Annotated in this window: 46 protein-coding genes and 5 pseudogenes (1 of these 51 only partly in view); 33 read left to right on the top strand and 18 right to left on the bottom strand. The window is 72.2% G+C overall.

All coding sequences use genetic code 11. The annotated features are described in order from the left end of the window. A protein-coding gene (locus ACIRDU_RS37590; protein WP_403588529.1) for a rhamnogalacturonan lyase crosses the window boundary here: on the top strand, positions 1-1,615 show its 3' portion. Its footprint begins 287 nt before the window's first position; only the last 1,615 of its 1,902 coding nucleotides appear in the window; its start codon lies beyond the left edge, outside the window; it ends in the stop codon at positions 1,613-1,615. A gap of 72 nt (positions 1,616-1,687) precedes the next feature. After that, positions 1,688-1,967 (top strand): annotated as a pseudogene (locus tag ACIRDU_RS37585) (response regulator transcription factor); the annotation flags it as partial. Here the strand turns inward: ACIRDU_RS37585 and ACIRDU_RS37580 are convergent. After that, positions 1,910-2,392, bottom strand: a complete 483-nt coding sequence (locus ACIRDU_RS37580; protein WP_403588528.1) for a MarR family winged helix-turn-helix transcriptional regulator — start codon at positions 2,390-2,392, stop codon at positions 1,910-1,912. The pseudogene ACIRDU_RS37585 and the gene ACIRDU_RS37580 sit on opposite strands and share 58 nt — an antisense overlap. Positions 2,393-2,514: 122 nt before the next feature. Between ACIRDU_RS37580 and ACIRDU_RS37575 the strand changes: the two genes are divergently transcribed. Next, entirely contained in the window at positions 2,515-3,876 is a 1,362-nt protein-coding gene (locus ACIRDU_RS37575; RefSeq protein WP_403588526.1) for a pyridoxal phosphate-dependent decarboxylase family protein, read from the top strand. 16 nt (positions 3,877-3,892) lie between these two features. On the opposite strand, the gene ACIRDU_RS37570 is transcribed toward ACIRDU_RS37575, so the two are convergent. From ACIRDU_RS37570 to ACIRDU_RS37550, 5 genes are all read right to left on the bottom strand, one after another. Beyond that, positions 3,893-5,635 (bottom strand): MGH1-like glycoside hydrolase domain-containing protein, encoded by a 1,743-nt coding sequence (locus ACIRDU_RS37570; RefSeq protein WP_403588524.1) that lies wholly within the window; start codon positions 5,633-5,635, stop codon positions 3,893-3,895. Between the two features lie 32 nt (positions 5,636-5,667). Next, positions 5,668-6,483: a carbohydrate ABC transporter permease gene (locus ACIRDU_RS37565; protein WP_403588523.1), complete on the bottom strand. Its 816-nt coding sequence runs from the start codon at positions 6,481-6,483 to the stop codon at positions 5,668-5,670. Next, entirely contained in the window at positions 6,480-7,463 is a 984-nt protein-coding gene (locus ACIRDU_RS37560) for a carbohydrate ABC transporter permease (RefSeq protein WP_403588521.1), read from the bottom strand. Before ACIRDU_RS37560 ends, ACIRDU_RS37565 begins: the two co-directional genes overlap by 4 nt. Before the next feature lie 10 nt (positions 7,464-7,473). Next, positions 7,474-8,715 carry an extracellular solute-binding protein gene (locus ACIRDU_RS37555; RefSeq protein WP_403588519.1) on the bottom strand — a complete coding sequence of 414 codons (1,242 nt, stop codon included), beginning with the start codon at positions 8,713-8,715 and terminating at the stop codon, positions 7,474-7,476. A 139-nt stretch (positions 8,716-8,854) separates the two neighbouring features. After that, positions 8,855-9,877, bottom strand: coding sequence for a LacI family DNA-binding transcriptional regulator (locus tag ACIRDU_RS37550; protein ID WP_403588517.1), 1,023 nt, complete (start codon positions 9,875-9,877; stop codon positions 8,855-8,857). Between the two features lie 366 nt (positions 9,878-10,243). Between ACIRDU_RS37550 and ACIRDU_RS37545 the strand changes: the two genes are divergently transcribed. The 4 genes from ACIRDU_RS37545 to ACIRDU_RS37530 all read left to right on the top strand — a co-directional run bounded on the left by ACIRDU_RS37545 (position 10,244) and on the right by ACIRDU_RS37530 (position 17,798). Next, positions 10,244-13,897, top strand: coding sequence for a LamG-like jellyroll fold domain-containing protein (locus ACIRDU_RS37545; RefSeq protein ID WP_403588515.1), 3,654 nt, complete (start codon positions 10,244-10,246; stop codon positions 13,895-13,897). 394 nt (positions 13,898-14,291) lie between these two features. Then, positions 14,292-15,236, top strand: coding sequence for an MIP/aquaporin family protein (locus ACIRDU_RS37540; RefSeq protein ID WP_403588513.1), 945 nt, complete (start codon positions 14,292-14,294; stop codon positions 15,234-15,236). 135 nt (positions 15,237-15,371) lie between these two features. Then, entirely contained in the window at positions 15,372-15,770 is a 399-nt protein-coding gene (locus ACIRDU_RS37535; RefSeq protein ID WP_403588512.1) for a hypothetical protein, read from the top strand. Between the two features lie 651 nt (positions 15,771-16,421). Beyond that, positions 16,422-17,798: a glycoside hydrolase family 43 protein gene (locus ACIRDU_RS37530; protein ID WP_403588511.1), complete on the top strand. Its 1,377-nt coding sequence runs from the start codon at positions 16,422-16,424 to the stop codon at positions 17,796-17,798. A gap of 32 nt (positions 17,799-17,830) precedes the next feature. Here the strand turns inward: ACIRDU_RS37530 and ACIRDU_RS37525 are convergent, their stop codons facing one another. Further along, positions 17,831-18,691: a UbiA family prenyltransferase gene (locus ACIRDU_RS37525; protein WP_403588510.1), complete on the bottom strand. Its 861-nt coding sequence runs from the start codon at positions 18,689-18,691 to the stop codon at positions 17,831-17,833. Positions 18,692-18,737: 46 nt separating this feature from the next. Here ACIRDU_RS37525 and ACIRDU_RS37520 point away from each other — a divergent pair, with 46 nt between their 5' ends. The 6 genes from ACIRDU_RS37520 (at position 18,738) to ppk2 (ending at position 24,480) form a co-directional block, all read left to right on the top strand. After that, positions 18,738-19,874: a type III polyketide synthase gene (locus tag ACIRDU_RS37520; RefSeq protein ID WP_403588508.1), complete on the top strand. Its 1,137-nt coding sequence runs from the start codon at positions 18,738-18,740 to the stop codon at positions 19,872-19,874. A 4-nt stretch (positions 19,875-19,878) separates the two neighbouring features. After that, the gene (locus ACIRDU_RS37515; protein WP_403588506.1) at positions 19,879-20,394 is read left to right on the top strand and encodes an isoprenylcysteine carboxyl methyltransferase family protein; all 516 of its coding nucleotides are present in this window, start codon (positions 19,879-19,881) and stop codon (positions 20,392-20,394) included. Further along, positions 20,391-21,422 carry an NAD(P)/FAD-dependent oxidoreductase gene (locus ACIRDU_RS37510; protein ID WP_403588504.1) on the top strand — a complete coding sequence of 344 codons (1,032 nt, stop codon included), beginning with the start codon at positions 20,391-20,393 and terminating at the stop codon, positions 21,420-21,422. Before ACIRDU_RS37515 ends, ACIRDU_RS37510 begins: the two co-directional genes overlap by 4 nt. Positions 21,423-21,565: 143 nt before the next feature. Then, positions 21,566-22,423, top strand: a complete 858-nt coding sequence (locus ACIRDU_RS37505; protein ID WP_403588502.1) for an alpha/beta hydrolase — start codon at positions 21,566-21,568, stop codon at positions 22,421-22,423. 109 nt (positions 22,424-22,532) lie between these two features. Then, on the top strand, positions 22,533-23,258 hold the full coding sequence (locus tag ACIRDU_RS37500) for an SDR family NAD(P)-dependent oxidoreductase (RefSeq protein WP_403588548.1): 726 nt from the start codon (positions 22,533-22,535) through the stop codon (positions 23,256-23,258). Positions 23,259-23,523: 265 nt separating this feature from the next. Next, a complete protein-coding gene (gene ppk2, locus ACIRDU_RS37495) occupies positions 23,524-24,480 on the top strand; it encodes a polyphosphate kinase 2 (RefSeq protein ID WP_403588500.1) in 957 nt (318 codons plus the stop codon). Positions 24,481-24,528: 48 nt separating this feature from the next. Here the strand turns inward: ppk2 and ACIRDU_RS37490 are convergent, their stop codons facing one another. Both ACIRDU_RS37490 and ACIRDU_RS37485 read right to left on the bottom strand, forming a co-directional pair. Then, a complete protein-coding gene (locus ACIRDU_RS37490; protein ID WP_403588498.1) occupies positions 24,529-24,891 on the bottom strand; it encodes a hypothetical protein in 363 nt (120 codons plus the stop codon). A gap of 42 nt (positions 24,892-24,933) precedes the next feature. After that, entirely contained in the window at positions 24,934-25,371 is a 438-nt protein-coding gene (locus ACIRDU_RS37485) for an ATP-binding protein (RefSeq protein ID WP_403588496.1), read from the bottom strand. Between ACIRDU_RS37485 and ACIRDU_RS37480 the strand changes: the two are divergent. Further along, positions 25,352-25,594 (top strand): annotated as a pseudogene (locus tag ACIRDU_RS37480) (hypothetical protein); the annotation flags it as partial. The gene ACIRDU_RS37485 and the pseudogene ACIRDU_RS37480 overlap by 20 nt on opposite strands. 148 nt (positions 25,595-25,742) lie before the next feature. On the opposite strand, the pseudogene ACIRDU_RS37475 reads toward ACIRDU_RS37480, so the two are convergent. Continuing rightward, positions 25,743-25,982: pseudogene (locus ACIRDU_RS37475) on the bottom strand (IMP dehydrogenase); the annotation flags it as partial. Between the two features lie 388 nt (positions 25,983-26,370). On the opposite strand from ACIRDU_RS37475, the gene ACIRDU_RS37470 reads away from it, so the two are divergent. The 5 genes from ACIRDU_RS37470 (at position 26,371) to ACIRDU_RS37450 (ending at position 31,683) form a co-directional block, all read left to right on the top strand. Continuing rightward, complete coding sequence (locus ACIRDU_RS37470) at positions 26,371-26,694, top strand: hypothetical protein (RefSeq protein WP_403588494.1); 324 nt, start codon at positions 26,371-26,373, stop codon at positions 26,692-26,694. Positions 26,695-26,801: 107 nt separating this feature from the next. Then, complete coding sequence (locus ACIRDU_RS37465) at positions 26,802-27,950, top strand: hypothetical protein (RefSeq protein WP_403588492.1); 1,149 nt, start codon at positions 26,802-26,804, stop codon at positions 27,948-27,950. Between the two features lie 93 nt (positions 27,951-28,043). Beyond that, complete coding sequence (locus ACIRDU_RS37460; protein WP_403588490.1) at positions 28,044-28,574, top strand: (2Fe-2S)-binding protein; 531 nt, start codon at positions 28,044-28,046, stop codon at positions 28,572-28,574. Further along, on the top strand, positions 28,571-29,575 hold the full coding sequence (locus ACIRDU_RS37455) for an FAD binding domain-containing protein (protein WP_403588488.1): 1,005 nt from the start codon (positions 28,571-28,573) through the stop codon (positions 29,573-29,575). The genes ACIRDU_RS37460 and ACIRDU_RS37455 overlap by 4 nt, the downstream gene beginning before the upstream one ends. Beyond that, positions 29,572-31,683 carry a xanthine dehydrogenase family protein molybdopterin-binding subunit gene (locus tag ACIRDU_RS37450; RefSeq protein ID WP_403588486.1) on the top strand — a complete coding sequence of 704 codons (2,112 nt, stop codon included), beginning with the start codon at positions 29,572-29,574 and terminating at the stop codon, positions 31,681-31,683. The genes ACIRDU_RS37455 and ACIRDU_RS37450 overlap by 4 nt, the downstream gene beginning before the upstream one ends. 174 nt (positions 31,684-31,857) lie before the next feature. Here ACIRDU_RS37450 and ACIRDU_RS37445 read toward each other — a convergent pair whose 3' ends face one another. After that, on the bottom strand, positions 31,858-33,621 hold the full coding sequence (locus ACIRDU_RS37445; protein WP_403588485.1) for a hypothetical protein: 1,764 nt from the start codon (positions 33,619-33,621) through the stop codon (positions 31,858-31,860). A 247-nt stretch (positions 33,622-33,868) separates the two neighbouring features. Between ACIRDU_RS37445 and ACIRDU_RS37440 the strand changes: the two genes are divergently transcribed. From ACIRDU_RS37440 to tgmB, 3 genes are all read left to right on the top strand, one after another. Beyond that, positions 33,869-34,180, top strand: coding sequence for a YkvA family protein (locus ACIRDU_RS37440; RefSeq protein WP_403588483.1), 312 nt, complete (start codon positions 33,869-33,871; stop codon positions 34,178-34,180). Between the two features lie 132 nt (positions 34,181-34,312). Further along, positions 34,313-34,504 carry a putative ATP-grasp-modified RiPP gene (gene tgmA / locus ACIRDU_RS37435; RefSeq protein ID WP_053673313.1) on the top strand — a complete coding sequence of 64 codons (192 nt, stop codon included), beginning with the start codon at positions 34,313-34,315 and terminating at the stop codon, positions 34,502-34,504. 16 nt (positions 34,505-34,520) lie between these two features. Continuing rightward, positions 34,521-35,504 (top strand): ATP-grasp ribosomal peptide maturase, encoded by a 984-nt coding sequence (tgmB, locus tag ACIRDU_RS37430; RefSeq protein WP_403588481.1) that lies wholly within the window; start codon positions 34,521-34,523, stop codon positions 35,502-35,504. Between the two features lie 42 nt (positions 35,505-35,546). On the opposite strand, the gene ACIRDU_RS37425 is transcribed toward tgmB, so the two are convergent. Together ACIRDU_RS37425 and ACIRDU_RS37420 are read right to left on the bottom strand one after the other, a co-directional pair. Beyond that, positions 35,547-35,750, bottom strand: a complete 204-nt coding sequence (locus tag ACIRDU_RS37425; RefSeq protein WP_031111422.1) for a hypothetical protein — start codon at positions 35,748-35,750, stop codon at positions 35,547-35,549. Between the two features lie 153 nt (positions 35,751-35,903). After that, positions 35,904-36,359: a DUF2269 family protein gene (locus tag ACIRDU_RS37420; protein ID WP_403588479.1), complete on the bottom strand. Its 456-nt coding sequence runs from the start codon at positions 36,357-36,359 to the stop codon at positions 35,904-35,906. Positions 36,360-36,544: 185 nt separating this feature from the next. Between ACIRDU_RS37420 and ACIRDU_RS37415 the strand changes: the two genes are divergently transcribed. Further along, complete coding sequence (locus tag ACIRDU_RS37415; RefSeq protein WP_403588477.1) at positions 36,545-37,516, top strand: GlxA family transcriptional regulator; 972 nt, start codon at positions 36,545-36,547, stop codon at positions 37,514-37,516. Between the two features lie 47 nt (positions 37,517-37,563). Here ACIRDU_RS37415 and ACIRDU_RS37410 read toward each other — a convergent pair whose 3' ends face one another. Both ACIRDU_RS37410 and ACIRDU_RS37405 read right to left on the bottom strand, forming a co-directional pair. Continuing rightward, positions 37,564-37,815 (bottom strand): DUF5133 domain-containing protein, encoded by a 252-nt coding sequence (locus ACIRDU_RS37410; protein ID WP_403588475.1) that lies wholly within the window; start codon positions 37,813-37,815, stop codon positions 37,564-37,566. A 290-nt stretch (positions 37,816-38,105) separates the two neighbouring features. Then, the gene (locus ACIRDU_RS37405; RefSeq protein WP_403588473.1) at positions 38,106-38,963 is read right to left on the bottom strand and encodes an aldo/keto reductase; all 858 of its coding nucleotides are present in this window, start codon (positions 38,961-38,963) and stop codon (positions 38,106-38,108) included. 265 nt (positions 38,964-39,228) lie between these two features. Between ACIRDU_RS37405 and ACIRDU_RS37400 the strand changes: the two genes are divergently transcribed. From ACIRDU_RS37400 to ACIRDU_RS37375, 6 genes are all read left to right on the top strand, one after another. After that, on the top strand, positions 39,229-40,791 hold the full coding sequence (locus ACIRDU_RS37400; protein WP_403588471.1) for an acyl-CoA carboxylase subunit beta: 1,563 nt from the start codon (positions 39,229-39,231) through the stop codon (positions 40,789-40,791). A gap of 61 nt (positions 40,792-40,852) precedes the next feature. Then, positions 40,853-42,610: a fatty acyl-AMP ligase gene (locus tag ACIRDU_RS37395; RefSeq protein ID WP_403588469.1), complete on the top strand. Its 1,758-nt coding sequence runs from the start codon at positions 40,853-40,855 to the stop codon at positions 42,608-42,610. Continuing rightward, positions 42,607-46,572, top strand: coding sequence for a beta-ketoacyl synthase N-terminal-like domain-containing protein (locus ACIRDU_RS37390; RefSeq protein WP_403588467.1), 3,966 nt, complete (start codon positions 42,607-42,609; stop codon positions 46,570-46,572). The genes ACIRDU_RS37395 and ACIRDU_RS37390 overlap by 4 nt, the downstream gene beginning before the upstream one ends. A gap of 21 nt (positions 46,573-46,593) precedes the next feature. Beyond that, positions 46,594-47,547, top strand: a complete 954-nt coding sequence (locus tag ACIRDU_RS37385) for an alpha/beta hydrolase (RefSeq protein ID WP_403588465.1) — start codon at positions 46,594-46,596, stop codon at positions 47,545-47,547. Positions 47,548-47,669: 122 nt separating this feature from the next. Continuing rightward, complete coding sequence (locus tag ACIRDU_RS37380; RefSeq protein ID WP_403588463.1) at positions 47,670-48,908, top strand: PucR family transcriptional regulator; 1,239 nt, start codon at positions 47,670-47,672, stop codon at positions 48,906-48,908. Positions 48,909-49,059: 151 nt separating this feature from the next. Beyond that, positions 49,060-49,701 (top strand): cutinase family protein, encoded by a 642-nt coding sequence (locus ACIRDU_RS37375; protein ID WP_403588461.1) that lies wholly within the window; start codon positions 49,060-49,062, stop codon positions 49,699-49,701. A gap of 66 nt (positions 49,702-49,767) precedes the next feature. On the opposite strand, the gene ACIRDU_RS37370 is transcribed toward ACIRDU_RS37375, so the two are convergent. Then, entirely contained in the window at positions 49,768-51,492 is a 1,725-nt protein-coding gene (locus ACIRDU_RS37370; protein ID WP_403588459.1) for a hypothetical protein, read from the bottom strand. Between the two features lie 183 nt (positions 51,493-51,675). Between ACIRDU_RS37370 and ACIRDU_RS37365 the strand changes: the two genes are divergently transcribed. Beyond that, positions 51,676-51,906, top strand: coding sequence for a hypothetical protein (locus ACIRDU_RS37365; protein ID WP_104788031.1), 231 nt, complete (start codon positions 51,676-51,678; stop codon positions 51,904-51,906). Between the two features lie 214 nt (positions 51,907-52,120). Here the strand turns inward: ACIRDU_RS37365 and ACIRDU_RS37360 are convergent. Further along, a pseudogene (locus tag ACIRDU_RS37360) lies at positions 52,121-52,426 on the bottom strand (aldo/keto reductase); the annotation flags it as partial. A gap of 173 nt (positions 52,427-52,599) precedes the next feature. Here ACIRDU_RS37360 and ACIRDU_RS37355 point away from each other — a divergent pair. Further along, positions 52,600-53,010, top strand: coding sequence for a VOC family protein (locus ACIRDU_RS37355; RefSeq protein ID WP_403588457.1), 411 nt, complete (start codon positions 52,600-52,602; stop codon positions 53,008-53,010). Between the two features lie 30 nt (positions 53,011-53,040). Continuing rightward, positions 53,041-53,286 (top strand): annotated as a pseudogene (locus ACIRDU_RS37350) (TIM barrel protein); the annotation flags it as partial. 63 nt (positions 53,287-53,349) lie between these two features. Here the strand turns inward: ACIRDU_RS37350 and helR are convergent. Next, positions 53,350-55,509 (bottom strand): RNA polymerase recycling motor ATPase HelR, encoded by a 2,160-nt coding sequence (gene helR, locus ACIRDU_RS37345; protein ID WP_403588455.1) that lies wholly within the window; start codon positions 55,507-55,509, stop codon positions 53,350-53,352. A gap of 192 nt (positions 55,510-55,701) precedes the next feature. On the opposite strand from helR, the gene ACIRDU_RS37340 reads away from it, so the two are divergent. After that, entirely contained in the window at positions 55,702-56,583 is an 882-nt protein-coding gene (locus tag ACIRDU_RS37340; protein WP_403588453.1) for a Gfo/Idh/MocA family protein, read from the top strand. The last annotated feature ends 90 nt before the right edge of the window (positions 56,584-56,673 follow it).

The following is a 56,673-nucleotide window of genomic DNA, read 5'->3' as shown; positions in this document are numbered from 1 at the left end:
CTCCTCACCCGTCACGGCCTCGACGAACTACTTCGACGCCGGCGGCGCGGCGTCGGCCGACTACACGGTGCGCGCGGTCGTCAACGGCACCGAGCAGGCCGCGTCCGCGCCCGCGGTCCAGTTCCGCACGGGCTACAAGGACGTGCCCATCTCCCCGCCCGCGGGTGGTACCGCGCCGGGCAACTCGGCCTACACCTACGAGGCCAACGACGCCTCCGTCGGCGATCTCGACGGCGACGGTGCCATGGACCTGGTGCTCAAGTGGCAGCCGACCAACGCCAAGGACAACTCCCAGTCCGGCTACACCGGCAACACCGTCGTCGACGGCATCAAACTCGACGGCACCCGGCTGTGGCGCATCGACCTGGGCCGCAACATCCGCTCCGGCGCGCACTACACACAGTTCCAGGTGTACGACTACGACGGCGACGGCAGGGCCGAAGTCGCCATGAAGACCGCCGACGGCACCCGCGACGGCACCGGCGCGGTCATCGGCAGTCCCTCCGCCGACCACCGCAACTCCAGCGGCTACGTCCTGTCCGGCCCCGAGTTCCTGACGATGTTCGACGGCCGAACCGGCAAGGCGATGCAGAGCGTCGACTACGTCCCGGGCCGCGGCAGCGTCTCCTCCTGGGGCGACAACTACGGCAACCGCGTCGACCGCTTCCTCGCCGGCACGGCCTACCTCGACGGCGCCCGCCCCTCACTGATCATGGCGCGCGGCTACTACACCCGTACGGTGATAGCCGCTTGGGACTGGCGGAACGGCGCCTTCACCCGCCGCTGGACCTTCGACACGACGTCCTCCAGCAACAGCGGCAAGGGTTACGACGGCCAGGGCAACCACAGCCTGTCGGTCGCCGATGTCGACGCCGACGGCAAGGACGAGATCGTCTACGGCGCGATGACCGTCGACGACAACGGCAGCGGCCTGTGGACCACCAGGCTCGGCCACGGCGACGCCGGCCACGTCGGCGACCTCAACCCCTCGCGTCCGGGCCTGGAGTACTTCAAGGTCTCGGAGGACTCCAGCAAGCCCGGCTCCTGGATGGCCGACGCCCGCACCGGTACGAGGCTGTGGCAGACGGCGTCGGGCTCCGACAACGGCCGGGGTGTCGCCGCCGACGTCTACGCCGGCAGCGCGGGCGCCGAGGCCTGGTCCGCCACCGACACCACCCTGCGCTCCGCCACCGGCGCCTCCCTGGGCCGGGAGCCCTCCAGCATCAACTTCCTGTCCTGGTGGGACGGCGACCCCGTCCGCGAACTCCTCGACGGCACCCGGATCGACAAGTACGGCACCTCCGGCGACACCCGCCTGCTCACCGGGTCAGGCGTGGCCTCGAACAACGGCACCAAATCCACCCCGGCCCTGTCGGGCGACATCCTCGGCGACTGGCGCGAGGAGGTCATCTGGCGCACCGGCGACAACAAGGCGCTGCGGATCTACTCCACCCCGCACCAGACCAGCACGAAGATCACGACCCTGCTCCACGACACCCAGTACCGCACGGCGCTGGCCTGGCAGAACACCGCCTACAACCAGCCCCCGCACCCGAGCTTCTTCATCGGCAACGCCATGCCGACGGCTCCACGCCCCACGGTCTACACACCCTGACCCACCCTGGCCCAGCTCGGCCCGCGGACATGTGTCTCTGCCGCGATCGCGGCAGAGACACATGTCCGCGCTCGGCCGACGACACTGACGCCCCGGGAGCGCCAGGTCATGACGCCGGTGGCCACAGGCCTGTCCGACCACGCGATCGCCGAGCGGCTCCTCGCCACCCCGGTCACCGTCAAGACCCACGCCAAGCGGGCCATGGCCAGGCTCGGCGCCCGGGACCGGGTCCAACACGTGGTCATGGCCTACGAGCGGACTGGTCCGCGCCGGGGAGACGCGGATCCGACCGGCTCAGTCGTCGCGCAGCGTCTTCTCGATCTCGCTCAGCGAGCGGATCAGCCGTCCGTAGTCGGCAGCGGCCACCGGTGCCACGAAGTACCGCTCGACGACCCGCGCGTGGACAGTGGCGGCCCGGAGGAACACCGCACGGCCGTGATCGGTCGCCTCGACCAGGACGCTTCTGCGGTCACCGGGAGCCGGTACGCGCCGCGCCAGACCGGCGCCCTCCATGCGGTCGATCAGCCGGGTGATGCCGCTGCTGGTGAGCGTGAGGTCGTCGGCGAGCCGGCGCTGGGAGGTCTCCTCCTCCGGGTGCCGGCAGAGCCGGATGAGGACCTCGAACATGGTGTGGCTGACCTGGCACTCCTTGCGCAGCGCCGTGTCGATCCGCTGCTCCATGCGCGTGGCGGCCTTGATCAGCAGTCCGAAGTCGTGCACGAGCCGGCTGTCGGCGGCGCGGGCGGCTTCGTCGTTCTCTCGGTTCGCGGGACTCATCCGGCCGACTTTACTGCGTCTTCACCTACTGCCGTCTCAATTACTGAGCAATCAATTGCTGAGTAGTCAACGAACTCCTATGGTGGACACCCACCCCCCGGAAACGGCAGAGAGGGAGATCAGTGGACCTTCAGCACTGGCTCGGCCGGGCCAACGACGCGATACAGCAGTGGGCCGACGGCTTCGGCCCCTACGAGCAGCACCCGTCCCTCCTCGTCGACGACGACCGTTTCGCCGCCGCCTTCGAGGAACTCACCGGGAGACTGAAGGAGAACTATCCCTTCTTCCATCCGCGCTACGCGGGGCAGATGCTCAAGCCCCCGCACCCGGCGGCGATCGTCGGCTACCTGACCACCATGCTGATCAACCCGAACAACCACGCGCTGGACGGGGGCCCCGCCACCGCCCGCATAGAACGCGAGGCGGTCGCGCAACTGGCCGCGATGTTCGGCTACGACACCCACCTCGGTCACCTCACCACCAGCGGCACGATCGCCAACCTCGAGGCCCTCTTCGTCGCCCGCGAGCTCCATCCCGGCCGCGGCATCGCCTACAGCGCCGACGCCCACTACACCCACGGCCGCATGTGCCACGTCCTGGGCATGAAGGGCTACCCGATCCCGACCGACGACCGCGGCCGCATCAGCCTCGACGCGCTCGAGGACATCCTGCGGTCGGGAGAGGTCGGCACAGTCGTCCTCACCGCCGGCACCACCGGCCTCGGGGCCGTCGACCCGATTCACGAGGCCCTCCCCCTCAGGGACCGCTACGGTGTCCGGCTCCATGTCGACGCGGCCTACGGCGGCTTCTTCACGCTGCTCGCCGGCGCCGAAGGGCCGGAAGGACTCCCCTCCCAGCCCTGGCGGGCGATCGCCCGGTGCGACTCGATCGTCGTCGATCCGCACAAACACGGACTCCAGCCCTACGGCTGCGGTGCCGTCCTGTTCCGCGACCCCGAGGTGGGCCGCTTCTACCTGCACGACTCGCCCTACACCTACTTCACCTCCAGCGAGCTCCACCTCGGCGAGATCAGCCTGGAGTGCTCCCGCGCCGGTGCCTCGGCCGCCGCCCTGTGGCTCACCTTCCAGGTCCTCCCGCCCACCCCCGACGGACTCGGCCGCGTCCTCGGAGCCGGTCGCCGGGCCGCCCTGCGCTGGGCCGACCTGATCACCGCCTCCGACGCCCTGGAGCTGTACCAGCAGCCCGAGTTGGACATCGTCGGCTACTTCCCCGCGGTGGAGCCCGCCGGCCTCACCGCCATCGACGCGGCGTCCGCCAGGGTCCTGGCCGACGGCATGGCGGAACCCGATCCCGTGTTCCTGAGCACCCTCAAGGCCGACCGCGACGCGTTCACCGCACGCCACCAGAAGATCACCGCCGACGCCGACGGCGCACGCATCCTCCGCAGCGTCCTGATGAAGCCGGAGTCCGAGGACCACGTGCAGCGCCTCCATGACCGGGTCGCGCGTCTCGCCCGGTCATGAGCGCTGCCACCGGGGTTCACATCAGGTCATGGTCACCTCGGAGTGCGTACGCCTCCGCCAGGAGGAGGTAGCTGCTGGCGGTCCAGGTGTAGGCGCGGTCGCGCAGGCCCGTTCCGGTGAGGGCGTCGAAGTTCTCGGCGAAGCCCGAGGTCTCGCACAGGGCGCGGAAGCGGGTGCTGATGTCGTCCGCCAGACGGTGGTGGCCGGCGCGGCGCAGCCCGTCCTCGATGAGGACGGTGGCGGGGGCCCAGATGGGGCCGCGCCAGTAGCCGTCGTCGAGGTAGTGGGGTGAGGTGGGCAGTTCCGTGGCGAGACCGTACGGGGTCAGGTGGGCCTTGATGTGGTCGGCCAGGGCGCCGCTGATGTCGCCCGGCAGATGCTCGCCGAGCACGATGGGCATCAGGTCGAGGAGGCCGGCGCTGCCCCAGGTGTCCCCGCTTTCGACGCCCCGGGCGACGAACCGGTCGCCGCTCCAGAGCTGGTCCAGCAACGCCGCCTGGGTCGCCTCGGCGGCTCGCTGCCAACGGCCGGCCTCGTCCCTTCGCTCCAACTCGCTTGCCAGGTACGCGAGTTCACGGAGCTGGAGGACGAGGAAGGCGGACAGGTCGGCGGTCTCGACGACCCGCTCGGGGTCGAAGGTGGTGGCGTTGTCCCAGCCACTGTCGTTGCCGTGCTGGTAGTGGGGGAAGGCGGAGCCGGGGGTGCGCCGGGCCGTGAGCCAGAAGTTCGTCCAGCGCTCCAGCCGGTGGTAGACCTCGGCCAGTTCGGCCGGGCCGGGAGGCGCCGGCAGACGGCGGCGCAGGTGCCCGAAGGCCCAGCCGTGGATGGGCGGTTTGACGAAGTTGTAGAGGACCTCGGAGTGGGTCACCGAGTCCGGCAGGGCGCCGCTGCCGTCCTGGTGGTCGAAGGGCAGGGCGAACTGGTCCCGGGCCAGCTCCGGGCAACCGGGGGCCAAGGCCAGGGCGTTGAAGCAGTGGTCCCAGCTCCACACCTTGTCCATCCAGTGCTTGGACATCAGCACCGCGGGCCGGGTGACCAGGCCGGTCGGGCGTACCGTGGCCGACCAGACGACGTAGGCGGCCAGTTCGGCGGCCGGGGTGGCGGACGAGCGCCAGGGGGCGACGGCGTCCACGAACTCCGCGAACGCGCGTCGCCCGGATGCCACGATCTCCTCGAAGGCCGCCGCGGACGTGTACGGCGGGCGAGCCGCGTCGAGTTCCTCGATCGCGATCTCCCAGGTCCCGCCCGTATCCGCGGTGGTGGCGAGACCGCGTTCGGCACTGCCCAGCGCCTGGGCACCGGTCGTGCCGGCGGTACCGGACAGCACGGTGACGCGGTACCGGCGCCCCGTCTCGTAGGACGTGAACACATGGGCGCCTGCGGCGGCGTCGCGGAAGAAGTACGTTCCGCTGAACGGCGTCAGGACCTGGGCGGCCGCCCGGACGGCGATCCCCAGGCCGCTCCCGCGCAGACGTACGGTGTCCGGCGACTCGTAGGCCAGGTCGACGCGCCCGTCCGCGCCGGTCCAGCTGAGCAGACCCGGTCTGGCCTCCACGCGGGTCTCGGCCCGGTCGCCCGTCACGGGGTCCAGGGGTGTCAGGCGCAGGACGGCGTGCATGCCGTTCTGGTGGGAGACGAGGTGGAGATCCTCGGCGTACGTCTTCTCCGCCACCACGGGCGAGATGCCGAACCAGGATCCGTACGTGCTGAACGGGATGTCGTGGACGGAGAAGGCCGGGCCGGAGTGGTCGGCGGTCATGAAGTGTCACTCGTTTCTCGAGCAGGGGGAGGTCAGTCCTTGACCGCGCCGGCCGTCACGCCGGCGGCGACGTAGCGCTGGGCCAGGACGAGGATCACCGCGGCGGGCAGCGAGGCCACGACGGCGGTGGCCATGATGGCGTTCCACTCCTGGTTGTTGTTGCCGATGTAGTGGTAAATGCCGAGGGTGATCGGCTCGTGCGCCCCGCCGTTGACGAGGGTGCCGGCGAAGACGAAGTCGGACCAGGACCACAGGAACGCGAAGAGCGACACCGTGACGACGGCGTTGCGGCTCATCGGCAGGACGATCGACCAGAAGGTGCGCACCGGGCCGGCGCCGTCCGTCCGGGCCGCCTGGAGCAGTTCGCCGGGGATGCCGGACATGAACGCGGTGAAGATGAGCACCGCGAAGGGGACGGCCAGGGTGGAGTCGGCGACGATCAGCCCGGGGACGGACTGGAGCAGGCCGAGCTGGAGGTAGATGGCGTAGAAGCCCATCGCCATGATGATGCCGGGGATCATCTGCGCGGCGAGGAGGAGGAAGCTCAGCACTCCCCCGCCGCGCGGGCGCAGTTTGGCCAGGGCGTAGCCGGCCGGTGCGGACAGGGCCACGGTCAGGACGACGGTGCCCAGGCCGATGACCAGGCTGGTGCCGAGGTAGGGCAACTGTTCGTCCAGGACGGTGCGGTAGCCGGCCAGGGTGCCGTGGACGGGGAACAGGCCGGGCGGGGACTTGCGCATGTCCTGGTCGCGGGTGAAGGACACGTTCAGCATCCAGTAGACCGGGAAGAGCATGATCGCGGTCAGCAGGACGCCGACGGTCGTCTTTCCCCAGGTGCGTCGGCTCATGACAACGCCTGCTTTCGCTGGACCCGGACATGGACGAGGCCGAAGACGAGGGCGGCGACCACGAGCAGGTTGCCGACGGCCGCGCCCGGGCCGAAGGCGGGCAGCAGGTTGCCGAAGCCGAGCTGGTAGGACCAGGTGGCGAAGGTCGTGGACGAGTCCGCCGGGCCGCCCTTCGTCATGATCCAGATGATGTCGAAGACCTTGAGTGTGTAGACCAGCCCGAGGAGCAGGGTGATCGCGGAGACGGGGCGCAGCAGCGGGAAGGTGATGCTCCAGAAGCGGCGCCAGGCCCCCGCTCCGTCGAGGGCGGCCGCCTCGTACAGGCCGGACGGGATGGACTGCAGGCCGCTGTAGAGCACGACCAGGTTGAACGGGACGCCGATCCAGATGTTCGCGATGATCACCGAGGTGAGCGACCAGGAGGGCGACGTCAGCCAGTTGACGGGGTCGAGGCCGACGGCGTGCAGCGCCGCGTTGACGATGCCGGAGTCGCTGTTGAGCATCCACGACCAGGTGGAGGCCGACACGATCAGGGGCAGCAGCCAGGGGACGAGGAACAGGGCCCGCAGGGTCGCCGAGAGCCGGAAGTGCTGGTTGAAGAAGACCGCGAGGGCCAGGCCGATGGCGTACTGGAAGGCCAGGCACACGCCCGTGAAGAGCACGGTGTGGAGCAGGGCCGGAGCGAAGGTCGGGTCGTCGAAGACCTTCTGGTAGTTCTGCAGGCCGGTGAACGGCGCGTCGCCCTGGACGAAGGAGCGGACGGTGTAGTCGCGCAGGCTCAGGTCGAGGTTGCGGTAGAGCGGATAGGCGTAGAAGAGGGCGAGGTAGAGGGTCACGGGGGCGAGGAAGGCCCAGGCGGCCCACTGCGGGGAGGTGGTCCGGCGGCGTTTCGTGGTGCGGTCCGGGGGCGGGGCGGCGTGGGCCGCCCCGTTCCGGAGCCGCACGGCGCGGTGGTCCGGCGGATGGATCGTCTGCTTCATCGGGCCCACGTCACTTGACCGCGGCCTGCGCGGAACTCAGCGCGTCCTCGGGCGACTTGGATCCGCTGAGCGCGGACTGCACGGCCTTCCACATCTGCTCGGAGATCTTGGGGTACTTGGTGCCCAGGTCGTCGCTGGTGCGGCCCTTGGCCGCCTTGACCGCGTCGACCCACGGCTTGAGTGCGGGGTCGGCCGCCACCTGCTTCCTCCGGACCTCTTCGGTGGGCGCGACGTAGGAGAGGGTGGTGTCGGTGTCGTACAGGTTGGTCGTGCTGGTCAGGCAGGTGGTGAGCTTGTTCGTGGTGGCGTAGCGGGCGGTGTCGCTCTGGACGGGGACGGTGACGAACTCGCCGCCGGTCGGGGCGGCGGCGGCACCTCCGCCGGAGGCGGGGACGGGCAGGACGCCGTAGTCGAAGCCCGCCTTCTTGGCCGCCGCGAGCTGCCAGGTGCCGTTCTCCGCGAACGCGTAGTCGCCGGTCGCGAACTCCTGCCAGCTGGTGGTCTGGGTGTTGTTGAGCACGGAGTTGGGGGCGTACCCCTTGGCCAGCCAGTCCTTCCACAGGGACAGCGCGGAGACGGCCTGGGCGGAGTCGAGCTCGGTCAGCTTCGCGCCGGAGCCCCAGAACCACGGCAGGAACTGGAAGCTGCCCTCCTCGGTGCCGATCGCGGAGAAGGTGATGCCCTTCTTGCCGGCCTTCTCGACCTTGTCCAGGGCTGCCGTCAGCGACTTCCAGTCCTTCACGGAGGCGATGTCGACGCCGGCCTCCTTCAGGACCTTCTTGTTGTAGTAGAGCGCGAGGGTGTTGGCGCCGATGGGGGTGCCGTAGGTCTTGCCTCCCGACTGGCCTGCGGCGAGGAGGTTGGGGTCCACGGCGGAGGTGTCGAGCTTGTTGTCGTCGGTCGTGGTGAGGACGCCCGCCTCGGCGAGGGTCGACACCACCGGGTTGTCGACGATGAGAATGTCCGGGGAGTTGCCCTGCTGGGCCGCCAGCAGCGTCTTGTTGGCGAGGTCGCTGGTGTCGAAGCCGGTCCGCTTGACCTTCACGCCGGCCTTGGCGCCGCAGGCGTCCAGCAGCTTCACCCACGCCGAGCCCTTGGCGAACTGCGGGTAGGGGTCCCAGATGGTGTACGTGCCGCTGTCCGCGCCCTTCGTGCCGGTGCTGCCCGAACCGGAGGAGCAGGCCGTGCCGGCGGCGGCGAGGACGGTCGACAGGGCCACTGCGGCGAGGCGCCGCCTGGAGGAGCTGTGCATCGCGGGTTCCTTCGTTCTTGGCACAGGGGTGCCGTGGCAGGGGCGATGTGGGGGAAGCGGGCATGCCGGAGGGAGGCGGTGAGGGGGATGGCGTGCTCGGAGGAGGTGGGAGAGGAAGCAGCGGGTCAGGGGGCCAGGGTCAGGGCCGCGGGGTGCCGGCGGCGGGCCCGGTACTGGCCCGCAGCGAGATGGGGGGTGTCAGCAGGTGGTGCCGGGCGGGGGCGCCGGGCTGGTCGAGCCGCTCCACCAGCAGTTCGACGGCGCGCCGGCCCATGTCCTCCGCCGGTACGTCCGCCGCGGTGAGCTGCGGGGTGACCGTCTCCGCCCACCGGCTCGCCACCACTCCGGTGACGGAGAAGTCGCGCGGCACATGGCGGCCGGCCCGGGCCAGCCCCCGGTACAGGCCGCCCAGCGCGGCCTCGTTCAGCGTGACCAGGGCGGTGGTCTCCGGGTCGTCGCGCAGGATCCGCTCCAGGCAGGCCTGGCCCGAGGCGGCGTCGTCCCCGCAGCAGTACGTCCGCACCGTCAGCCCGCGCTCGGCCGCGGCCTTGGTGAAGCCGTCCAGGCCCCGGTGCGCCGACTCGTATCCGGCCTTCAGCAGCTGCTCCGGCCGGTTGACGAAGGCGACTCTGCGGTGGCCCAGGTCCGCGAGATGGTGGACGCACGCCGCCGCCAGCGCCGTGTGGTCAAGACTCACCCACCAGCCGCTCTCCGGATGGGCGGTGCGGCCGATGGCGACCGCCGGGAAGTCCAGCTCGGCCAGGTGCTCGACCCGGTCGTCCTCCAGCCTGATCTCCATCAGGATGGCGCCGTCGACCCGCCGCTCCCCCAGCAGCCGCTGGAACGAGCGGTCGCTGTCCACGCCGCTGGGTGACAGCAGCACGTCGTAGTCGTAGGCCGCGGCGGCCTCCACGACACTGCCGATGAAGTCCAGCTGCATTCCGGTGTAGTGGTTTCCGGCCGGCGGGAAGACGAGGCCGATCGTGCTGGTCCGCCCGTTGGCCAGGGCGCGGGCGCTGGCGCTGGGCTGGTAGCCCAGCTCGTCGACGACCTGCTGGATCTTCCGGCGGGTGTCCTCCGAGACCGGGCGCTTGCCGCTCAGCGCGTAGGACACGGTGCTGCGCGAGACACCGGCACGCTTGGCGATCTCACCGATGTTCACGGCAACTCCTAGCTCGTCGAACCGGTTCGCTTGGCAGGAACGTAGGAACTGCCCGGACTCCTGTCAACACCCGGACCGCATCTCCCTGCTCAATCGGCTGTCCCGTCGAAATGCTCGTGTCGCAGGGATTGCTGGCCGGAAGTCCCGGTGCTAGCTTCGCGAACCGGTTCGACACAGCGTTCCCTTCAGGCAGCGGCGGGGCAGACCCTCATGCCCCCATCCGCGGAGCCGCCGTACCCGCCACTCGACACATGCCCCCTGCTCCTTCGCACCCCCTGAATCGAACCGGTTCGACAGGTGCGACCGGCGGGCCGACCACAACCACTGCTCGTCGAAGCGACGACACGACGACTGAGGACGCCATCCATGCCATCCGCTGACAGATTCACGCGGCGCCGGGCCCCGGCCGCCGTGGCGCTGACCATCGGGGCGGGCCTGCTGGCCGCACCGGCCGCCCCCGCGCAGGCCGCCGAGGCACCCCGGCCCGCCGCCCACTACTCCTTCGACCAGGACGACCTGGCCTCCGGGAAGATCACGGACAGCTCGGGCAACGGCCTGACGGCGACGCTCGTGAACGGCTCCACCGCCGGTTCGGTCGACGGCACGGCCGGAGGCAAGGCGCTGTCCCTGCCCGGCGGCGCGCCGGCCTCCGACGGCGCGTACGTCCGCCTCCCCCGCCAAGTGCTCGCCGGGACGACCGACCTGACCGTCTCCGCCCGCGTGAAATGGAGCGGTGACAAGTCGCCCTGGCAGCGGATCTTCGACCTGGGCACGGACACCACCAAGTACCTCTTCAGCACTCCCTACAACGGCAGCGGACTGTTCCAGACCTCCGTGACCACCGGCGGCGGAGGCGCGGAGACCCAGGTCCGCGGCTACGCGAGCCTGCCCGCGAACGAGTGGCGGACGGTCACCGTCACCCTCGACACCGCCGCCGGCCGGCTCACCACCTACCTCGACGGCGTGGCGGTCTCCTCCTCCGCGACCGGCATCAAGGCCGGGGACCTGCTGGACGGTTCGGCCACCGCCGCCGGCTACATCGGCAAGTCCCTCTACCCGGACCCGCTGCTCAAGGGCGCGATCGACGACTTCACCGTGTGGCACGCGGCACTGAGCCCCGAGCAGGTGGCCGGTACGGTCGGTGCCGTGCCGACCGTCCAGGAGCTCTCACGGACGTCCTTCGACGTCCGAACCACCACCGGGACCGCCCCGTCCCTGCCCGCCGCCGTCCGCTCCTCCTTCTCCGACGGCTACGACCGGGACACCCCCGTCACCTGGGACGCCGTCCCCTCCGGCAAGTACGCCGCGCCGGGCACCTTCCCGGTCGCCGGGACCGCGGCCGGGCAGGCGGTGAAGGCCACCGTCACCGTGGTCCGCGAGGGGCAGCTCACCGTCGACCTCGGCTCGAACACCGGCGCGTTCCACGGCGGCGCCTCCGGCACCCTCTACGGCGTGTACGGGCCGGACGTCCCCACCAACAACCTCATGGAGGGCATGGGCCTGCGCACGGTCTCCACCAAGGCGCAGGACGGCCCGCAACACCCCGGCGCCGACGCCCTGGAGGTGGTCGAGCCGCTGGCCGACTCCACCGACGGTGATGTGTACATCTACATGACCGACATCCACCGCGGCTTCCCCTACCAGTGGCCGGGCGACACACCCGCGGAGAAGATCAAGCTCTACAAGGAGAAGATCGCCGAGCAGGTCGACCAGGTGCTGAAGCTGCCGGAGCAGTACCGGGACAACATCGTCTTCGTGCCGTTCAACGAGCCCGAGGGCAACATGTTCGGCACCGGCGAGTGGAGCTACGACAAGGTCAGCTGGCTCAACGACCCCGACGCCTTCTTCGCCGCCTGGGACGACGCGTACAAGCTCATCAAGGGCAAGATGCCCGACGCGCGCATCGCCGGGCCCAACACCAGCGTCCTCTACGACCAGGTGAAGGGCTTCCTCAGCCACACCCTGACCGCCGGCACCCTTCCGCAGGTCATCACCTGGCACGAACTGAGCCACCCGGAGGCGGTGCGCCAGAGCGTCGCCAAGTACCGGGCCTGGGAGAAGGACCTGTTCAAGGGCACCGACCGGGAAGGCACCCAACTCCCCATCAACATCAACGAGTACGCCTTCAACTACCACACCTCCGTGCCCGGCCAGATGATCCAGTGGGTGTCCGCGATCGAGGAGTCCAAGGTCGACGCCGACATCGCGTACTGGAACATCGACGGCAACCTGTCCGACTCCGCGGTGCAGTCCAATCGGGGCAACGGCCAGTGGTGGCTGCTCAACTCGTACGCCTCGATGAGCGGCCACACCGTGAAGGTGACCCCGCCGTTCCCCGGCGAGAACTACACCATGCAGGGCGTCGCCACCCTCGACGAGAAGAGGAAGCAGTCCCGGTTGCTCTTCGGCGGCTCCACCGGCAAGGGGCACATCACCTTCGCGGGCGTCCCGAAGAAGGTCTTCGGCACGCGCGTGCACGCCTGGGTGCGGGAGATCGAGTGGAGCGGGCAGGTCGGCGACTCGTCCGGCCCGAAACTCCTCGCCGAGACCGACCTGAAGGTCGGTGACGACGGCACGGTCGTCCTCGACTTCGGCGACGGGGCCCTGCCGAAGCTCAAGGAGTCCTCGGCCTACGAGGTCGTCCTCAGCCCGGCCGGCGAGGCGAAGGGCACGCAGTCCCCGCCGGTGCGCTGGCAGTCCTCGTACGAGGCGGAGGACGCCGCGCACACCGGCTCCGGCTGGTCGAAGAACGGCCCGGAGGGCTCGCCGCGTGACGTGTCGAAGTTCTACACCTCCGGCGGCTACGACGTCGGCGGGCTGCGCACCGGCTCGGACGTCGCACTCGACTTCACCGTGGACGTGCCCGAGGACGGCAGCTACGACCTGAGCGTCTTCGCCAACTCCCTCAACACCTTCGACAAGGTCAAAGAGCAGGGCCCCACCAACGTCTTCCTGCGCGTGGACGGCAAGGCCGGCAGCGAGCAGGAACTGCACCTGCCGCTCGGCTACAAGTGGGTCGTCTGGGACCACACCGACACCACGGTCGAGCTGACCAAGGGCAAGCACACCCTGACGCTGGCCGCGAAGAGCGCCGACGGCAAGCGCGCCACGAAGGGGGACGCCATCGTCGACCGTCTCACCCTCTCGCTCCCCCGCGCTTCGGCGGACACGCAGGTGTACGAGGGTGAGCTGGCCTGGCCGGCCGGCGGGGCGCGTCCGGTCTACGACCTTCCGAAGCCGGCGGCCACCGGCTCGGGCGCGGTCCGCCTCGCGAAGGGCCAGAGCGCGACGTTCTGGGTCTACTCGCCGGCCGACCGCGAGGCCACGCTGGAGGTCGACACCCTCGCCGGCACGGGCGCCCGGCTCTCCGTGAACGGCCACGACGTCCTGCGCCTGGCCAAGGGCCGGAGCCGTGCGGCGGTCTCCCTCTCCGGCGGTGTCAACAAGGTGACCGTGACGGGAGGCGCTTCCACCACCCTCGTCGACCGCCTCACGGTCACACCGACCGAGGGCACGTTGCCGGTGCGCACCTACGAGGCCGGGGACGCCACGCTGGCCGGCTCGGCCGCGCTCGCCCCGCTCTCCCTCGCCACCGGCGGCACGGCGATCACGGGCATCGGCGGGGCCCCCGGCAACGACAACACCGCGACGTTCACCGTCACGGCCGACCGGGCCGGCCTGTACGCCCTGCGCATCCGCTACTCCAACCCGGAGCAGTCCGAGGCCACCCACTACAACCCCGACCCGCTCGCCCGTCACGCCGACATCAGTGTCAACGGCGGCACGGCGCGTCGGGTCGGCTTCCCGCACAGCTTCCACCAGAACAACTTCTGGGAGCTCACCGTCCCGGTGCAGCTGAAGAAGGGGAAGAACACGGTCGGCTTCCGCTCCGAGGAGCTGCCGAACTTCGACGGCACCACCTACGCCTCGGACACCTTCCCGGGCGTGCTGCTCCGCTCCCGTCACGCACCGCTGATCGACCGGATCACGGTAGCGCCGTACGCGCGAGAGGTGCGATGAACCGCTGACGCGTGGCGCCCGGGCCCGTCCCCTCGGCGGTCCCGGGCGCCGCGCCGCTATGCCGAGGCCGCACCCGTCAGGGCGAGGAACTCGCCGCGGGAGCGGGAATCGGAGCGCAGCAGGCCGCGGCTACCTCGACGCCCTCGAGGTCAGCGGTGTCCAGGCGGTCCTGGCGCCGGAGCCCGGGGAATGCCGTGTCCGGCTGGGCTCCGGCGACACCGGGCCCGCCGGCGGGACGCCCGAGAGCGACTGAGGATCCTCGTCGCCGCACGTCCGGAAGGGACGGCGAGCGAGCCGCCAGTGGGTCTCCTGCGGTTGCCGCGAGTCTCGCGCCGGGTTACGACGTGATGACCGCGCGTCAACCGGGAGCGCAGTGACCCGAGGGAGAAATCACATGGCAGTGGAGATCAAGCCTCTGATGAAACCCTCACGGCTCAGACGCCGCGCGGGGCTGGCGGGCGAGTGCCTGGCGGAGTTCGTCGGGACGTTCGTCCTCATCTCCTTCGGATGCGGCGTGGTGGCGATGACCGTGGCAGCGCTGCCCGGCTCGGGGCGCACCGAGGGGCCCACCGTCTTCTTCCTCGGTGCCGGGGACTGGCTGCTGATCACCTGGGGCTGGGCCATGGCCGTGATCCTCGGCATCTATGTGGCCGGCGGCGTCAGCGGAGCGCACATCAACCCGGCGGTGACCCTGGCGTTCGCCGTCCGCCGCAAGTTCCCCTGGGTCAAGGTGGTGCCCTACTGGGTGGCCCAGGTGCTCGGCGCCCTGGCCGGGGCCGCCCTGGTCTACGCCGTGTACCACGACGCCATCAACGCCTTCGACGACGCCATGCAGGGGCCCAAGACGAACGGGCACACCCTCGCCTCGTTCTCGATCTTCGCCACGTTCCCGGCGCCGTACTTCAACGGCGGGATCTGGGGCCCCCTGGTCGACCAGATCGTCGGCACCGCCTTCCTGGTCATGCTGGTGGTGGCGATCATCGACCTGCGCAACACGGCCGTGAAGGCGAACCTCGGCCCGCTGGTCATCGGTTTCGTCGTGGCGGCCATCGGCATGTCCTTCGGGGCGAACGCGGGGTACGCCATCAACCCGGCCCGTGACTTCGGCCCGCGGCTGTTCACCTGGATGGCGGGATGGCAGGACCTGGCGTTTCCGGGCAGCTTGTCCGGGGCGTTCAGCAGCTACTGGTGGATCCCGATCGTCGGGCCGCTCGTCGGCGGCGTGATCGGCGTACTGGTGTACGACCTGTTCATCGGCGACGTGCTCCACGTCCGCGCACAGCAGGGCGAGCAACCGGAGCCCGGGCGGACGCGCCCCACCACGTCCGACGACGAGTGACCCAGCAGCGGCCACGGCCGGGGAGACAGCCGATGCCAGATTCCTCGGGGCATCCGCGCCCACAAGCGGTGCGGATCGCCTGCCGAACGGGTGAACCGGCCCAGGGCAGGCCGGTATCGGATGGTGGAGCGGTCCATGACTGACCCGGAGGAGCTGCCCGGCGCGGCCGACGCTCCCGTTCCTCGGATCCTGTGCAACACCGAGTCGCTCGCAGCGACCGACCCGGCCTCGACCGGCGCCCTGTGGCGACTGGCCGAGCCCGGCCGGCAGTTGGACGCCAACCTCATCCGCATCCCGCCCCGGACGTCCATCGACGCCCACGCCGAACCCGACCTCGACGTACTGCTGCTGGTCGTCGCCGGTGACGGCACTCTCGGCTCCACGGCCGGGCCGAGCCGGGTGGAGTCCGGCAGCCTGGTCTGGCTGCCGCACGGCAGCGTCCGCAGCGTGACCGCGGGCGAGAGCGGCCTGTCGTACGTGACGGTTCACCGCCGCCGGCCCGGCATGCAGATCAAGGGCCGTCCCGGCGCGTGAGGGCCCCTCTCGGGCACGCAGAGCGCGGCAGGTGTTCGAGTTGCCCAACGCCGCGCCGAACGCCTGCAAGCTGTCAGGCAGGGCGGTGTCGCAGGCGGTTGGCGACCAGAGGTGCGGAATCAGTCCAGGCCGGTCCCCCAGGCCGTCAGCGCGGCGAAGTCGTCGGCGGTCAAGCCGCATCGGGGGTCGACCCTGTGCAGTAGGGCGGGGCCGTCGTGGTGGTCCTTCACCCAGGTGCGATCCGTCTCTGTGATCTCCTCGTCGGCCCATGCCCCCGCAGCGGCTTCAACGGCTTCTTCGGCAGGCCCCACTCAGTCAGCCGGCGCCGCTCGGCGGCTGCCCACCGAGGCGTCGGCATCCGGTGCGTCCTGAAGCGGACGGCCCGTCACGAGTATTGACGGTGGTACTGCGCGGCCCCTACGGTCCCATCCGGCAACACGAACGTCGTTCGGTATATCGATCGACGCGGTGAAGAACAGCTCCCTCCGGCAGCTGGAAGGACGAGCCGCCCATGCCTTTCCTGCCTGCTCCGCAACGCCTCACGCGGCGGGTGCGTGCCACGCATCCCGGCTCCTCCTGATCGGCCTTCCGAACCCCGCACGAGGCAGCGGCGGTTCGCCCCTCCCCCGCGCGCCCCCCTTGGAGAAACAGATGAGCCCGAACCCCCACCTCTCCCGCCGCGGTCTCCTCGGCATGACCGCCGCCGTGCCGCTCGCCCTGACCCTCGGCACCGGCACCGCGCACGCCGCCGATTCGGCGTACGCCATGGTCTACTTCACGGAGTCGACCAAACTCGGCGACGGCACGGACTACGGCCTGCACCTCGCCGTCAGCCCCGACGGGCTCCACTGGACGCCCCTCAACCAGAACAACCCCCTGGTCACCCCCACCGCGGGTGCGCTCGGGCTGCGCGATCCGTTCCTGATGCGCAAGCAGGACGGCACGTTCGTCGTGCTCGCCACCGACCTCAAGGGCACCGACTGGAACTACAACAGCCAGTACATCCACGTCTGGGACTCGGCCGACCTGCGCACCTTCACCGGCTACCGGCGGCTGAAACTGCACGACATGGCCACCCACAGCTGGGCGCCGGAGGCGTTCTGGGACGCGGGCCGGCGGCAGTACGCGGTGATCTACTCCTCGGTCAACTCCAGCGGCCACAACGTGATCATGGTCAACTACACGACCGACTTCGTGACCGCCTCCGCCCCGCAGGTCTTCTTCGACCCCGGCTACGACGTCATCGACGGCGACATGGCCGTCGGCGTGAACGGCTACAACTACCTCTACTTCAAGAAGAACCAGACGCTGGTGGGCGCCAGATCCACCTCCCTGAACCCGGGCAGCTTCACCGAGTTCAGCACCGGCGTGGCGCACGGCGGCACCGAGGCACCGACCCTGGTGAAGTCCCTGACGTCCGGCACCTGGTGGCTGTGGGGCGACACCTACACACCCAATGGCGTCTTCTACGCCTGGCAGTCAGGCAACCTCGCCTCCGGCACCTGGACGGCCCTCGACCAGAAGAGCTACACCCAGCCGGTCAACTCCAAGCACTGCGGCATCGCGACGATCACCACCGCCGAGTACGACAACCTGCTCGCGAAGTGGGGCGCTCCGGCCTGGAACCGGCTCAAGTCCTACAACTTCCCGGCCCGTTACGTCCGCCACGCCGACTACCTGGGCCGTATCGACGAGTACCCGATCGAGCCGTACAAGGACTCCCTGTGGACCCTGGTCCCGGGACTCGCCGACAGTGCGGGGGTCTCCTTCCGGTCCGTCAACTACCCGACCCGCTACCTGCGGCACTACAACTACGCGCTCCGCCTCGACGCCAACGACGGCACGTCGACGTTCGCCGCGGACGCGACCTTCCACCGCACGGCGGGCCTGGCGGACGCGAGCTGGTCCTCGTTCCGCTCGCACAACAACCCGACCCGCTACATCCGCCACGCCGACTACGCGCTGCGCATCGACCTGATCTCCACGACGACCGACCGGCAGGACGCGACCTTCCGCGTCGGCTACTGAGCGGAACACAGCAGACACCGGAACCAGGTCGTTCAGGTCATGTCCGAGCCGTGCAGCAGGAGTTGGGCCACAGCCATGCCCGCCACGACGACAGCTGCCCGGAACGGCCACCGGCTGCGGACGTCGCAGGGCAGGGCCGTGCCCGCGATCGCCACGGCGGCGGCCGCCCCCGCCAGCGCCCGACCCGGCCACCGCGCTTCTCCGGGCGGGCCGCCGACGAGCACGCACACGGCGGCCAGCATCGCGGCCGGGGCCAGCCACCGGCAGGCTCCGCGGCCCAGCCGCTGCGGCAGCCCGCGCACACCGGTCGCGAGGTCGTCCTGGATGTCCGGAAGCACGTTGACCAGGTGGGCCCCCACCCCCAGCAGGGCCCCGGCCGTCACCGCCCACCAGGCGGGCCAGGACGGCGAGGGCAGGCCGAGGGTGACGAACGCCGGCAGCGAGCCGAAGGCGACCGCGTAGGGCAGCGGGGACAGCACCGTGCGCTTGAACAGCAGGTTGTAGCTCCAGCCGGTGGCCACCATGCCGACATGTGCCGCTCCCGCCGCGGCGCCGCTCAGCAGTGACAGCGGCACGCACAGGCCGAGGGCCGTCCCGGCCGCGACGGCCACGGCCCGGGGCGGGAGTTCACCGGTGGCCACCGGCTTGTCCCGGCGCCCGCAGATCGCGTCGCGCCGGGCGTCGGCCGCGTCGTTGCACCAGCCCACCGAGAGCTGGCCCGCCAGCACGGCGGCCGCCACCGCCGCCGAACCCGCCGTGCCCCGGCCGGCCGCGACGGCCAGCCCGGTCGCGAACACCGTCACGGCGAGCGCGGGCTCCAGGTGGCAGGAGCGCAACAACGCCGGGACGCGGCGTGTCGCTCGGGGAAGGACTTCCGGCGGGTGTAGAGACACACAGGCAGACTAAATGGACAAATGGGGCGAGAGAGGCACTATCGATATGCGTGTCCCTGTGACGGCCGAGGACGTCCACGCCCCGCCCGGCGCACTGCGCGAGAAGCCGCCGCCTCTCGAGGGGACCACCATCACGGCGGTCCGCACCGCACTGCCCGCGCACCGATACGCCCAGGACGATCTCACCGAGTCGATCGGCGATCTGTGCCTGGCTCCGGGGGCCGACCGGGCCCTGCTGCGCCGCCTGCACGCCTCCGCCGGCGTCCGCGCCCGCCACCTCGCCCTGCCGATCGAACGGTACGCCGCTCTGCGCGACTTCGGACAGGCCAACGACGCCTGGATGGCGGCCGGACTCGAGCTGGGCGAAGAGGCCCTCACCGGCGCGCTGAAAGAAGCGGGACTCGGACCGGCCGATGTCGATCTCCTGGTGTGCACCTCCGTCACCGGCATCGCGGCCCCCTCGCTCGACGCCCGGCTGGCCGGGCGCCTGGGGCTGCGGTCCGACGTCAAGAGGGTTCCGGTGTTCGGGCTGGGATGTGTGGCGGGCGCGGCCGGTCTGGCCCGGCTGCACGACTACCTGCGCGGGCATCCCGGCGGGACGGCCGTGCTGCTCACCGTCGAACTGTGCTCACTGACCCTCCAGCGGCAGGACGACTCCCAGGCCAACCTCGTGGCCGGCGCCCTGTTCGGGGACGGCGCCGCGGCACTCGTCGCGCGCAACAGCACATCCGCCGGGCCGGACGGCACCGGCCCCTCGGTGGTCGCCACGCGCAGCCATCTGTATCCGGACACGGAGCAGCTCCTCGGGTGGAGCATCGGCACCACGGGGTTTCGCGTCGTGATCGATTCCGGCATCCCCGGCATCGTGCGACGCCACTTCGGCCGGCACCTGCGCGGCTTCCTGGCCGATCACGGCCTCACCGTCGAGGACATCGGCACCTGGGTGTGCCATCCGGGAGGACCCAAGGTGCTCTCGGCTGTCGCAGACACCCTCGACCTGCCGGGAAACGCCCTGGCCAGCGCGTGGAACTCGCTGGCGGCCGTGGGGAACATGTCCTCCGTCTCCGTCCTGCACATCCTCCAGACCATCCGCGAATCCGCCCGGCCCACGCCCGGCAGCTGGGGCCTGCTCATGGCGATGGGGCCCGGATTCTGCTCCGAACTCGTCCTGCTGCGCTGGTGACCTCATGACGTGGTACGCACTTCTCCTCCTGGCCATCGCCGCCGAACGCCTCACCGAACTGGTCGTGGCCCGGCGCAACGCGTCCTGGACCCTGGCCCGCTCCGGTGTCGAGCACGGCCGCGGCCACTACCCGGCCATGGTCGCCCTGCACACCGGCCTGCTGGTGTGCTGCTTCCTCGAATCAGCCCTGGCCGACCGGCCTTTCCTGCCCGCGCTCGGCTGGACCGCGCTCGTCCTCGTGGCACTGGCCCAGGCGCTGCGCTGGTGGTGCGTGATGACGCTCGGGCCGTACTGGAACACCCGCGTCATCGTCGTACCCGGAGCACGTCTGGTCGGCAGCGGGCCCTACCGGTTCCTTCGCCATCCCAACTACGTGGCCGTCGTCGTGGAGATCGCCGCCCTGCCCCTGGTGCACGGTGCGTGGCTGAGCGCGCTGGTGTTCACCGCGGCCAACGCCTGGCTGCTCGCCGTCCGCATCCGCTGCGAGAACGCGGCCCTCGCCGGGGCCGTACCCGCATGAGCCGCACCCTCGACATGGTGATCGCCGGTGGCGGGCCCGCGGGGCTGGCGACCGCTCTGCACGCCGCCCGCGCCGGCTTCGACGTCGTCGTGGCGGAGCCCCGCCCCGCCCCGGTCGACAAGGCGTGCGGCGAGGGCCTGATGCCCGGTGCGGTACGGGCCCTCGCCGCTCTGGGCCTGGAGGTCCCCGGGCAGCCGATCACCGGTATCCGCTACGTCCAGGGATCCCGCCAGGTCCAGGCGGCCTTCCGGCACGGCCCCGGCCTCGGCACACGCCGCACCGGCCTGCACGACGCCCTGCACCGGGCCGTCACCGACGCCGGGGTGCCCGTACTGCCCCTGCACGTGAAAGAGGTACGGCAGGACGCCACCGGTGTGACCGTGCCGGGCGCGGGTCTGCGCGCCCGGTGGCTCGTGGCCGCGGACGGTTTGCACTCACCGGTGCGCCGCTCGCTCGGCCTGGAGGTGAGGACCCGGGGCGAGCCCAGATACGGACTGCGCCGGCACTACGCGGTTCCCCCGTGGGCGTCCTGCGTCGAGGTGCACTGGGGGCCCCACGGGGAGGCGTACGTCACCCCGCTTGGCCCCTCGCTCGTCGGAGTCGCACTCCTGACGTCCCGGCGGGCTCCCTTCGACACGCAACTGGCGGCCTTTCCCGAGCTGGCCGCCCGACTACCCCGGACCGCCGCCGTGACCGCGGTGCGCGGCGCGGGGCCGCTGCGCCAGCGGGCCCGCACCCGCTTTCACGGCCGGGTGCTGTTCGTCGGTGACGCCGCCGGATACATCGACGCTCTCACCGGCGAGGGGATCTCCCTCGCCCTCACCGGCGCCCGGGCCCTGGTCACGAATGTGCGCCGCGGGACACCGGGCCGCTACGAGACCGACTGGAACCGCGCCACCCGCCGCCACCGGCTGCTGACCGATCTCCTGGTGAGGACCCGTCAGCGGCCCGCGCTCGCACCGCTGATCATGCCCACCGCGGCCCGCCTGCCCCGCGTCTTCGCGGCAGCGGTGAACGCACTGGCGTAGGACTTTCCGTCGACCGTTGTCGCCGGCGCCTTTATCTCTGGCGCCGATGATCCACTGCTGGGTAGCGTGGCCCGACCATGCCGGGCGGCCGTCCGCCTCGCCTTCTCGATCCGCGCGCTTGAGACCGGAAAGTGAGCAGTCAGATGCGACCGACGTTCGTCCTGGTTCACGGGGCTTTCGCGAACTCCTTCTCCTTCGCACCGCTCCAGGCCGAACTCGGCCTCCTCGGCCACCGCTCGGTCGCCGTCGACCTGCCCGGCCACGGGTTCGCGGCCACCTATGTGCGCGCCTACCAGGCACCGCAGGACCTGGCGGGGCTCGCCACCGCACCCGGCTCGATCAAGGGGGTCACGCTCGCCGACAACGCCGCGCACCTGATCGGGATCCTGGAGCGGGCCAAGGAGAACGGTCCGGTGATCCTGGTCTCGCACAGCCGTGGCGGCGTCACGGCCACCGCCGCGGCCAACGCACGGCCGGACCTGATCGACCGCCTCGTCTACGTGGCGTCCTGGTGCCCGGTCGAGCTGGACGTCGCCGGCTACTACGCCGAGCCCGAGATGGCCACCGTCGACGTCGCTTCGCTGGGTCTTGCCGCGGCCGGGAACCCGGCCGAACTCGGCCTGCTGCGCGTCAACTTCCGCACCGCGGACCCGGACGCCCTCGCCGCGCTCAAGGCGGCCTTCCTCGCCGACGGCACCGACGAGGAGTTCCTGACCTTCCTGAACACCTTCCAGCCCGACGAGAATCTGGACGCCGGCACGTCAGCCGACCGGGCGCGGGCGGCGACCTGGGGCAGCATCCCGAAGACCTTCGTGCGTCTGGCCGACGACGCGAGTATGCCGCTCGCCCTTCAGGACCGGCTGATCCGCGAGGGCAACGCGCTGACGCCGGAGAACCCCTACGACGTCCGCACGCTCGAGGGCAGCCACCTGAAGTGGCTGACCGACCCGGCACCGGCCGCCCGGGTCCTGGGGCAACTCGCCGCTCTCACGACCGAGTGAGGCGCTCCGCGAACGGGGGCGACCAGCACCTCGAAGTCGTCTCGGATGGCGGGGTACCCGGGCTCAACGGCTGTGTGATCTGGAAGGAGGCAGTCTCGTGCGAGGAGCAGTGAGCCGGATCCTGGTGACCGGTTCCGCGGACGGGCTGGGGCGTGCGGCGGCGGAGGCGTTGCTGGCCTCGGGGCACGACGTGGTGGTGCACGCCCGGAACGAGGAGCGCGCGGCGGATCTGGGCGAGCTGTCCGACCGTGGGGCACGGACCGTGGTGGGTGACTTCGCCGACCGTGACGCCGTACGGCGGATCGCCGACGAGCTGAACGCCGCGCAGCCGCTCGACGCCGTCATCCACAACGCCGGGGTGTGGAGCGGACCGGCGGTCATGCCGGTCAACATCGTCGCGCCCTATCTGCTGACCGCCCTGCTGCGTGGGCCGCGCCGGCTGGTGTACCTGAGCAGCAACTCGCATCTCGGCGGCCGTCCGTCGCTCGACGGGGTCGACTGGCGGGGCGAGAGCGCCGGGTCGTACGCCGACAGCAAGCTCTTCGTCACGACGCTCGCGGCCGTGGTGGCCCGGCTGCGACCCGGAGTGCTGAGCAACGCCGTGGACCCCGGGTGGGTACCGACGAGGATGGGCGGCCCGAGCGCGCCGGACGACCTCGAGCTCGGCCACCAGACGCAGGAGTGGCTGGCGTCGAGCGACGAACCGGAGGCCCTGACCACCGGCGGGTACTGGTACCACGGCCGACGGTTGCAGCCGCATCGCTCCGTCCACGACGAGGCTTTCCAGGACCGTCTCGTACGGGTGCTGGCCGAGGAGACGGGAACCGCGCTCTGAGCGGGTGGCTCCCACGGCGTACGCACCGATGACGCGGCCGGTGGAGCCGCGGTCCACCGGCTCTGCGCTCCGACGAGCGCACAGCCGCGCATCCGGCAGCTCCTCACATGGGAGGGACGAGGCGGGGCACCCGTGCTTCCACCAGCCGTGGGAGCCGATCGTGCCGGTCGCCGCCGTCATCACCGTGCGCGGTGCGCAGGCCGCCGCTCCCCTGGCCGCATGACCTTATTCGACCGGCTGTACGAGCCGAGCGGGGAGCCTCGTGATGAACGCCGAAGACGCCGACAAGCTGCTGGACGGACTGACCGTGGACGACAGCCGGCGAGAGCAGCCGATCGTGCTGGACGGAGACGGGCGCCCCATCCGGACATGGCAGGAGAACTATCCGTACGACCGCAAGGTGGGCCGCAAGGAGTACGAGCGGGCCAAGCGCGTTCTGCAGATAGAGCTGCTCAAGCTCCAGCGGTGGGTCAAGGACACCGGCGCACGCGTGATCGTCGTGTGCGAGGGGCGTGACGCGGCGGGCAAGGGCGGCACGATCCAGCGGCTCATCGAGCGGCTCAACCCGCGCGGCGCACGCGTCGTCGCCCTGGACAAGCCCACCGAACGCGAGATGGGCCAGTGGTACTTCCAGCGGTACATCGCGCATCTGCCGACGGCCGGGGAGATCGTCTTCTTCGATCGCTCCTGGTACAACCGGGCCGGCGTGGAGCGCGTGATGGGCTACTGCTCCAAGGACGAGTACGAGCTGTTCCTCGACCAGTGCCCGGCCTTCGAGCGGATGCTGGTCGACGACGGTGTCCTGCTGCTGAAGTTCTGGTTCTCCGTGTCCCGCTGCGAGCAGCGCACGCGCTTCGCGATCCGGCAGGTCGACCCGGTGCGCCAGTGGAAGCTCTCCCCCACCGACCTGGCCTCGCTGGATCTCTGGGACGACTACACCGAGGCGAAGGTGGACATGTTCCGCGCCACGGACACCGCACACGCCCCCTGGACCGTCGTCAAGAGCAACGACAAGCGGCGCGCGCGGCTGGAGACCATGCGCAGCCTGCTGTCGCGCATCGACTACGCCAGCAAGGACCGCGAGGCGGTCGGCACACCCGACCCCCTCATCGTCGGCGCGGCCGACACCCTGCTGGAGCCCGGTGAGGAGGACAGCACGCTGTCGCCCACTCCGCTGTCCCCCGGTTCCGACGGGCCCGGCAACCACCCCGAGACCGGCTGACACCCCCGGGGCCCTCCCGCGGGTGCGAGAGGGCCCCGGTCCGCTTCATCATCGCTGGGCGGCAGCGCGCGTTTCCGTGCGGTGGTCGTAGTAGGCCCAGACGGTCACCGCCACCACGGCGGTGAGCCCCACCGTCAGGACCCGCACGGCGCCACTGGTCAGGTAGGCGACGAGACCGGTGAGTCCGCCTCCGAACAGCATGATCAGGCGGCTGACGAAGCGGTTCTCCGGCGGCTGGGGATCTTCCCGGTCCTTGAGGTCGTGCAGGGCGTCCTGAGCCGGATGAGCGGAACCGCGCCGGGCACGGGCGCGGTATGCCAGTGCGTAGCTGATCAGCGCGTACAGCGCGAGAGCGCCCAGGACCCAGAGCCAGACGTAGGGGTCGTCACTCGATCCACGTGCCAGGTACACGACACTTCTCCCTTCTGAAGCGGCCTCATCGGTGAGCGGAACTCAACTGCCGCTGCCGCTTTGCCGGTCGGCCCCGGAGCCGCCGGCATCGGCGGGGCGGAAGCACGCCGTCACCGTCTTGCCGTGCCGCTGGCACCTGATCCCCCACTCGTCGGCGAGCGTCCGCACGATGGCCACTCCACGGCCGGAGACCTCCCCCGGCTCCGGTTCGCGCTGGCGCGGCAGCGTCGGGTCCTCGTCGTGGACGCTCACATGGAGACAGTCGCCGTCCCATGTGAGGACCAGGTGCGCGTCACTGTGCGCGTGGATGTGCGCATTCGTGATCAGCTCGGACACGGCCAGCACGACGGCGTCCACCGTGTCCGGCTCGGCGGCGGCCCAGGGCAGGGACTCGAGCCGCCCGCGGGTCCACTCCCGCCCTGCGCGCACGCCTTCGGAGATACGGAACGAGTGCGCCCACCCCATCGCCTTCACTGCCACTGCCCCCGGTCCCCTCTCGTCCACCCGCACCAGCTCGTGCGGAACCGTGTACCCGGTCGCCGCCTCTACAGGCATGGGACGATCAGCTGGGCGGCGCAGATGTTTGTTCGTCAACGGCGGCAGCGCGGTACGCCCCTCCCCCGACCGGGCGGGCACGTCCATCGCCTTCGCCGCCGAGAGCGCCTACGCGGCCATGCTCCACCAGGCCCTGGCACCGGAGTCGTCGGCGCCGGTGTCGAGGACCGGCTTCATGAGGTCCGCGCGGGGGACGGGGCTGTACGTCGGCGGGGAAACCGCGCACGGTCACGCCGTCCTGCTCGGGCCCGCGCTCAGCCGGTCCAGGTGTGCGCTGCCGCGGCGCGAGGCCTCGGTCAGACGGTGAGCATGGCCTTGACGGCGCGACGCTCGTCCATGGCCCGGTAGGCCTCGGCGGCCTCGTCGAGCGGGACGACGAGGTCGAAGACCTTGCCGGGGTTGATCTTCCGCTGGCGGATCAGGTCGATCAACTCGGGCAGGAAGCGGCGCACCGGGGCGGGGCCGCCGTGCAGATGGACCTGGGAGAAGAAGAGTTCCTCGCCGCTGAGGGTGACGTCGTGATTGACGCCCACGAAGCGAGGACCGGCTGAAGCTCCTCACCAGTTGGGCGGCGACCGGGGCGGAGGCGGCGGACCCCGCCGGCGACGGGGATCGCTGAACGGCGCACCACGCACCGGGTTCCGCGGAGCGAGCAGGGCCCGCCCCGATGCGGATGGTGGGCGGGCCCTGCTCGTGCGCACCATTGTCGGGACCGTGCGACGGGCGGGCCACGCGTGAGATCCGCCGATGTGCGCGCGGCGCTCACACCCCGCGCGCACGGCGCACATCCCGCGCTTCCGGCGCCACCCCAGGGCGCTGCCGGACGCCGCACCGCACGGCCCGGTGCCGCTTCGCGCCGCCCGATGGCTCCATGGCGCCGCCCTCGCGTCACATGGCGCGGCCCGGCACGGGTACGCGGTGCGCATGAGCGACGAGACCGAAGAAGAGAACGACCGGACCCGGCAGGTGGAGAACGCCGAGGCGGAGCGGGCCGCCGCCCGTCCCTTCAGCTATCCGCACCCGGAGCGGCGCGCGGGCGTGCGCGCGACGCGGCACATCAGCCGTGAGCAGGCCGACGCGGACGGCGTCCCCGGCGTCCCGGGCGGCTACGGCACCACGAGCGGCGGCCAGGCGGGCGGCCGGAGTGCGCCGCGTCCCGGCGGGGAGGACACCGCCGAGGAGTCGGGCGTGACCGATGTCGCCGCGGGGCGGGAGCCCCGCCCCGACCGGGGAGGTGAAGGCTCGTAGGTACGTTCGTCACCGGCGCACGGAGCCGGGTGCGACCCCGGGTAGCACCCGTCGGCCTGCGGCGACGATACTGGCAGGCGCACGTACCCCCGCTCATAGATGGACCCATGCAGACCTCCCTCACCGTCCGCTCCATGACTCCCGCCACGGTGTGGCTGGCGCGCGGCCGCCACGCTCCGGGCTCCGCGCACGACGTTCTCCGGCGCTCCCTTCAGCAGCGCAAGGACAGTCAGGCCATCGACGACTTCCTGGAGTTGCCCGAAGGCGGGGCCGCCCCGGCGGAGCGGGTCTTCGAGGCGCGCTGGCGGGTCGGCGACGACGTGACCGTACGTGCCCGGCTGAGTGTGCGGACCGGCGCGGGTGACGGGCCCGGGCAGGAGTGGATTCTTGCCGCCGAGGCCGAGGAACCGTGGAACGACGCGTGGCCGTCCCCCGCCGCCCTGTTCTGGCCGGAGGAACCCGACACCGCCTGGGAGCAGGACGCCGCCACGCGGCTGGCCCTGGGGGAGATCAATCCGCTGCCCCAGGACGACAAGGAGATCCGCCGCCTGCTGAGAAACGCGGTGCGCGGCGGATGGCACATCCATGTGGTCGTCCACGAGGCGATGACCACCGACGACCGGGGGCGTACGCCGGTGGCACGGTGGCTGCCTCCGGGCCTGCGCCACCGTGTGGTGGAGCATCACGCCGCCCCGCAGCAGCTGCGCGGCCTGAACTGGGCCCTGCGGGACTCCGGTGTCCAGGTGCCGCGCGGTGGAGCGGTGGTACTGCCCGGCGTCCCCGCACCGGAGGGTTACGACGCGCAGGACTTCTCCGTGCGCGCGGTCTTCCTCGACGGCTCCGAGCCCGCCGATCTGGTCGACGCCGTGACGCGGTTCGCCGCTCTCCCGAGGCCCCTGCCCGACGGCGCCGAGGAGGCCCTCACCGCGCTGCGCGAGGACTGGCACCTGCTGACGCTCGAGGAGGAGCTGGAGCGCCAGCGCGCTCTGGTGGCCATGTACGCCGAGGCGCTGGAGGCCATGACGAAGTCCCGTGACCTGTACCGGGAGGCGGCCGAAAGCGCCCACGAGGCTCTGGTCGCCTATCAGGAGTCCGCGGGCACCGCTCCCGTCGGACCGCAGCCGTCCGGTCCGCCGGCCGCGTCCCCGCTCCAGCAGCTCACGCGGACGTTCGAACGCTTCAAGATCAAGCGTCCCGCGGCTCCGGCCGGTGACGAGGAGAGCGCCGCCGCCCAGCACGTGGCGTCGGAGCGGTAGGCACCTTCTTCGTGGGGCGTACGTGTCAGCCGTGCCCTCCTGGATACGCGGTCCCTACGGCATCACGGCTCGCCCGGGAAGGTCCTCCACGACATGGGCAACCACCAGCACCACTCGGAGACCACGCTCCGAGTCAACGGCAAACCCCACACGCTCACCCTCGACCACCGGCGGGTCCTGCTGGACCTCCTGCGGGAGGACCTCGACCTCACGGGCGCCAAGAAGGGCTGTGACCACGGCCAGTGCGGCGCCTGCACGGTGCTGGTGGACGGGCGGCGCGTCAACAGCTGTCTGCTGTTCGCGGTCGCCCTGGACGGCTGCGACGTCACCACCGTCGAGGGCCTGTCCGGCGACGGGGAGGAACCGCATCCGCTGCAACGGGCCTTCATGGAGCGTGACGCCTTCCAGTGCGGCTACTGCACCCCCGGCCAGATCTGCTCCGCCGCCGGCGCGCTCGCCGAGGCGGCGGCCGGTCACCCCTCGCACGTCACCGACCCTGCCGCCCCCTCGGGTGAGCCGGTGCCGCTGGACCGGGAGGAGATCCGGGAGCGGCTGAGCGGCAACCTGTGCCGATGCGGCGCGTATCCGCGGATCGCCGAGGCGGTCGAGGACGTGATCCCGTGAAGGAGTTCGCCTACGTCCGCGCCGGCAGCGTCGCGGAGGCGACCTCCGCGTACGCCTCCCACCCCGATGCCCGCTACCTCGGTGGCGGCACCAACCTCGTCGACCTGATGAAGCTCGGCGTCGAGACCCCCGCCGCCCTCATCGACGTCACCCGCCTGCCGCTGGACGAGGTCGAGGAACTGCCCGACGGCGCGCTGCGGATCGGGGCGACGGTCCGCAACAGCGACCTCGCCGCCCACCCCCTCGTCCGCGACCGGTACCCAGCGTTGTCACAGGCGGTGCTCGCGGGTGCCTCCGGGCAGTTGCGCAACGCGGCGACGACGGGCGGGAACCTGCTCCAGCGCACCCGGTGCCCGTACTTCCAGGATCTGTCGAAGCCCTGCAACAAGCGCGAGCCGGGCAGCGGCTGCGGCGCACGGGACGGCGTCCACCGTGATCACGCGGTGCTGGGGCACTCCGCGCACTGCATCGCCACCCATCCGTCGGACATGGCGGTGGCACTCGCCGCTCTGGACGGGCGTGTCGAGCTGCACGGGCCCGAGGGAGCCCGGAATGTCCCGGCGGCCGACTTCCACCGGCTGCCCGGGGACCGGCCCGAGCAGGACACCGAGATCCGCCCCGGCGAACTGGTCACCGGAGTGGTGCTGCCGGCCGCCACGGCCGGACTGCCGTCGGCGTACCGGAAGGCCCGCGACCGGGCCTCGTACGCCTTCGCGCTCGCGTCCGTCGCGGTCGTGCTGCGTCTTGAGGACGGGGTGATCGGCCTTGCGGGGCTCGCCTTCGGGGCCTTGGCGCACCGGCCCTGGCGGGCGCGGCGCGCGGAGCAGGCGCTGCTGGGCGCGGCTCCGACCCGCGCGGCGTTCGAGCACGCCGTGGAGCTGGAGCTGTCCGCCGCACAGCCGCTGCGCGACAACGCCTACAAGGTGCCCCTCGCCCGCAACCTCGCCGTGGACGTGCTGTCCCGGCTCACGGACACCGCGCTCACCAGGAGGGCCTCATGACCGGCAGTGTGGGCGCCCCCGCCGAGCGCCGGGAGGGACGCGAGAAGGTCAGCGGTACCGCCCGCTACGCCGCCGAGTTCCACTTCCCCGGCCGGGCCCAGGCCTGGCCGGTGCCGGCGCGTGTGGCCCGGGGCCGGGTGACCGGCGTCGACACGGCGGAGGCCCTGGCCGTGCCCGGCGTGATCGCCGTCCTCACCCACGAGAACGCGCCGCGTCTCGCGGAGCCGGACGATCCCACGCTCGCCGTGCTCCAGAACGCGCGGGTTCCGCACCGCGGCTGGTTCGTGGCCCTGGTGGTGGCCGAGACCCTGGAGGCGGCCCGGGCGGGTGCCGCCGCCGTCCGCGTCGCCTACGACGCCGAGGAGCACGACGTGGCCCTCACCGCCTCGCACCCGGGTGTGTATGTGCCCGAGGAGGCCAACGGCGGTCATCCGGCCGTACGTGAACAGGGCGACCCGGACGGGGCATTCGGTTCCTCGCCGGCCCGGGTGGACGTCGCGTACCGGGTGCCGCCGCTGCACAACCACCCCATGGAGCCGCACACCAGCACCGCCCGCTGGGAGGACGGCCGGCTCACCGTGCACACCTCCAGCCAGGGCACCAACACCGTACGGGCGGTGCTCGCCGGGCTGTTCGACATGCCACAGGAGCGGATCGTCGTCACCGCCGAGCACGTCGGCGGCGGCTTCGGGTCCAAGGGCACGCCACGGCCCGACGTGGTGCTCGCCGCCATGGCGGCACGCGAGACGGGACGGCCGGTGACGGTGGCCCTGCCGCGCCGCCACCTGCCCGCCGTCGTCGGGCATCGCGCCCCGACCCTCCACCGGCTGCGGCTCGCAGCCGATACGGACGGCCGCCTCGCGTCCCTCGTGCACGAGGTCACCACGCACACCTCCCGGATCAAGGAGTTCGTGGAGCAGGCGGCGGTACCCGCACGGGTGATGTACGCCGCGCCCCACAGCCGTACGGTGCACCGGGTGGCGGCACTGGACGTGCCTTCCCCGTCGTGGATGAGGGCGCCGGGCGAGGCGCCAGGCATGTACGCGCTGGAGTCGGCCATGGACGAGCTCGCCGGCGAACTCGGCATGGACCCGGTCGAGTTGCGTGTCCGCAACGAACCGGACGTCGAGCCCGACAGTGGCAAGCCGTTCAGCAGCAGGCATCTGGTCGAGTGTCTGCGCGAAGGCGCCCGGCGCTTCGGCTGGGACGGGCGCGATCCCCGTCCGGGCTCCCACCGGGAAGGACCCCTGCTGCTGGGAACGGGGGTGGCGGCGGCGACCTACCCGGTCATGGTGGGCCCCTCCACGGCGGCGGCCCGCGCGCTGCCCGACGGGACTTTTCTGGTGCGGATCAACGCCGCCGACATCGGGACCGGCGCGCGGACCGTACTGGCGCAGGTCGGCGCCGATGCCCTCGGGGCGCCGCTGGAGCGGGTGCGGGTCGAGGTCGGCAGCACGGAACTGCCGTCGGCGCCGCTGGCCGGCGGCTCGTCCGGCACCGCCTCCTGGGGCTGGGCGGTCCACGAGGCGTGTGCCCGGCTGGCCCGGCGGCTCGCCGAGCACACCGGGCCGCTGCCCGAGCAGGGCCTCGACGCCCGCGCCGACACCCAGGGCGTGGCGGACGCCGAGAGCGACTTCGCGCGGCACGCCTTCGGGGCGCACTTCGCCGAGGTCACCGTGGACACGGTCACCGGCGAGGTCCGGGTCGGCCGGCTTCTCGGGGTGTACGCGGCGGGCCGCATCCTCAACGCCCGTACCGCGCGCTCCCAGTTCGTCGGCGGCATGACGATGGGCCTGGGCATGGCGCTGACCGAGGGCAGCACCATGGACGCCGCGTTCGGTGACTTCACCGAGTCGGATCTGGCGTCCTACCACGTGCCCGTGCACGCCGACGTCGCCGAGATCGAGGCACACTGGCTCGACGAGGACGACTCCCGTCTCAACCCCATGGGCAGCAAGGGGATCGGGGAGATCGGCATCGTCGGGACGGCCGCCGCGATCGGCAACGCGGTGCACCACGCCACGGGCGTCCGATTCCGGGAACTCCCGCTCACGCCGGACCGGGTGCTGGCCGGGCTGCTCGATCGCCGGGCGCGGAAGGCGGTATGAGACAGGTCACTGCGGACCGGGCCGCCGCGGCTCCCGGTGCGTGGCTCGACGGGGGCCGTCCTGCGTCAGCACGGCCTCCCCGTCCGCGGGACCGATCCGGCGGGGTCATGAGGGGACCGGATCGGCAGGCGACAGCGGTGCGATCCGGTCCGGCCGAAAGGAACACTCCAGTCCTCATTCCGCCGTGCCGCGTGCCCCGGGCCCCGGTGCGGGCGCCCACTGTCGGGCGGCGATGGGCGCCAGCGCGTGGAAGACCAGCGCGACCAGGGCCAGCAGTGCGGCGCACACGGCGACTCCGGCGGCGAGCCACGGTGGTGCGAGCGCCAGGTCGACGGCTCGGGGCAGGGACGCCGACGGGAAGGAGCTTCCGTACGCCTGAGCCCCGGCCAGCACCGTGGGCACCAGTACCGCACCTGCCAGCACCAGGGCGACGGGGCGCAGGGCCAGGAGCAGCGCCAGCACCGTGCACAGCACCGACAGACCGAGGGCGACCGCGTGCAGACGCAGGGACGCGTCGCCGCGCTCCAGCGGGAAGTGGACCACGGCGCACACGACGAGGGCCATGGCGGCGAGCCAGCCCGACCAGGAGAGGGACTTGGCGAACCGGTCCGTCTCGTCCCGGTCCGCGTGCGGGTCGTCGAGGGTCCGGTGCGTCCGACGGGCCGAGACCGGGCGTGCCGCGCGGCGCTTGCTCTGACGGCCGGGCGTCTCGGGCTCCCTGGTGTCGCCCTCGGGTCGCGAAGGCCCCTTGGGGCGACGGCCGTTGCGGTCCAGCCGCTCCAGGCCGAGGCGGTCGATCAGCTCGACCAGCTCTCCGACGGACCGGCCGGTGGCGGCCGCGCGGAGGGCCTCCTCGCGGACGTGGGGCTCCTGCGGCTCCTTGTGCAGCAGGGTCACCAGCCGGGTCACTTCCTCCACCGGCCGGTGGGCGGCCGCGGCCCGGATCGCCTCGTCCGCGCTCTCGGCGTCCCGCGGGGGCTTGGTCAGCAGGGCGATCAGCCGGGACACGTCCTCCACCGACCGGCGCACCCCGGCGGTACGGAGCGCGTCGACCCTCGCCTGCGTGTGGTCGGGGGACTCCTCCAGCGAGGTGATGAGGTCGACGACCTCCTCCAGCGGCCGGTCTGCCACCGCGGCGTGCACCAGGTCGCTGACGGCGTCGCCGTACGGTGCGCCGGAGGCCGGACCGGTGCCGGGCCGGAGCTCCACCGGGTTGTCGTCGAGCGACCGGATGACGAACGGCCGCGCACCCGGCCGGCCGGCGTCGCCCGAGCCGGGCCCGTCGGGCGGATCGTCCTCGTCCGAACCGTGCTCAGCGGGCTGAACGGGCTCGCCCGGGCCGGCGGCGGACCTGGCGGTGTCGCCCGGGATCGAGCCGGCGGAGCGGGCGGACTCCGGTGCCTGGTCCGTCCGGTCCAGGACGGGTGCGACAGGCCGCGCGTCCGCGGGATCCAGCCAATCGTGAACGGGCGGAGGCGGCTGTGCGGCGGCCTGGTCCGAAGGGGGGTCGACTGACCGCTCGGCCGCCGTGTCCGCGGCGGGGGCCGCGGGCCACGCGGGCGCCTGCTCCGCCTGGTTCCAGCCCGGCTCGACGGGCCGGTCGGACGGCGTGTCCGCCTCGAACGGGCCCGGGGCTGCGGTACGGCCCGCCCGGTCCGGGTCCGGAGCCGCCGGCTGCGTTCCCGCCCCGGCCGCCGGGTGGGAGCCGAGGGCGACGGGCTCGGCGGCCACCCGGTCGGCCTGGTGAGAGCCGGCGGCGGACTCGGAGGGGCCCGTCCGGTACGTGTCGTAGGGGCCGGCGGCGGGCTGCGTGCTCGTCTGCTCCACCTGGTGCGTGCCGGTGGCGACCGTGGTCTCGGCGGACGGCTGGGCGGACCCGTTCGACTCGCTGGGTATGGCAGATTCGTTCGGGCGGGGTGATGAAGAGCAGGTGGTCATACTCGCCTCCAGGGGAAGAGTGCGGCCGCTCCTGCGCCCCCCGTCGTGTGACGAGCGACGTTACGCTGACCATTACTAGGCGCCTCCGTCACCCCGTGCCACTCGTGTGAGCCACCGGGATGACCACCCGCACGGGAAAATCCGCCGACTCGCCGACATGTCGGGCCCCGGCCGCAATACAGCCGCCGGAAAAGGGAATCCAGCTAAGGACACCCCGTGTCGCGACACGCCATGAGGAGGGCAACCCGTGGATACGACCACCAAGGTGATCATCCTGGCCGCGGTTGTCGCGGCCGTCGTCCTTTCCCTCGCCGTCGTCGTCCTCGTGCGGCTGGTGCGGACCCGGCGCGATCTGCGGCGCGCGGGACTGCCCACGGGCCCGCGCTGGGTCTTCTGGGGCGCACTGCTCTATTTCGTGCTGCCCACCGACCTGCTGCCCGACCCGGTCTACCTGGACGACATCGGTGTCCTGCTGCTCGCTCTGCGCACCGTCCGCGGCTCCCTCGGCGAACGGGAGCGCAGTACGGCACACCGGCCGGACCGGCAACCGGCTCGATGACTACGGAAAGTAAGGAAACCAACCACCCGTTCGATTCGTATAAGTCTCTGGAAGCCGAAACACGCCGGCGGACCGGGAGGCCGCGCCCCCGGACCGCCGTGTGATCGGCGCAGTACCGACGAGGGAGAGACGATGCAACCGTTCGCGCTCAACTACGCGCGCCCGGCAGTGGAGTTGGAAGCTGCCATTCCGTACGTGTACGACGCCGGACTGCAGTTGAACGTGCTCCGCGACGGCCGAGTCGCGGCTTGTGACTTCGCCCTGTTGAGAGAGTTCGGCACCACGACGTCCACCGCCGGCTCCAAGACGCACTTCGACGACTGACCGCGGGCCGCCGAAGATGACCGTACTGATCCTCACCTGTGAGGAGGACGTGACCGCGGACATGGTGGTGGTGCACCTGAACGCGACGGGGGTTCCGGTGGTCCGCGTCGATCCCGCCGATCTGACCGGTGGTGTCGCGCTCTCGGGGGAGTACGTGCACGGCCGGTTCCGCGGTCATCTGTCCGCCGGGGGGCGGCTGGTGAGCATCGGGGGGCTCCGGTCCGTGTGGGTGCGCCGGCCCGGCGTCCCGGCCGCGCGGGCGGCGCAACCGTCCACGTGGCTGACCGAGGAGGCCGCCCAGGCGCTCTACGGCATGCTGCGGGGCTCGGACGCGCGCTGGATGAACCACCCCGACGCCGCGCGCCGGGCCCGGCACAAGCCGTGGCAGCTGCGTCTGGCCCAGCGGTGTGGTCTGCCCGTGCCCGCGACGCTCATCACGACCTTCCCGCGCGCCGCCCGCGAGTTCGCCGAGCGCTACCCGGAACTGGTGGTCAAGCCGGTGTCGGGCGCGCATCCGCAGGACCCGCCCCGGGCGGTGCCGACCAGCCGGGTCGCTCCGGACACGGACTTCTCCGCCGTCGCGTTCGGGCCGACGCTGTTGCAGCGGCGGATCACCAAGCGGGCCGACATCCGGCTCACCGTCGTGGGCGAGCGGATGCTGGCCGCCCGCAAGGCGACCGCCGAGGACGCCGACCCGGACGAGGTCGACGTACGGTTCGCCGCGCCCGGCTCGCCGTGGCGCCCCGTCGATGTGCCGTCCTCCATCGCGCCGGGCGTGCTGTCCTACCTGCGAGAGGCGGAACTGGCGTACGGGGCCTTCGACTTCGTGGAGGACTCCGACGGGACGTGGTGGTTCCTGGAATGCAACCAGTCGGGGCAGTTCGGGTTCGTCGAGGTGGAGACGGGTCAGCCGATCGCCCGGAGCATCGCCGAGTGGCTGTGCCGGCCCCTTCCGGTCCAGCCGTCACATGTCATCGGCTGCGACACGCGAGTCCGTTGACCACCGGGCCCGGCACCGAGCGGGCCCGGGTCCGCCGTCCGTTCACTGGGGTCGCGGGCCGGGGAGCATGCCCGCGCGCTGCCAGCCGGCACCCGGCGAGTGCGGGCGGTCGTAGCCGAGGGACTGCGAGGGCCGCATGACCAGCTCCAGTTCCCTGCTCACACGTTCGGCCTCGCGGCGCACCTGTGCGGGTACATCGCCGCGCTCCGCGATGAGTCGGTCGTAGATGGGGGAATCCTGGAACACCCGTCAACGTGCCTTTCTGCTCGTCGGCCCCGTGCGGGGGCGAGACTGCGAGTGTAGGCCGCAGGGTGTCCCGGAGTGTGAATTCCTTGGGATGACTTGACGCAGACCGGACATCCATGACAGGGAAATGCGCCACACCCGCGACGCGCTTCCTCAGGCTCCCGTCGTGGAACCCGGCCGGACGATCATCAGCACGGTGACCGTCGCCCACAGCAGATTGAAGATGCCGGTGAACATGGCCAGTCGGGCGGTGCTCGCCCGGTCGACGTCCTGCTCGGCCTCCAACTGGTCGAGAAGTTCCTCCTGTCGGGGCAGGACGAAGGCGATCAGGACGCCGGCGGCCGCGGCGGTCAGGGCGATGGAGGTGACGAGCCATCCGCTGCCGAGGACGCCCATGGCGGCTGCGGTGGCGAACCCGAGGACCGGGACGGTCAGGGCGACCTTGGCGTAGACACGGCAGATGCGGTGCAGCAGCGCGACCGTGCCCACCCCCGTCGCATCGGGGGCGGCGCTGCGTGCGGCGGGCGGGAACATGCTGGCCGCAACGGTCACGGGACCGATGGCGACGATGGCGGCCAGGACATGGAGGGACAGCAGGAGCTTGGTCACCGGGACTCTTTCCAGGATGTGATCAACGGTGCCCACGCTAGGACGCCCCGCCGTGATCGCCCCAGCGGCTGAAACGACAGCTTCCAACGGGTTCTCGCCAACTCGCCTGACCTGCCCCCTCGCGCCGTCGGCCGCCCTGTTCCCCGCTTCTCCCGGCCGGCGGGAATGCGCCTAGGGTGGCGTTCATGCACTCCGTGGCGATCCTGGTTCTCGATCACGTGGTGCCGTTCGACATGGCGGCGCCCCAGCAGACGTTCGCCTGGACCCACCTGCCGGACGGGCGGCCCGCCTACCGGGTCCGGCTGTGCGCCGAGACGCCCGAGGTGCGTGCGGACGGCGGCTTCACCTTGCGGGTCGAGCGGGGGCTGGAAGCGCTGGCGGAGGCGGACACCGTCATCGTGCCGGGCTGCTCCCCCGACGCCGCGCCGCCGTCCGCCCGCGTGCTGGCGGCCCTGCGGGAGGCGGCCGAGGCCGGTACCCGGATCGCGTCGGTGTGCGTCGGCGCCTTCGTGCTGGCGGAGGCGGGGCTGCTGGACGGGCTGCGCGCCACCACGCACTGGGTGGCGGCCGGTGAGCTGGCCCGCCGCTTCCCACGGGTCGAGGTCGAGCCGGACGTGCTGTACGTCGACAACGGGCAGATCCTCACCTCGGCCGGGGCGGCCGCCGCGCTGGATCTGTGCCTGCACATGATCCGGCGGGACCTGGGGTCGGCCGTCGCCGCGAACATCGCCCGGATGTCGGTCATGCCGCTGGAACGGGAGGGCGGGCAGGCCCAGTTCATCGTGCACGAGCATCCGCCCGTGCCCCGGGGGTCGGCGCTCGAACCGGTGCTGGAGTGGATCGAGGACAACCTGGCGCACCAGGTGACGCTGGGCGCGCTGGCGGAGCGGGCGGGGATGAGCGAGCGGACCTTCAGCCGCCGCTTCCGTGAGCAGACCGGCAGCACGCCGCTGCAGTGGCTGCTGCGGGCGCGGGTGCGGCGCGCCCAGTACCTGCTGGAGAACTCCGACCACTCCGTCGAACGGATCGCGCGCCAGGCGGGGTTCGGCTCGCCGACCGCGTTCCGGGAGCGGTTCCGCAAGGTGGTGGGCACCACCCCGTACGCGTACCGCGCCGCGTTCCACGGGCGGAGGAACGCCTCGGCGGCCCCTTCCTAGGGGCCGCCGAGGCGCGATGCCCGGTCCGTGCCGGGCCTCTCGAACTGTCAGCCGACCAGCGTCAGGCCGTTCTCCCCGTCCGCGTCGGCGGCAGCGGGCCGCCCCTCGGTGAGCAGCAGGACGTCCGCCCTGGCGATGGCGTCGCTTATGTCGGACGTCCCCATCATCACGCACAGCGTGTAGCTGACGTCCTCCAGTTCGCGTGCCGCCGTCGGCACGTGCCTCTCCGACTGAGCGATCCTCAGCGACGCGTACCGCGTCAACAGCTCCCTGACGATCTTCCGGTCCGGTACGAGCACGTAGCGCCCCTCTCTCTGTTTCGCTGCGTATGCCCGAACCACGCGGAAACATTCACACGAATTTCTCACCTGGGGCGGATGTGACGAGAAATGATCGCATGCGACCGGTCTCGAAGTGAGCCGGCCGCTGTGCAGGGCCGTGTACGCCCCACCCTTGCGCAGGAGGTCCCGGTGCGTGCCGACCCTCGGTGGTGCTCCTCCTCGGTTGCCGGTGCGCAGGGCGAGCGCTTGCTCGTCGGCGGCATGAGACCCGGGGCGGCGCGCGGCCGTCCCCGGGTCTCGTGGTGCGCTCAGGCGGCGTCCAGCTCCGCCAGTTCCTGGGCGCTCAGGGCGAGGCCGGTGGCGGCGAGCGAGTCGCGGATGGTCTCGGGCCGGCTCGCACCCGGGATCGGGACGACCACCGGCGACTTGGCGAGCATCCAGGCCAGGCACACGCGCTGGGGGCTCACGCCGTGCGCCTCGGCGATACGGGCGAAGGGGGCGTGGCCCGAGCCCAGTTCGCCGGCCTTCGAGATCCCGCCGAGGGGGCTCCAGGGCAGGAAGGCGATGCCGAGTTCGTCGCACAGGCGCAGTTCCGGCTCACTGGAGCGGAAGGCCGGGGAGAACTGGTTCTGCACGGAGACCAGACGCCCGCCGAGGATCTCGTCGGCCTGCCGGATCTGCTCCGGGTTCGCGTTCGAGATGCCGGCCATGCGGATCTTGCCCTCGTCCAGCAGGTCCCGGATCGCGCCGACGGACTCGGCGTACGGGACGCGCGGGTCGGGGCGGTGGAACTGGTAGAGGCCGATGGCCTCGACGCCGAGCCGGCGCAGGGACTCCTCGCAGGCCGCCTTGAGATGGCGTGGACTGCCGTCGAGCGTCCAGCTGCCGTCGCCCGGGCGCAGGTGGCCGCCCTTGGTGGCGACCAGGACGTCACCGCCGCGGTCGTGGGAGGCGAGGGCCTTGGCGATCAGGGTCTCGTTGTGGCCGACCTCGTCGGCGTCGCGGTGGTAGGCGTCCGCGGTGTCGATCAGGGTCACACCGGCGTCGAGGGCGGCGTGGATGGTGGCGAGGGAGCGTGCCTCGTCCGGTCGTCCCTCGATGGACATGGGCATCGCGCCCAGGCCGATCGCGCTGACCTCGACGTCACCGATGCGGCGGCTGTGCATGGGTTCGTGACCTCTTCCGGCTGTCGGGCGATGGTGCACTCCAGCCTGGACGCCGCGCGGCCGGGGGTCCAATAGAAGAAGGAGAACGCATTCAGCACTCGGGCAACTGAATCGTGCCGGGCCCCCGGGCGCCCCCTTGTCACAGGGGGATGAAACCCCGCGCCGGAGGACTCAATTCCCCCACACAGACCGGCGATCGGTACGGCGCTCCCCCACCCCGCTGCCATATTCGAGGCCCACTTCGGAGGTGGTTGTGAGCACAGAGGTGACAGCATCCGGTCCGGGGGAGACGGCGACGCACACGCCCGGGGGCACCGCGGAGCGCGTCGCCGGCCTGGAGCACCGCCGGGAGCGTGCGGTGGCCCCGGACGGGCCGCGCAGACGCGGGGAGTTCTCGGCCCGGGAGCGGATCGAACGGCTCGTGGACAAGGACTCCTTCACCGAGACCGGCCTGTTCGTCCGGGCCCGGCCCTCCGGCCACGACGCCCGCCGCCCGTACGGCGACGGGGTGGTCACCGGGTACGGCACGGTCGACGGCCGCCCGGTGTGCGTGTTCGCCCAGGACTCCACGCTGTTCGGCGGCAGCATGGGCGAGGCCTTCGGTGAGAAGACCGTCGCCCTGATGGAACTGGCCCTGAAGACCGGCTGCCCGGTGATCGGTCTGAACGACTCCGGCGGGGCCCGGATCCAGGAGGGTGTCGCCGCCCTCGCCCTCTACGCCGAGCTGGTCCGGCGCAACGTCAAGGCGTCCGGGGTCATCCCGCAGATCTCGGTGGTCCTCGGCCCGTGCGCGGGCGGCGCCGCGTACTCGCCGGCGATCACCGACTTCACCGTGATGGTGGACGGCGCCTCGCACATGTTCGTCACCGGCCCCGACGTCATCGAGACGGTCACGGGCGAGCGCACCACCGCCGAGGAGCTGGGCGGCGCCCGCACCAGCAACACCGTCAACGGCAACGCCCACTTCCTGGCCGCCGACGAGGAGGACGCCCTCGACACCGTGCGCGACCTGCTGTCGTACCTGCCGGCCAACAACCTGGAACGGCCCCCGGAGTACGCCCCCGGGCACGCTCCGCCCGGGGCCGGGCTCGACGAGGTCGTCCCGGACCGGCTCGGCGAGGCCTACGACATGCGGGACATCCTGCACGCGGTCGTCGACGACGGTGAACTGCTGCCGGTGCAGGAGCTGTTCGCTCCGAACATCATCTGCGCCCTGGCCCGCGTCGAGGGCCGCTCGGTGGGTGTGGTCGCCAACCAGCCGCTGCACGCCGCCGGGGTTCTCGACATCGACGCGTCCGAGAAGGCCGCGCGGTTCGTCCGGTTCTGCGACGCGTTCGGCATCCCGCTGCTGACCTTCGCCGACGTGCCCGGATATCTGTCCGGGGTGCGGCAGGAGCAGGCCGGGATCATCCGGCGCGGCGCGAAACTGCTGTACGCCTACGCCGAGGCCACCGTCCCCAAGGTCACGGTCGTGGTGCGCAAGGCGTACGGCGGCGGCTACGCGGTGATGGGCTCCAAGCACCTGGGTGCCGACGTCAACCTCGCCTGGCCCACCGCCCGGATCGCCGTGATGGGCGCCGAGGGGGCCGTGGGCGTCCTGCACCGGCGTGAACTCGCCGCGTCCGACGACCCGGAGGCGCTGCGCGCCCGCCTCCTCGCCGCCTACGAGCGCACCCACGGCACTCCGTACCTCGCCGCCGAGCGCGGCTATGTCGACGCCGTCATCGCGCCGCGCGAGACCCGGGAGCAGGTCTGCCGCGCCCTGCGCGCACTGCGCGGCAAACGCGCCCCGATGCCGGAACGCCGGCACGGCAACATCCCCCTCTAGCCGCCCCCCTCTCTCCCTTTGCGACCCGTAGGCCGATCCGCGCCGTGAGGAGCCCCGCCCGATGGACAGCCGCCGCCCCCCGCTCGCGCCCGCGTGCCCCACACTGCCGGAGTACGTACGGCACTGGGCCGAGACCATCCCCGACCGCCGGGCCTTCACCTTCGTCGAACATCCGGCACCGCACTCGCGCGGCGTCCACCGCACCCTGACCTGGCGCCGCCTGGACCTGCGGGTGCGGGCGCTCGCCGCCCGCCTCGCGGACGAGACGGGCCCCGGGGACCGGGTGGCGCTGCTGTGCCCGCAGGGCACCGAGTACGTGACCGCCTTCCTCGCGGCCCTGGCCGCCGGGCTGGTCGCCGTGCCGCTGTATCCACCGGGTCTGCCCGGGCACGCGGACCGGCTCGCGGGCGTCCTGGCCGACGCGCGTCTCTCGGTCGTGGTGACCACCCGCCGCGCCTCGGACGAGGTGCGGGACTTCCTCGGGTCCGGCGGGCCGCGGATCGTCGTCGCGGACGAGGTGCCCGACGTCGAGGGCCGGGACCGGCAGCCGGCCGCCCCGGACGCAGGGGCGCCCGCCTACCTCCAGTACACCTCCGGTTCGACCCGTGCCCCGGCCGGCGTGGAGATCAGCCACGGCAACGTGGTCGCCAACGCCCGCCAGGCGCTGGCCGCCTACGGCCTCGACACCCGCCCGATGACCAGTGTGGGCTGGCTGCCGCTCTACCACGACATGGGGCTGGTGCTCAGCGTCGCGGCCCCGGTGGCGCGCGGAGCGCTGTCGGTGCTGATGGACCCGGCGGCGTTCCTGCATGAGCCGGTGCGCTGGCTGCGGCTGCTCGCCGCGCATCCGAACGCCGTGAGCGCCGCGCCCAACTTCGCCTACGACTACTGCGTCGCGACCGTCACCGCCGACCAGAAGGAGGGTCTGCGGCTGGACAGGGTGACCGCGCTGATCAACGGCAGCGAGCCGGTCCGCCCGGGCACGGCCGACCGCTTCCACGCGGCGTTCGCCGACCAGGGCCTGGCTCCCGGGACGCACTGCCCGTCGTACGGGCTGGCCGAGGCGACGGTGTTCGTGTGCGCCGCCCGGCCGGGTGAGCCGCTCAGCCGGTTCGCGCTCGACCGCGACGCCCTGGCGGCTGGAAAGGCCCTTCCCGCACCCCCGGGCGATCCCCGGGCGGTGCTGCTGGCGGGCTGCGGCACTCCGGCGGGTCAGCGGGTCCGGGTCGCCGACCCGGTGACGCGGGTGGCGCTGTCGGAGGGCGAGGTCGGGGAGATCTGGGTGCAGGGGCCGAACGTGGGCCGCGGTTACTGGAACCGGGACTCGGAGGAGGTCTTCGGCGCGGAGTTCGCGGACGCCTCGGCCGGTCCGGGCCGCTGGCTGCGCACGGGTGATCTGGGGACCGTGCTGGAGGGGCAGCTCGTCGTCACGGGACGGCTAAAGGACCTGATCATCGTCGACGGGCGCAATCACTACCCGCAGGACGTCGAGGCGACGGCCCAGGAGACGCACGAGGCGGTGCGCCGGGACCGGCTCGCCGCCTTCGCCGTGCCGGGCGGCGCCGGTGGCGAGCGTGCGGTCGTGGTGGCGGAGCACGCACGGACCGTGCGGCTCGCCGAGCTGGACGTGGCGGCCGTGGCGCGAGCCGTGCGCGGTGCCGTCTCCGCCAGGCACGGGCTGCGGCTGGCCGATGTCGTCCTGGTGCCGCCGGGCACGGTGCCGCGCACCTCCAGCGGCAAGGTGTCGCGGGCGCTGACCCGCGCCCGGTATCTGGAGGGCGCCTACGGCGGGCATGCCCGGGCGGGGGCCGCGGGATGAGGCCCGTCGACGAGGCCGCGCTGCGCCGGCTGATCGCCGAGCGGGTGGCCGTCTGGAACGGCACCTCCCCGCAGGACGTCCCGATGGACCGGCCGCTCGCGGACCTCGGCATGGCCTCCCGCGATGCCGTCGCCCTGGCCGGTGAACTCTCCCGCGCCACCGGCCGCGAACTGCCGACGACACTGCTGTGGGAGACGCCCACCGGGGAGGCCCTGGTGGCGCGGCTGTGCGGCACGGGGGGTCCGGAAGCCGGGGCGGCGCCGGCGCGCACCGCGGTCACGGGCGCGGCGGCCGAGCCGGTCGCTGTCGTCGGGGTCGGCTGCCGCCTGCCCGGCGGCGTGCACGGCCCGGACGACTACTGGCGGCTGCTCAGCGGGGGCGTCGACGCGATCCGGCGCGTCCCGGAGGACCGCTGGCGCGACTTCACCGCGTTCCCGCCCGCCGACGCGCATCCCTACGGCGGCTATCTCGACGACATCGCCGGGTTCGACGCGGACTTCTTCCGCATCAGCCCGCGCGAGGCCGCGGTGATGGATCCCCAGCAGCGGATCCTGCTGGAGGTCGTCCACGAGGCGCTCGACCATGCCGCCGTGCCGGCCGAGTCCCTTGCGGGCAGCGCCACCGGCGTGTTCGTCGGCATCTCGGCACCGGAGTACGGGCAGCTCACGGGGGCCGACCCGGCCGCCGTCGATCCCTGGGCGCCTGCCGGGGGCGCCCTCAGCGTCGCCGCCGGGCGGCTCGCCTACGTCCTGGACACCCGGGGGCCGAGCCTGGCCGTCGACACGGCCTGCTCCTCCTCGCTGGTCGCCGTGCACCACGCCTGCGTCAGCCTGCGCACGGGCGAGAGTGACACGGCGATCGCGGCCGGGGTCAACGTGCTGCTGTCGCCGGCCGTCACGGTCGCCTTCAGCCGCGTGGGAGCCCTCGCGCCGGACGGACGCTGCAAGCCGTTCTCGGCGGCGGCCGACGGCATCGGCCGCGGCGAGGGCTGCGCGGCCGTGATCCTGAAGCGGCTGTCCGACGCCGAGCGGGACGGCGACCGTGTACTGGCCGTCATCCGGGCCAGCGCCGTCAACTCCGACGGCCGCTCGAACGGCCTCATGGCGCCCAACCCGGCCGCCCAGCAGGCGTTGCTGGAGCGGGCGTACGCGCAGGCGGGGCTCGCCGCGCAGCACGTCGACTACGTGGAGGCCCACGGCACCGGCACGCCGCTGGGCGACCCGATCGAGGCAGGGGCGCTCGGCGCGGTGCTGGGCGCGGGCCGCGACCCCGACCAGCCGCTGCTGCTGGGGTCCGTGAAGGGCAACCTCGGTCATCTGGAGTCCGCGGCGGGCGTCGCCGGTCTGGTGAAGACCGTGCTGGCTCTGCACCATGACGCCATCCCGCCGTCCCTGCATTGCGAGCAGGGCAGTTCGCTCACGGATGCGCGGCTGAGGGTGGTGACCGAGCCGGAGCCCTGGCCCCGCTACGGCGGCACGGCCGTCGCGGGCGTCTCGGGGTTCGGCTTCGGCGGCACCAACGCGCATGTGGTGCTGGAGGAAGGGCCGCCCGGCCTGGTTCCGGTACGACCGGCCGAGGAACCGGCCGCCCGCGTGCATCTGCTCTCCGACGTCGACACCGAGCGCCTCCGGGACACGGCGGGCAGGCTCGCGGCCCGGCTGCGCGACAGCGGCGCGCACCCCGCCGACGTGGCCCGGACCCTGGCCGGGCGCACGGGCCGGGGCCCCGTGCGCGCCGCGGTGGTCGCCCGCGACCGCGCCGAACTGACGGAAGCACTGCATGAGTTGGCGGCCGGGCGTTCGGACGCACGGGTGACGACCGGTGACCGCGACCGCGTGGGGCGCGGCACGGTGTGGGTCTTCTCCGGCTACGGCAGCCAGTGGCCCGGCATGGGGCGCCGGCTGCTGGCCGAGGAACCCGCGTTCGCCGCCGCCGTCGAGAAGCTCGACCCGCAGCTCGCCCCGGAATGCGGCCTGTCCCTCCACGACCGTCTGTCCTCGGGTGAAGGCCTCGATCGCCTCGAGGTTGCCCAACCGGTTTTGTTCGGGATGCAGTTGGCGCTCGCCGAGCTGTGGCGTGCCCACGGGGTCGAGCCCGCCGCCGTGATCGGTCACTCCATGGGCGAGGTGGCGGCGGCCGTGTGCGCGGGCGCGCTGGACGTGGCGGAGGGGGCGCGTGTCATCGCCGTACGGGCCCGGCTGCTGAGCGGTCTGCGCGGCGGCGCGATGGCCGTGGTGGACCTGGACGACGACGAACTGGACTCGCTGGCACGGGACTTCCCGGATGTGCATGTCGCCGTGCACTCCTCTCCCCGGCAGAAGGTCGTCACCGGCGAGGAGGCGGCGGTGGCCGGGCTCGTGCGCCGGCTGGACGGGCGGGGCCGCGCGGTCCGGGCCATGCGGGTCGTCGGCGCCGGGCACTCGCCGCAGGTGGACGGGCTGTTGCCAGAGCTGGTGGACGCGCTGTCGGGCATCCGGGGACGGCAGCCGCGCGTCCCGGTCCACTCCACGGTCCTCGACGACCCCCGCGGAGACTGTCTCTTCGACGCCGCACACTGGGCGGCCAACCTGCGGCGGCCCGTGCGGCTGGACCGGGCCCTCGCGTCGGCCGCGGCCGACGGCCACACGGCCTTCGTCGAGATCTCCCCCCACCCGGTGCTGACGGGGGCCGTCGCCGACACCGTGCCCGGCGCCCTCGCCCTGGCCACCCTGCGCCGGGACGCCGACGGATCGGGGGCGTTCGCCGGGCAGCTGGGCGCCCTGTACGCGGCGGGACAGCGGCTGCCCGTGCCACCGGGGCGGGTCGTCGACCTGCCGCTGCCCCGGTGGCGGCACGTACGGCACTGGTGGACCGACGGCCGGGCGGCGCGCACCGAGCCGGTGGCGGAGGAAAATCCCGCCGCACTGCCGGAACCCTCCTCGGTCCTGGCCCGCCTGATCCACCACATCGCCGCCGTCACCGGCCACTCCCCCGCCCGTATCAGCCCGGGCACCGCGTGGACCGACCTCGGGCTGGACTCGCTGATGGCCGTCCGCGTCCGCACGGCGGTGGAACGCGAGTTCGACATCGAACTGCCCCTGCGCGACCTGTTCGCCGCCGTCACCGTCGAGGACGCCGCCATCCGGGTCGAGCGCGCCCTCCCCCGCGACGACACCCCGGTGCGCGCCCTGCGCGCCGGCGGCTCACGGCCCCCACTGTTCCTCGTCCATGCCGCCGGCGGGCCGGTCGGCGTCTACCGGACGCTCACCGAACGGCTCGGCGGCGATCAGCCGGTGTACGGGCTGGAGCGGATCGAGGAGGCGCGGACCGTGCCCGACAAGGCGCGGCGCTACGCCGAGGCGATCAATGACATCCGCCCCGACGGCCCCTGCCTGCTGGGGGGCTGGTCCTTCGGGGGCTTCGTCGCCCAGGAGACCGCGCGCCAACTGACCGACGCCGGGCGGGAGGTGCGGCTGGTCGTGCTCATCGACTCCGTGCGGCCCCTCCCCCGGCCCGGACTGGCACCGGCCGACCGGATCCGGGCGCACTTCGAGGGCTTCGCCCGCCACGTCGCCGACACCCACGGCGTGCGGCTGGAGCTGCCGTACGACGAGCTCGTGGCGATGGACGACGACGCGGCCCGTATCGACGCCGTGCTGCGAGCGCTGCGCGAGGCCGCCGACGTGCCGCCCGCGGCGCTGGAGCACCAGCGCGCCTCCTACCTGGACATGGGCATCGGCGAGTCGCACCGGCCCGGCGGCTACGACGGTCCGGTGATCCTCTACCGGGCCACCGAACCCGCGCCGCACACCGTGCGCGACCCGGCGTACGAACGGGACGACCCGGCGCTGGGCTGGGACGAGGTGTGCCCACGCCTGGAAGTGGTGCCGGTGCCCGGTCACCATCTGTCGCTGCTCGATCCGCCGCACGTCGACGAGATCGCCGCCCATCTGAGCCGGATGCTCGCCGCACCGGCCCCCTGACATGGAACCCGAGGAGCCGTCATGCCCGACCTGCCGCAGAAGCCCCCTGCCGGAGTGTCCCGGCGCGCCGTCGCCAGAGCGACGGCCGCCGCCGGCCTCGCCGCCCTGTTCGGGGCCACGACCGGCACGGCCCCGGCCCGGGCGGCCGGCCGGCTCGGTCCCCGCACGCTGGACGTGTCCGTGCCCTCCGCCGCGCTCGGCCGCAGCGCGCCGGTCCGGCTGATCCTGCCGTCGGACTTCGGTACGCGCCCGGAGAAGAAGTACCCCGTGCTGTACCTGCTGCACGGCGCCCACGACGACTACACGTCCTGGACCCGCGAGACGGACATCGAGGCGTTCACCGCGGGCCGTGACCTGATCGTGGCTATGCCGGACGCGGGCCCCACCGGCATCCCCAGCGTCTGGCGCGGCGGCCCGGACTACGAGACGTTCCAGGTGAAGGAGGTGCCGGCGCTGCTCGCCCGGGACTACCGGGCCTCCGGCGTACGGGCGGTCGCCGGTGTCTCCACCGGCGGCTACGGGGCGATGGCCCACGCGGCCCGCCACCCCGGGGCGTTCACCGCGGCGGCCTCCTACAGCGGCATCCTCGACACCACGGCTCCCGGTGTTCCCGCCATCATGGACGCGATCGTCGCCCGCGAGAACCTGCCGGCCGCCTCCCTGTGGGGCAATCCGGTGTTCAACCTCCTGACGTGGCGGGACTTCAACCCGCGCGCCCGCGCCACCGGATTGCGCGGCACCGCGCTGTACGTGTCGCAGGGCAGCGGAGTGGGCGGCGGCGGTGATCCGCTGCCCGGGATACTGGAGAGCGCCCTGTGGCCCTCGGCCCAGGGTTTCGCCCGGACACTGGCCCTCATGGGAATCCCGGCCACCACGCACTTCTACGGGGGCGGCGGACACGACTGGGCGCACTGGAAACCGGAGTTCACCGCCTCGTGGCCGATCCTCGCCCGTGCGCTGGGTGTGCCCGAGTGACGGAGGTGCCGTCGGGGCACGGAACGGAGCGGAGGGGTCGTCCGTCCAACACAGGACTGCCCACTCGTCCCACAGGCATCAGCCCGCGGGTGAGCCGCTTCCGGTCGAAAGGAGTGTCCGTGATGGCTGTGCCCACCCCGCACGGCGTGCCGGACCACCCCACCGCGCTGCCACAGGTCCCGCCCGAGCTGGCGGAGCTGCTGCGCGCCAATCTGGCCGCCGTCGCCGACGAGGTGGAGGAGGAGGTCCGCCGCCAGGTCCCGGAGTACGCGCGGCCCGCCGACGGAACGTACCGCCAGAACCTGCGGTCCGGGGTGGTGCAGGCGCTGACCCTGTTCGTCGACCACATCGCCGACCCGCGCGACGACGGGGACGCGATCGCGGCGACGTACTACGAACTCGGGCGGGGCGAGGCCCTGGAGGGCCGCAGCCTGGACGCACTGCAGTCCGCGCTGCGGGTCGGCGGTCTGCGCGCCTGGCGGCTGATGGGCCGGACGGCGGAGGAACTCGGGCTGGACTCCACGGCCGTGGCCGCGCTGGGGGAACTGGCGTTCCGGACCGTGCACGAGGTCGCCCAGGCGGCCGCGTCCGGGTACGCGGAGGCCCAGCTGCGCAGCTCCGACGAGCTGGAGCGCCGCCGCAAGCGCCTGCTCGACCTGCTCCTGGAGGACGGGCCGGTGGCGCCGGAGGCCGTGCAGGACCTGGCGCACAGCGCGCGCTGGCCGGTGCCCCGGACGGTCGCCGTCGTGGCGCTCGCGGCGGCGCCGGACCGGCGGGAGGAGGACCGGCCGCTGGCGGCGGCGGGCGCCCTGGTGGACATGGGGTCCCGTCCGCCGCGGATGCTGGTGCCCGACCCGGACGGCCCGGGCGGCATCGGCGGCCGGGCGTTCACGCTGGCGCTGCGCGGCCGGCCCGCCGCGATCGGTCCGACGGTCGCGGTCACCGAGGCCGCGCGGTCGCTGCACCTGGCCACCCGGGCGCTCGGGCTGATGGGCCGTGGGGTGCTCCCCCGCCAAGGCGTGGTGCGCTGCTCCGAGCATCTGTCGACGCTCCTGCTGTACGGCGACGAGCCGCTGCTGGAGCGGCTCCGGGCGCGGGTCCTCGGGCCCCTCGACACGGTCTCCGCGGGGCAGCGCGACCGGCTCGCCGAGACACTGCTGGCCTGGCTGCTCAGCGGCAGCAACGTGCCGGACGTCGCCGTACGGCTGCACATCCACCCGCAGACGGTCCGCTACCGCCTGCGCCAGCTGGAGAAGCTCTTCGGCGACGCCCTGCACGACCCGGCGACCCGCCTCGACCTGATTCTCGCGCTGCGTGCGGAATCACTGCGCGCGGAATCACCGGCCCCGGGGCAGAACTGACTTCCTGAATTCAGGCGGCGTACTCAATCGGCGACAAAAACCGGCGGCGTTTCCATAATCCCGTCCATAACAGCCAGAGAGAGAAAGCGCATACGTTCGGGGCGTCCTTTTTCGCAGGCGCTCCACGCGCCTCCCAAGCGGAGGATCCCCCATGCGTATCCGTATCTGTCTCGTGGCGCTCACGCTGGCCGGCGGGGCCGGACTTGCCACCCTCTCGGCTCCCCCGGCCATGGCCGCGGCCTGCTCGGACGTCGAGGTCGTCGCGGCCCGCGGCACCTTCGAACCGGGCACGCTCGGCTTCATAGTCGGCGACCCGGTGTATTCCGCACTGCAGAAGAAGGCAGCGGGCAAGAACCTGTCCAGCTACAAGGTGAACTACCCCGCCGATCTCTCCCCCACGTCCGCGGCGCAGGGCAATCTGGACCTGGTGAACCACGTGAAGAACCAGGCCGCCGCCTGCCCGAGCCAGAAGTTCGTTCTCGTCGGCTATTCGCAGGGCGCGAACGTCGTCGACAACTCGATCGGCATCAGCAGCGCGGGCGCTGTGGTCGGCAGCCCCATCGTGGCCACGCTGCCCGCGGCACTCGAGCCGAAGGTCGCCGCGGTGCTGCTGTTCGGCAACCCCATCCGGGCGCTCGGCAAGAGCGTCACCGGCACGTACCAGAGCCGCACCCTGGACCTGTGCGCCCAGGGCGACCCCGTCTGCGAGAACGGCGGGGGTGACGTGGGGGCGCACCTCGGCTACCGGGACGACGCCGAGGAGGCGGCCACGTTCGCCGCGGGCAGGCTCTGAGACCCGCTCGTACACGAAGGGGCCCGGGAGGAGATCCTCCCGGGCCCCGGGCGTGCGTACGGGCACCTACCAGCGCGGTGTCCGGGCGAAGCCGGCGAGACCGGTGGAGACGGGCTCCGGGCGGCCGTTGTTCTGCACGGGCGCGGCGGTCAGGACGTCGAGGTGCTGGTAGCCGTCGGCGACCACGGGGTGCAGGTCGGCCGGGACCCGGCCGGCCAGCAGTCCCTCACCGGCGAGCACGGTGAGCACCGGGTTGGCCTTGAGCCCCTCGGGGTGGACGACGAGCTGCTTCACCTGCGGCGAGGTGGCCAGCTGGATGTCGGTGACCAGCTTGGTCGGGAAGTACTGCTCGGTGAAGTCCAGCGGCTGCTCGGCGAGGCTGCGGGCCAGTTGCCGCACGTCGGTGACCTCCTCACCGGCGCCGGTGAACGGGGTGCCGTCGGCCGACCGGTGTCCGGGGTCGTCCGGGTCGCCGACGCGGTCGTAGTTGCGCCAGGTGTAGAGCGGGCCCTTCGGCTTGTCGGGGATGGCCTTGTACGCGGTGCCGTACAGCCCCGGCTGCTGGTCAGCGCCGTTGGCGACGGGAAAGCTCTTGTCGGCGATCGGCCCGCCGTCGAAGAAGCCCACACTGGTCTGGAGGAACGCCAGCGGTACGGAGTTGTCGTCCAGCAGCGCCCCGAGCACGGCCCCGTTGGTGAGCCGGAAGTCCTTCACGGCGGGCTTGCCGCTGAGGAAGGCCGCGGTGTCCTTGGCGAACAGGAGACGGTGGGTGGCCTCGATGTTGAGGTTGGAGGGCAGATAGCGCGGCAGGTCGGCCTCGCCCTCCAGGTCGTCGAGGGCGCCGAGTCCGGCGATGCCGAGCAGGGTCATGGTCTCGGGGTTGAGCAGCACCGGCGCGGACAGCGTGCGCGGCAGCACCCCGCTGTCCAGCCCGGCCTGCAGGGCGCCGTAACCGAGGCCGATGTCGGGCAGGTTGGTGTCGTCCGGGATGCTGCCGCTGAGGTCGGCCAGTGAGGTGGAGACGGTCGTGTCGAGTGCGAAGTAACCGGCGCACTGGTTGTACCCGGCGTCCGCCGTGGTGGCGCGGTTGCCGTCGAAGTCGGCGGTGGCGAAGTACCCGGTGATCACACCGCCCAGCGAGTGCCCGCCGCACAGCACCTTCCGCTTGCGCTGCGCCTGGGAGGGCAACTCGGCGGTGAGGAGGTCGTACTGGTCGCGTACGGTCTGCTCGATCCCGAGCCTCGCCATCCAGCCCAGTTGTCCGTTGCCGGCGAAGCCGCCGAAGGTCCGGCCGCCGACCTGCTTGCCGCGGTAGTAGTAGTCGACGGCGGTGTGCTGGTCGCCGGAGGCGATGCCGGTGCGGTCCTCCAGGCAGTTGGAGCGCCGGTCCAGCGCCCAGAACTCGATGTGCAGCCCCTGCTCGGCGGCCGTCGTGACGGTGTTGCGGGCGACGCTGTCGAAGGCACCCGCTCCTTCCAGGATGCCGGGCTGGGCGATGAGGATCCGGTCCGCGTCGGCCGAGGCGGCCGGCCCGGCGGCGGAGCGGTAGCGCAGGTACGACAGCCAGTCGCACGCCGCGGGACGAGCCCCGGCCGACTCCGGCAGCGGCACCTTCACCCGCACCATCGACTCCGTCACTCCGGTCACCGGCGATGTCGACGTCACCGGTGTCTCGGTGCGCGCCCCGTCGGCCCGGGCGCCCGGGGCGGCGGCCGTGAGTGTCCCGGTGGTCAGCAGCACCGCCAGCACGGCACCGCACCACTTCCCTCTGCGCATACGGTTCATGTCCATGCCACGGACGCTAGGGCGGCGGCACCACCGCTCTCAGGCGGTGCTGATGAGAACTCAGCTTCCGGACAGCGCCTTGTCACCGGCGCACAGCGCGCCCGGTTCCCGAAGGCCCCGGAACGGGTTCGTACCGCTTCTGGACGCCACCGAGCTGCGAAACGGCCGTTTCGGGAGCATGGTGGGCCTATGGACGGTCAACCCCCTGTGGTCGTGCAGCCGCCCGCGACGGACGGCGGACGGCTGGTGACCATCCACGGCGAGCGCATGGGCGTCGCCTACAGCCTCTTCGACGTGCTGGACCTGCTGCATCGCGAGGGTCTGCCCACCACCGACACGGCCGTCGACGACACCGAGCTGATCGAGTGGCAGGGCGGCGGCCCGTACGACTGGAACAGCGGGGCGTCCGACGAGGCATGATCCGTCGTAGTCCGGCCAGGGCGGCCGGAGGAGCTCGTCGCGCCCGCGGTGACGGACGCGGTTCTCCGGTGTACCGCACCACTTGACGGCAGGGAAACGCCCCGGCCCCCGACCCCCGGCCGCGGCCCGCCCCGGCCCGGCCCGGCCCGGCCCGGCCCCTCAGCCTGATGCCGCCTTTGCCCCCTCGGCCAGCCGGTCGAGGCGGTCGCGCTGGGCGGACGTCAGCAACACGTCCGTCGAGCTTCCAGTCGCCGCCCGGGCCGGTGCGCGCCACACCCACCTTGGTGGTGATCAGCAGCCCCTCAGGGTAGGGATGCAGGGCCTCGGCGAGGAGCTCCTCATCGGCTCCGCCGCCGTACAGGTGCGCCGTGTCGATCAGCGTGACGCCCAGCTCCACGGCCCCCCGGGCCACCGCGAGGGCGTTTCCCCGATCCGGGCCGTGCTCGGTCGGCAGATGCATGGCCCCATAACCGAGCCGGTGTACGTCCAGATCCCCGCCGATGCGGAACGTCGATGCCATGAGCCGCTGTCTTCCCTCCGCTCAAGAGGCCACGGCAACAGGGCAGTTGGCCACGGCACCGGCCGCCGCGACACGTCACCCCGCCCACGGCGCGGCCCGCTCGACGAGCCGTTGTCCCTACCCGGCGCTACGCTGCGCGAAAACGGCCCTTTGCCCCCTTCTGGGAGGTTCTCATGGTTTCGCGCCTCAACCCGTACCTCAGTTTCAACGGCGACGCCCGGCAGGCGATGGAGTTCTACAAGGAGGTCTTCGGCGGCACCCTCGCCCTCAACAGCTACGGAGAGTTCGGGCAGGCGGACGCCCCGAACGCGGACAAGATCATGCACGGCATGCTGGAAACCACCAGCGGCTTCACCCTCATGGGCGCCGACAACCCGCCGGGCATGGAGTCCGAGCAGGGCAGCTCCTACTCCGTGAGCCTGAGCGGCGACGACGACGCCGAGCTGCGCGGCTACTGGGAGAAGCTCTCCGAGGGCGGCTCGGTGTCGGTGCCGCTGGAGAAGCAGATGTGGGGCGACGTGTTCGGCATGTGCACCGACCGGTTCGGCGTCCCGTGGATGGTCAACATCAGCACGGAGAGCTGAGCAGCCGGGCACGACGGTCCAGGACCGCCCGCCGTCGACAAGCCGTGGGTGAACTACCTGTACTGCGCGCCGCACACCTTCCACCCGTCCGGCGCCGACCCGGGCGCGGACATCGCGGCGATGATGCGCTACGCCGGTGACAAGCTCCAGCACGTGCACATCGCGGACTCCTTCAACCACAAGGGATCCAGCGGCCTGCGCCACATCCCGAACCCGCCGGGCACCCCGGCCCGGATCCACCAGCACCTCGACATCGGCCAGGGCGAGGTCGACTGGGCAAGGAGCTCGCCGGGTAGCACGCCGGCCGGGGCCCGCGCGAGGGCCCCGGCCGGAGCCGTGTCAGGAACTCGTGAGGACGACGAGCCGCTGGGTCGCCCGGGTCATCGCGACATAGTGGTCGACCGCTCCCTCGATGCCCGTGCCGAAGTCCTGCGGGTCGACGAGCACCACCAGGTCGAACTCCAGCCCCTTCGACAGCTCCGGCGTCAGCGACCGGACGCGGGACGACGCCGGCCGGAACCCCGGGTCGCCGATGACGCAGGCGACCCCCTCCGCATGGGCGGCGAGCCAGGTGTCGAGGACCGAGTCCAGCTCCGCCGTGGATCCGTACCGGACGGGGACGCCGCCACTGCGGATCGAGGTCGGCACGTTGGCGTCCGGCAGCGCGGCCCGGATGACCGGCTCGGCTTCCGCCATGATCTCCTCGGGCGTGCGGTAGTTGATGCGCAGGGAGGCCATCTCGACCCGGTCCAGCCCGATCCGCTCCAGCCGTTCGCGCCACGACTCCGTGAATCCGTGCCGGGCCTGGGCACGGTCCCCGACGATGGTGAAGCTGCGGGACGGGCAGCGCAGCAGCAGCATCTGCCACTGCGCGTCGGTCAGTTCCTGTGCCTCGTCCACGACGATGTGCACGAACGGTCCCGCGAGCCGGTCGGGGTCGGCGGTGGGCAGAGCGCTCTCGTCGACCAGGGAGTTGCGCATGTCCTGCCCGTGCAGCATGACCAGCACGCCTTCGCCGTCGTCGTAGCTGTGGGCCTCCAGCAGGTTGTCGATGACGTCGGCCATGCGCTCCTGCTGGGCGGCGACGGCGGCCTCCTGCCGGCGCTTGCGCCGTGACGTCTCCGGGTCGCCGAGCCGCTGCCGGGCCGCGTCCAGCAGCGGCAGGTCGGACACCGTCCAGGCCTGGGGTTCCTCGCGTTGCAGGAGGCGCACCTCGTCCCGGCCGAGCCAGGGCGCGCACATGCGCAGGTAGGCCGGAACCGACCAGAGGTCGCCGACGAGGTCGGTGGCTTCGAGGATCGGCCAGGCACGGTGGAAGGCCGCGAGCAACTCCCGGTCCTGGGACAGCGCCTTGCGGAGCAGGGCCTCGGAGATCTCGCCCTCGTGCTTGTCCACAAGGATTGTGAGCAGTTCCTCCCAGACCTGCTCGCGTGCCTCGTTGTGCGGTGCGCCGGGGTCCGCCGCCTCGAACGCCGCGGCCCAGTCGCCGGCGCTCAGGCGGATGTCGGACCAGTGGGTCGTGACCGTCATCGGCCGGGTGGGCGGCTCCTCGTAGAAGCGGACGGCCTTCTCGATCGCCCGCACCATGTCCGCGGACGACTTCAGGCGTGCCACCTCCGGGTCGGTCTCCTCCTCCGCCGTGGCGCCTTCGTCGACGAGGTCACGCAGGATGCAGGTCTGCACGCCCTCCTCGCCGAGGCTGGGCAGGACGTCGGAGACGTACGAAAGGTAGGGCCGGTGCGGGCCGACGAACAGCACGCCGCCCCGGCGGTGCTGTCCGAGGCGCGGGTCGGAGTGGAGGAGGTAGGCGGAGCGGTGCAGGGCGACGACGGTCTTGCCGGTGCCCGGGCCGCCGTCGACGACGAGGGCGCCGCGGGACCCGGCGCGGATGATGGCGTCCTGGTCGGCCTGGATGGTGCCGAGCACATCCCGCATGCGGGGCGAGCGGTTGGTGCCGAGGCTTGCGATGAAGGCGGACTGGTCGTCGAGCGCGGCGTGGCCCTCGAATCCGTCGGCGGTGAACACCTCGTCCCAGTAGTCGCCGACCCGGCCGCCGGTCCAGCGGTACCTGCGGCGCCGGGCCAGTCCCATCGGGTTGGCGTGGGTGGCCCCGAAGAACGGCTCGGCGGCCGGGGAACGCCAGTCGACCAGCAGTCGGCGCCCCTCGCTGTCCGTGAGGCCGAGCCGCCCCACGTACACGGGCTCGGAGCCGTCGGCACCGACCATGTGCCCGAGGCACAGGTCGAGTCCGAAGCGGCGCAGTGCGCGCAGCCGGGCGGTCAGCCGGTGGATCTCGGCGTCCCGGTCCATCGCCTGCCGTCCCTTGCCGCCGGGTGCCCTGCGCTCGGCTTCGAGACGCCCGGACAGTTCGGCGATCGACTGCTCGAGGCAGTCGGCGACGGCGGCGAAGTGCTGTTCGTCCCCGGCGATCAGTTCCGGTTCGGCCTTGTGCGCGAGGCGGTCGGGAAGATCGAACGCGCTCGTGGTCGCAGGGGTCACGTCATGCTCCCGTTTCCGCAGGTCCTGGGCCTAGGCCGGACATTCTGCGGGAGACGGGGGGCCTTGCCGCAAGACCCCCCGTGCGTTATAACTTGAGAGTGGCAAGGAGAGCGCTCCTTGCCTTTCTTGTTGCCCGCCGGCCGTTTCCGTGTGGCACGCTCTTCGTCCTTGGCAGCGAGGAGAGGCGGCGGCATGCGGATAGGACTGCTCGGCACCGGACCCTGGGCGCGGATGGCCCACGCACCCGCGTTGAGCGGGCACGAGGGGCTGGACTTCACAGGCGTGTGGGGTCGCCGTCCGGAGGCCGCCAAGGAGTTGGCCGAGCGGCACGGCGTGCGAGCGTACGACGACGTCGACGCGTTGTTCGCCGACGTGGACGCGGTGGCCGTGGCGCTGCCGCCGCAGGTGCAGGCCGGGCTCGCCGAACGGGCGGCGCGGTCCGGGTGCCATCTGCTGCTCGACAAGCCTCTGGCGCCGACGGTGGAGCAGGGGCGGGCGGTGGTCGAGGCGGCGAAGGAGGCCGGTGTCGCCTCGGTCGTGTTCTTCACGGCCCGCTTCCAGCCCGAGCCTGCGGCGTGGATCGCGGAGCAGGCGGCGGTGCCGGGCTGGTTCACGGGGCGGGCCGAGTGGCTCGGGGCGGTGTTCAGCGGTGAGAGCTCCTTCGCGACGCCGTGGCGGCGGGAGAAGGGCGCCCTGTGGGACGTCGGCCCGCACGCCCTGTCCGTGCTGCTGCCGGTCCTCGGCGACGTGCGGCAGGTGACGGCGGCGGTGTACGGACCCGGCGACACGTCCCATGTCGTCCTCGATCATGCGGGTGGCGCGTCGAGCACCCTCACCCTGAGCCTCACGGCACCGGCCGCCGCTGCCGGTGCCGCCGTGGAGCTGCGCGGGGACGCCGGGGTCGCGGTGCTTCCGGACAGCTCCGACGGGGCGGTGCCCGCGCTGATGCGGGCGGCGGACGCGCTGCTCGACGCCGCCCGGACCGGCCGCCCGCACGCCTGTGACGCGGCGTTCGGGCTGCGGGTGACGGAGATCCTCACGGCGGCGCAGGACCTGCTGAACAACGGGTCCTAAAGGGTGTTGCAGAAGGCTTTGCGGCGGGCATTTTGCCTGTATGGGTGGGGTGTTGAGGGCTGAGCCGGTGTGGGTGGAGACGTTCACGGG

Source organism: Streptomyces sp. NPDC093598 (genome assembly GCF_044764825.1).
GTDB lineage: Bacteria > Actinomycetota > Actinomycetes > Streptomycetales > Streptomycetaceae > Streptomyces.
The sequence above is the reverse complement of the archived record's forward strand: the minus strand, read 5'-3'. Positions and strand labels throughout refer to the sequence as shown.

What these genes read in the sequence shown, in the direction of transcription:
- ACIRDU_RS37580 (WP_403588528.1), bottom strand. Translation starts at nt 2,392, where the DNA reads ATGAGTCCCGCGAACCGAGAGAACGACGAAGCCGCCCGCGCCGCCGAC.
- ACIRDU_RS37570 (WP_403588524.1), bottom strand. Translation starts at nt 5,635, where the DNA reads ATGACCGCCGACCACTCCGGCCCGGCCTTCTCCGTCCACGACATCCCG.
- ACIRDU_RS37565 (WP_403588523.1), bottom strand. Translation starts at nt 6,483, where the DNA reads ATGAGCCGACGCACCTGGGGAAAGACGACCGTCGGCGTCCTGCTGACC.
- ACIRDU_RS37560 (WP_403588521.1), bottom strand. Translation starts at nt 7,463, where the DNA reads ATGAAGCAGACGATCCATCCGCCGGACCACCGCGCCGTGCGGCTCCGG.
- ACIRDU_RS37555 (WP_403588519.1), bottom strand. Translation starts at nt 8,715, where the DNA reads ATGCACAGCTCCTCCAGGCGGCGCCTCGCCGCAGTGGCCCTGTCGACC.
- ACIRDU_RS37545 (WP_403588515.1), top strand. Translation starts at nt 10,244, where the DNA reads ATGCCATCCGCTGACAGATTCACGCGGCGCCGGGCCCCGGCCGCCGTG.
- ACIRDU_RS37540 (WP_403588513.1), top strand. Translation starts at nt 14,292, where the DNA reads ATGGCAGTGGAGATCAAGCCTCTGATGAAACCCTCACGGCTCAGACGC.
- ACIRDU_RS37535 (WP_403588512.1), top strand. Translation starts at nt 15,372, where the DNA reads ATGACTGACCCGGAGGAGCTGCCCGGCGCGGCCGACGCTCCCGTTCCT.
- ACIRDU_RS37530 (WP_403588511.1), top strand. Translation starts at nt 16,422, where the DNA reads ATGAGCCCGAACCCCCACCTCTCCCGCCGCGGTCTCCTCGGCATGACC.
- ACIRDU_RS37520 (WP_403588508.1), top strand. Translation starts at nt 18,738, where the DNA reads ATGCGTGTCCCTGTGACGGCCGAGGACGTCCACGCCCCGCCCGGCGCA.
- ACIRDU_RS37515 (WP_403588506.1), top strand. Translation starts at nt 19,879, where the DNA reads ATGACGTGGTACGCACTTCTCCTCCTGGCCATCGCCGCCGAACGCCTC.
- ACIRDU_RS37510 (WP_403588504.1), top strand. Translation starts at nt 20,391, where the DNA reads ATGAGCCGCACCCTCGACATGGTGATCGCCGGTGGCGGGCCCGCGGGG.
- ACIRDU_RS37505 (WP_403588502.1), top strand. Translation starts at nt 21,566, where the DNA reads ATGCGACCGACGTTCGTCCTGGTTCACGGGGCTTTCGCGAACTCCTTC.
- ppk2 (WP_403588500.1), top strand. Translation starts at nt 23,524, where the DNA reads ATGAACGCCGAAGACGCCGACAAGCTGCTGGACGGACTGACCGTGGAC.
- ACIRDU_RS37470 (WP_403588494.1), top strand. Translation starts at nt 26,371, where the DNA reads ATGAGCGACGAGACCGAAGAAGAGAACGACCGGACCCGGCAGGTGGAG.
- ACIRDU_RS37465 (WP_403588492.1), top strand. Translation starts at nt 26,802, where the DNA reads ATGCAGACCTCCCTCACCGTCCGCTCCATGACTCCCGCCACGGTGTGG.
- ACIRDU_RS37460 (WP_403588490.1), top strand. Translation starts at nt 28,044, where the DNA reads ATGGGCAACCACCAGCACCACTCGGAGACCACGCTCCGAGTCAACGGC.
- ACIRDU_RS37450 (WP_403588486.1), top strand. Translation starts at nt 29,572, where the DNA reads ATGACCGGCAGTGTGGGCGCCCCCGCCGAGCGCCGGGAGGGACGCGAG.
- ACIRDU_RS37445 (WP_403588485.1), bottom strand. Translation starts at nt 33,621, where the DNA reads ATGACCACCTGCTCTTCATCACCCCGCCCGAACGAATCTGCCATACCC.
- tgmA (WP_053673313.1), top strand. Translation starts at nt 34,313, where the DNA reads ATGCAACCGTTCGCGCTCAACTACGCGCGCCCGGCAGTGGAGTTGGAA.
- tgmB (WP_403588481.1), top strand. Translation starts at nt 34,521, where the DNA reads ATGACCGTACTGATCCTCACCTGTGAGGAGGACGTGACCGCGGACATG.
- ACIRDU_RS37415 (WP_403588477.1), top strand. Translation starts at nt 36,545, where the DNA reads ATGCACTCCGTGGCGATCCTGGTTCTCGATCACGTGGTGCCGTTCGAC.
- ACIRDU_RS37405 (WP_403588473.1), bottom strand. Translation starts at nt 38,963, where the DNA reads ATGCACAGCCGCCGCATCGGTGACGTCGAGGTCAGCGCGATCGGCCTG.
- ACIRDU_RS37395 (WP_403588469.1), top strand. Translation starts at nt 40,853, where the DNA reads ATGGACAGCCGCCGCCCCCCGCTCGCGCCCGCGTGCCCCACACTGCCG.
- ACIRDU_RS37390 (WP_403588467.1), top strand. Translation starts at nt 42,607, where the DNA reads ATGAGGCCCGTCGACGAGGCCGCGCTGCGCCGGCTGATCGCCGAGCGG.
- ACIRDU_RS37385 (WP_403588465.1), top strand. Translation starts at nt 46,594, where the DNA reads ATGCCCGACCTGCCGCAGAAGCCCCCTGCCGGAGTGTCCCGGCGCGCC.
- ACIRDU_RS37380 (WP_403588463.1), top strand. Translation starts at nt 47,670, where the DNA reads ATGGCTGTGCCCACCCCGCACGGCGTGCCGGACCACCCCACCGCGCTG.
- ACIRDU_RS37375 (WP_403588461.1), top strand. Translation starts at nt 49,060, where the DNA reads ATGCGTATCCGTATCTGTCTCGTGGCGCTCACGCTGGCCGGCGGGGCC.
- ACIRDU_RS37370 (WP_403588459.1), bottom strand. Translation starts at nt 51,492, where the DNA reads ATGGACATGAACCGTATGCGCAGAGGGAAGTGGTGCGGTGCCGTGCTG.
- ACIRDU_RS37365 (WP_104788031.1), top strand. Translation starts at nt 51,676, where the DNA reads ATGGACGGTCAACCCCCTGTGGTCGTGCAGCCGCCCGCGACGGACGGC.
- ACIRDU_RS37355 (WP_403588457.1), top strand. Translation starts at nt 52,600, where the DNA reads ATGGTTTCGCGCCTCAACCCGTACCTCAGTTTCAACGGCGACGCCCGG.
- ACIRDU_RS37340 (WP_403588453.1), top strand. Translation starts at nt 55,702, where the DNA reads ATGCGGATAGGACTGCTCGGCACCGGACCCTGGGCGCGGATGGCCCAC.